Here is a 57,671-nt window from a genome sequence, read left to right as displayed (position 1 = left end):
CCAGAAGGCGAAGTAATAGAGATACTGGAACGCAAACGCGAACATTTTGTCGGGGTGATGCAAATAGCCCGCGGCTTGGCATTTTTAGTGGTAGATGCTCGTGTGATGCAAAACGATATTTTCATCCCTGCCAAAGGATTGAAAGGTGCCAAGAATGGCCAAAAAGCTATTGCCCGTATTGTTGAATGGCCCGAAAGAGCTAAAAACCCTATTGGAGAAATAATTGATGTATTGGGTGATGTTGGCGATAACAATGCTGAAATGCATGCTATATTGGCCGAATTTAATTTACCTTATAAATATCCGGATGAAGTAAATGCGGAAGCTGAAAAAATTGATGCAGGTATCACTCCTGAAGAAATAAAGAAAAGAAGAGATTTTAGAGGTGTAACTACCTTTACAATTGACCCTGCTGATGCAAAAGACTTCGACGATGCTCTTTCGTTACAGAAATTGAAAAACGGAAACTGGGAAGTAGGTGTTCACATTGCAGATGTTACACATTACGTTGAGGAAAAATCGTTACTTGAAAAAGAGGCTTTTGAACGGGCAACCTCTGTTTATCTGGTTGATCGTGTGGTTCCAATGTTACCCGAACACCTGAGTAATGGCATATGCTCTCTCCGTCCGAATGAAGAAAAACTTTGCTTTTCGGTTGTTTTTGAGCTCGATGATAACGCCAACATAGTAGACTCATGGGTAGGCCGAACTGTAATTTATTCTGACAGAAGATTTACTTACGAAGAAGCTCAGAATGTTATTGAGACAGGCGAAGGCGATCTGAAAGAAGAAATCCTTACCCTCGACAGACTTGCTAAAATAATCAGGAAACAAAGATTTTCTGATGGAGCCATTGGCTTTGAAAGAGTAGAAGTGAAATTCAATATCGATGAGAACGGAAAACCTGTAAGCGTTTTCTTTAAGGAAGCCAAGGATGCCAACAAACTTATTGAAGAATTTATGTTGTTGGCCAATAAAAGGGTAGCTGAATTAATTGGTAAAAACGAACTGAACCCCAAACGCAAGTCAAAAGCTAAAACTTTTGTGTACAGGATTCACGACGTGCCTAATCCTGATAAATTTGATGCTTTTGCTTCTTTTGTTCGCCGTTTCGGATATGAAGCATTACCTAAAGGAGCTGAAAGCATTAATAAATCACTCAACCGGGTGTTAAATGAAGCTCATGGAAAGAAAGAACAGAATATAGTTGAGACGCTTGCTGTTCGAACTATGGCTAAAGCAATTTACTCTACCCATAACATCGGGCATTACGGATTATCTTTTAAACATTACACACATTTCACCTCCCCCATTCGTCGTTACCCTGATATGATGGTTCATCGCCTGTTGCAACGTTATCTCGATGGTGGCAACTCAGTGAATGAAGAAAAATATGAAGAAATGTGTGAGCACAGTTCCGATATGGAACAAAGAGCGGCAGATGCTGAACGTGCTTCGATAAAATACAAACAGGTAGAGTTTCTGAAAGATCGGGTTGGAGAAGAATTTGATGGTGTTATTTCGGGAGTTACCGAATGGGGCCTGTATGTTGAAATCATCGAAAATAAATGCGAAGGTATGATACCAATCCGTGATTTAAACGATGATTACTATCGATTTGATGAAGAAGAATACTGTTTGATTGGACAGAAGTACAATCGCAGATATCAATTAGGAGATCCACTTCGAATTACCGTTGCAAGTGCCAATTTAGAGAAGAAACAACTGGATTTTGCCTTAGTTGACGAATAAATATTTTTTCGAACAAAAAAGTCGACGCAGTATATTTACTTAATATACTGCGTTTTATATTTAATAATTTTAGAACAAATTGGTTTAAGTTTGTATTTTGCCAAAAAGTATTGCTATTTTTGTAATACAACAACAAAAAAATTCATCAATGGATAATTTTAATGGTAGCCCTTCTGGTGCCCAAAATGATGGAATGCGCACAAGTATTATTGAAGCGGCAAAAGAACTATTTGCAAAGTTTGGATACAAAAAAACAACCATGGAAGATATTGCCATTGCACTGCGCAAAGGCAAAAGTTCGTTGTATTATTATTTTAAAAATAAAGAAGAAATTTTCCAGGCTGTAATCGAATCAGAAGAAAAACTTCTTTTTACTAAACTCAATGAAATTGTTGAGACTAAGATGGAACCCCGCGAAAAATTAACCAAGTATGTAATTACCCGCATGGAAACCATCTTAGAACTTGATAATTATATCAAAGCATTAAAGGACGAAATGCTTACTAATTATGAGTTCCTGAGTCGATTAAAAGTTAGTACAGAAAAACAGGAAGCAGGATTGTTAACCCGCATTTTGGAAGAAGGAACCTGCAATAATACTTTCCAGGTTAAAAATATTCCGATGGCTGCAGTGGCAATTGCTACCGCGCTAAAAGGTATGGAAGGACCATTATTAGGATCTTATTACAGTTTTGAAGACTTCAAAATACAAATTGAAAATACATTGAATATTTTATTCTTTGGATTAATAAGACGATAAACAAAAACATTACCATAAAAATTACACGTTAACCACATGCCAATTAAAATACCGGACGCACTGCCTGCCAGGGGAGTGCTCGAAAATGAAAATGTTTTTGTTATAGGCGAATCAAAGGCTTTACATCAGGATATCCGACCACTTCGTATCCTGATATTAAATCTTATGCCGCTAAAAATTGCAACCGAAACGCATTTATTACGAGCACTTTCGAATAGTCCGCTACAGGTAGAAGTTGACTTTTTAATGACTTCCAGTCACGTTTCAAAAAACACTCCACGAGAACACCTATTCTCTTTTTACAAAGTATTTAATGAGGTGCGATCGGAGAAATATGATGGAATGATAATCACGGGGGCACCTGTTGAACTCCTTGACTTTGAAGAAGTCAATTACTGGGAGGAATTGACAGAGATTATGGAATGGAGCAAACATAATGTCACCAGTACATTTCATATCTGCTGGGGAGCACAGGCAGGCTTATATTTTCATCATGGAATAAAGAAGTACCAACTCGACAAAAAAATGTTTGGTGTATTTAAACATACCGTAAACGAAATGCAAGAGCCTTTAATGAGAGGTTTTAATGATATTTTTCATGCACCGCATTCACGATACACTGAAGTAAAATTATCAGAGGTTGAAGCCAATGATAATCTTATTTTATTATCATCATCCAAAGATGCAGGGGTATACATTGTGATGTCGAAAGATCGCCGCCAGATATTTGTCACTGGACATTCGGAGTATGATGCACATACGCTTAATGAAGAATACAAACGTGATGTTGCCAAAGGTTTGGACATTGCCATCCCAGAAAATTATTTCCCTGATAACGATCCAGCAAAAGAACCAATGGTTTTATGGCGAAGTCATGCCAGCTTGCTTTATTCTAACTGGTTGAACTATTACGTATATCAGGCCACCCCATATCAACTTGATCAAATCCAATAACATGATCAAATTACTGGCAACCGATCTGGATGGAACTATACACACCCGAAATAATGGTTTCAACATTGACGACATTGAGACGCTAGGTGAACTTGGCGAACAGAATGTTTGTAGGGTAATAGCAACTGGTCGTACTTTTCAATCGGCATTATCCGTTATCCCTGAAAATTTTCCAATTGATTACCTTGTGTTTTCATCGGGAGCTGGCATCTACGACTGGAAGAATAAAACAATTCTTAAAACTATTAACCTGGGTTTCGAAGACGCTCGCATAATAACCAACATCCTAAACCAGTTTGATATTGAATATACCGTTCATCATCCCATACCTGACAATCATATCTTCTTTCACTCAATAAGTTCCGATCCTCATCCCGATTTTGAGAGATACATCGATTTTAACAAGGCTCATGCCATACCGGAAGAAAAAGAATTACCGGAAGAAGATTATTCTCAAGTGCTTTCATTCATCCCTGAGATTGGATTATTTGAAGAAATTAAAGCCAAATTTAATGGTATAAAAACGATCCGGGCCACATCGCCTATTGATGGTGAAAGTATCTGGATGGAATGTTTTCATAAAGACGTTTCGAAAGCAAATGGCATTTTACACATTGCCCAAATGCTGCAAATTGAAGAATCTGAAATCGTGGTTATCGGGAATGATTATAACGATTTGGATATGTTACAATACTTTTCAAAGTCTTATATCGTAAATAATGCACCGGATGATTTGAAACAACATTTCACAATACTTACCGATGTTCAGTTATCACCTCTTGCCGATTGGTATCGTAGGTTCAGATGGTAAGCTACTCTACTTCTGCGGTCATTGGGCTGCGTAATCCTTTAGCATCTACAAAAACAGCCTTTACAGATCCGATCAATATTTTTGCTTCCACAATTATAGGAACACGGTTCTGATCATCAGTTACCCAAACCGTCATATCTTCTCCACTTTCAAAGATGGTTCCTTCAACCAATAAAGGTTTAAATTTCAAGCAGTCAAACTTACGTCCATCACGGTTTTTGATTCTTTCTTTACCCAAATAACGAATATAAATATCATGAATTTCGCCATCCACTACCATGCTTATGGGAATCTTTTCATCAACATCATAATCAGAGAAATTGATATTACGAGCCTTATAGACCATGGTGAGTAAATCAAAGGAACACTTTTTCCAGGGAAAAGTCTTGACTTCCACAGGCTCCTCTTCCTTTTGTATTTCAGAAGATATCAGACGACTTTTATGATCGAATACATATTTATAACTGGCATGATAACTTCCTTCATTCGTTATCCTTCTATATTCAAATGGTTCAAGATATTTTGTATCGGTGTAGACTTCGAAAGTATCACGCACTTTAAATAAAAAATCGTACGATTTATAGGTAGCACCGTGCGACTTTATATGAAACGCGTCCTCTCCATTATATTTACTTTTATCAACAGTAAAAGTAACCTGACCAGCATTAAGCCATAACAATCCCCAATTATAATAGGCATGATAATTAACTACTTCACCTGACTGAAAACTAAAGTTATAATCACTGCATTGGGCGTTTGTATCCACTGTTATTATCAATAACAACCAAATAAAAACAACACTTTTAAAATACTTTTGCATTATCGGTATTTTAGGATACAGAGCTACAATTCGCAAAAATCAAGCCATTACTTTTTCACTTCCCCTATGCGCGTTTCAATTGAATTTATCTTGCCATTCATCCGGTTATCTTTACCCTTTCGGGCATCAATTGTAATGGCGCAATAAACACGGTCTGAAAACTCGCTGAGTATATCATAACTTTGCTGAACAATTGCCAGTGCTTCCTTCATTGTGGTTGTTTCAATGGTTGTTCCCATTGGATTGAGTTTATATTCAACCCCACTAGCATCAATGTGTTTGATAACCTTACTCACATACTCACTAACACTGTCTCCTTTATCCGTTGGAAACATTGCAAAGTTTAGCATTACTGACATCGTATTATTCTCTTTTCTTAGGTTTTCGGAATGATTGCGAAAATTTATCAACACTAAATACAGATGGGTCCCAGGTTTCCAAATCAGTATCCCAATTGGCTCTGACATCCACCTTACCCATATAATAGATTAATTTCTCAGGCTGCCTGTTTTCGTAATAATTTCCATCATCCCATTGATTATTACCATTCTCATCAACAACAATCCTGAACATATATTTACCCGGAGACAGATACCTGAAACCTATTTTCCCTGAAGTCGGTATCTTCGACTGCTGCAGAATTCTTTCTTCTTTACCCAGCACCTGTACAAGCCAATTATCCTGTGGATTAAGGATTTGGATAAATATCTTACCGTAGTCCTCATCCTTTTTCACATTGAAAGTGATCTTTTCAGGTCCGTTATGTAAACCATAAATATCTACAATTGAAGCTGAGTCAATAGTCATTTCATATTTCCCACCCGGAATCCATTTTTGAGAAATGGAATAACGCTTAATATTAAGTGTATCCTGTATTAACTCAAAATCAATTGGTTTTGGAATAGTATCTTCGTAATAAAAAAGTTTCACAGCCTTTTTATCGAAAGTCATAGCAGGTGCGGTTAATCCAAAACCAAATTTTCCATAAATATCAACTTTAGTTTTTACCTCAACCAGTTTTAACATTGGAATAGGTTCCGGCTCATCATCTTTTTTCTTCCTCCTTTTCTCCTCTTTTTTGGCCTCAAAGAAATACATGGCTATTGTATCTTGCTGGATATATTCCATATCCATAGAATCAAGCATGGTATAGCTCAACGTTATCGAAAGTGAATCCTGATTGTAATAGGTACTATCCTTCAACCAATAAGAAATTGTATCGTTATTTAAAGATCCTTCTTTAATGAATATATCTTTCAAATCATCCTGACCAGTAAGTTTAATTTCAACCTCATCTTCCTGCCTACGGTTAAAATAGAAAGTCATCTTAGCTTTTTCCTTACGTTCTTCGCTCATTAAATATTGACGCTTATAATCATGCTGAAACAGAAACAAGCTCGCACTATCCGGAGTATAAACCAATTCTTTATGATATATCAATGAATCTGTTTCGAGAGAATCAATATGTAACGTATCAACAAAGTCGCGATATTCGAATGATGGCTCTACAATAATGTCTGACCAAGCCATTCGCTCACCAGGCTGATCAAATTTCAAATCACGATTGGAGTCTTCGAGTGCATACAATCTGTATTTTCCTGGACGAACATTTAATATGGTAAATCGCCCCTGGGCATTTGTTTTTGCCATTCGAATTGGTACCAGTTTATGAATAGCAGAATCGGCAAGGTTTTCATGCAAAAAAACCAATGTCCCCGACGCAGGGGATAAATCATCAGCATCATAAACATTTCCTGAAACTTTCAGCGAATCGATATATTCACCCGTTGAGAAGCTAAAACTAAAATTCTCAAGGACATTCCCTTCATTGTTATCGACCACAGCATCAGCAAAATCGAGCGAATAGGTACTATTGGGCTGCAAATCTTCGTTAAAAATAACCTGTAACTTATTACCACGAGCCTCAATGGTTGGCTGCTCATTCATTGGTGGAGAAATAACAAACTTCTGACGAATATCTTTTAACTGAATTAACTCATCAAACTCAATTACAACCATTTTTTTATTGTAATTCAATGCATGATTCTCTGGTGTTGAGGCGATCACTTTAGGCGGTATTTCGTCTTTTATCCCACCTGTTGGCATTCCAATATTTGCACATGCCCAAACAATTAATCCTAATCCTATACTGAAACTTATTAGTCGAAGTCTGCTTTTCAAAACCTTATTATTTTAATCCACGCAAATTTAAGAAGAAAATTCATCGAAGTTCATAAATAATATTAATTCGATCCTTCATCTGCATAAACGATTTCAAACATACTAAAATAAACCCAAAACCTGCCAGCCATAGAACTTTACAATTGTAAGCAAACTAAAAAATGATAACTTTGCGTTCTTTAGTAAAACACTTACTACTATTATGGAGAATAAGACACCCCAAAAGTCAAATAATAAACTCATATATATCATTTCAGCAGTGGCTGTAGCACTAATTGCTTTGGTTCTGTTCATGTACCTTAGCAACCGAAAAGAATACAAGGCTGTTGTTGAAGAGATGACTGAGGAAAAGCTATTACTTACTGAAGAATTTCAAACGCTGGCTTTGGATTACGACTCTCTTCAAAGTAATAACGACACCCTTAATCTGCTGTTAGAACAGGAAAGAGAAAAGATTTCGCATCTTATTGAAGAAATCAAAACCATTAAAGCCACCAACGCTTCAAAAATACGTGAATACAAAAAGGAACTGACCTCGCTGCGAAGTGTGATGAAAAGCTTTGTGGTTCAGATCGACTCTTTAAATCAACGTAATCAGGAACTATCGGAAGAAAATATACAATACCGGAAACAAGTAACCAAAATACAGGATTCCTTTAAGGAGCTGGAAAAACAAAAAGAGAAACTTGCTGAGAAAGTTGAAATAGCTTCCCAACTCGAAACTTATAATTACGAAGTGGAAGGCTTAAACAGTAAAGACCGGGAAACCAAAAAAGCCCGTAACGTTTCAAAAATCAGGGTCTGTTTCACCATTCAGAAAAACATCACAGCACCAATCGGAGAAAAAACTGTTTATATGAGAATTATGCGTCCGGATGAGGCTTTATTGGTACGTTCGCTGGATGACAAATTCAAATACGAAGGTGAGGAGATTAATTTCTCAGCCCGAAGAGTAATCGAATACGGAGGAGAAGAACTGGATATTTGCATATTCTACAACGCCGATGAAGGAGAGCTTCTTCCAGGTAATTACACAGCTGATTTATTTGCCGATGGTTATCATATTGGCACCACTCAGTTTGAGTTGAAATAGATTAGATCACACTCACATTAATAACTTTCTACTTTTGTATTTAAATTAGCATTGAATTAACAATGTGTTAATCCCTGTGATATGTCTGTCATTTAATTTAGCCATGGGAAAATTAAATACATACAGGACATGCAATCAGGCACAATGCGACAACGTTTTACTGTATTAACAGTATTACTTATTATTACTTTTTTGGCCATAGGTATTTATACTTACCAGGCTTTAAACCGAATTGAGCAGAATAATATTACCGAAAATCAGCTATACGAACTGGAATCATTGATGCTTCAGCTTCGGAGAAACGAAAAAGACTTTCTTGCCCGTGAAACTACAAATCCTGATTTTCATAAAAGTGGAAAAAGTAAATATCTGACAACATTCATCGATAATTATCAGAAATCAAAAGAGATCATTAATGATCTTATGCAATCAAAATTCATGCAAGAAGAAAGCAAAACTCAAAAGATTGATTCAATATCCCTATTTTTAAATCGATATTACAATACATTCATCAAGATTAAAGATGAGCTATTAATTCAGGGCTTTAAAGATTTTGGATTAGTTGGTCAAATGAGACAGGCCATCCACGAAATCGAACAAAATCTGAAAAAACACAACGATGATAAACTGATGGTTTACATGCTTCTGTGTCGTCGCCACGAGAAGGATTTTTTGATTCGCGAAGACCTCAATTACCGAGATAAATTTCTGGCTCACAATATGGAATTCCGTCAGGCAATAAACAAATCAAATTACACTTCAATCGAAAAGAGCCAGATGTTGGATTTGTTGGACAAGTACGAACAGACCTTTCTGACAATGGTTAACAAGAAGATTGAAATCGGGTTGGATGAGAAATCAGGTTTAATGGGGAACCTGCGAGATGATGTTCATCGGGTAGAGCCTATGCTTCAGGAGTCGAAAGCAATGTTAATGGATGCACTCAAACAAAGCACCTATAACACAAATGTTATGACACTGATTTTCATTCTTCTGGGAGCTGGTATTGTTATATTCTTTAGTATATTCATTTTCAAAGGAGTAAGAAAGTTATTAGGTGCCGAACCTTATATTGTAGCAGAGATAGCTCATCAGGTGGCTGATGGTAACCTGGTTATGGATGACAATCTGAAACAGAATGCGAAAGGTGTCTTACATGCTTTTGTTATTATGACCAACCAACTAGAAGGTTTGATACAACAAATTGCCGCTGTTTCCTCTCAACTCAATAATACCATCAAACTACTTCATAATTCTTCGAAGAAAATATCACAGGGAGCACAGGAACAAGCTGGTTCATTCGAAGAAATTGCTACAACAATGGAAGAAATCAGTGCCAACATCAGCCAAAATTCGAGAAATGCACAACAAACCAACCTTGCGTCAAAACAAACACAAAAGGAACTAATCCAGGTAAACGAGAGAGCCGGCAATTCATTTACAACCTCCAAAAACATTAGTGAGAAAGTAAAGATGATTACCGAAATTGCCAATCAAACCAATATACTTGCACTAAATGCTGCTGTAGAAGCATCACGTGCCGGTGAACACGGACGAGGATTTGCTGTGGTTGCTCAGGAGGTCCGAAAACTGGCAGAACGAAGCAAATTAGCCTCCGACGAAATCATTGCATTGGCTCATAATAGTCTGAGCATCTCTGAAAACACCAGCGAAAGTCTCTTAAAACTAGTACCGGTATTAAATTCTAATTCCGAATTAATTGATGATATAGCAAGTGCCAGTCTGGAACAATCAAATGGAGTAAACCAGATCAGCTCAGCCCTTCAACAGATAAACATGATTACTCAGGAAAATGCAGCAGCCTCAGAGCGACTCACTACAAGTGTGGATGAACTTAATGATCAAGCCCATAATCTACTTACCATTGTTAATCAGTTTAAAATAAAAGAAGTTGTTTAAGAATTGAGGTACTGATTACAATTAAAAAGCCACTCCTTCTAAAGAGGAGCAGCTCTCTAAACCTAACTATCATTATCTAATTTATTTCCTTGAATCCTATCAAATTTTCATGAATATGCTGTTGATCAGATCGCAAAGTATCTGCCACCACACTTATTAACTGAACATTAGAAACAGGCATTTCTTCCTGAGCTAATACACGTGAAATAAACTTCACATTATTAGCTTCAATGTTCTTAAGGTAAACATCTGAAACAGGCGTTAATCTTCTTTCTATTGTTGGTACCAGATTTCGCCACTGATACAAAACATCAGTTTCGATACCCAAAATACCTTCGCGCATCTTATCTGCCTTAACATTGCTAACATGAATATTCTTTACATAGCCACCCCTACGTTCATTGGTTTTAATAAAAACCAGATGAAACATATTAGCTCCATCTTCAACCGTACAACTATCCAAAAACACATTCTCAATACCACCAGAAAGTTCGCTGCCAATAGCTAAAAGCTGATGTCCGTTTTTTATATGACAATTTTTTATAACCAGATTCTTGGTAGGAGTATCCAATCGCCATGCATCCTGATTTCTACCTGATTTTATGGCAAAAGCATCATCACCCTGATCGAAATAACAATTCTCAACCAGCATATTCTGGGTCATTTCCGGGTCAACCCCATCGTTATTATGACCGTGTGCATATACCTGTACGTTGCGAATAACTACATTTTTACAAAGATAAGGATGAATGGTCCAGAAAGGACTATTGGTAACCTTAACGCCTTCCATCAAAACATTTTCGCAGCGATTAAACTGAATAAAATGTGGTCGCAGATTAGAAGTATCATTCACCATCACACGCTCTTCAACAGGAGAATATTCGGCGGCTTTCATATACAACCATTTTAAACTATTCATATGAGCAGCTGGCCTTTTATACCATACTTTCCAGGTATCCAATTTTGCCTTTAACTCGCCTTCACCTGTTATGGCCACATTTTTACATTCATAGGCATACACCAATGGAGAATAATTATAACATTCCATTCCTTCCCAACTGGTATGAACAGCCGGCAAATAATCTTCAGGTTTTTCTGAGAATAATAAAACAGCTCCTTTTTCAAGATGCAGATTGACATTACTCATAAGGTGTATTGACCTGGTCAGCCACTCACCCTCAGGTACAATAACACTTCCTCCTTTTAGGCTTGCTTCTTCAATGGCTAATTCAATTGCCTCGGATGTTTTTTCTATATCACCGGCAACAGCTCCATACTTTGTAATTTCAATACGTTCAGCTTTGGAAAAATCAGGATATGTAATGGCAGGCATATCAAATGGAGCATCAGGTTTTATTGATTTTATCTGAATGTTCTGGTCATTGTTCAAACAAGAAGATAAGCCCAACAAAAACATAGTTGTGGTAACGAATACAGAAATCTTTACAAAACTCTTCATATTATTGATTTAGCTTACACAAAACTAGTTATCATCTTTTTACAAAGCCTTGAAATCTGTCCATTTTGATGGAGTTGAGTATTATTATGCATTAAAAAAAGCCGAAGCATTTTTCGTTGCTTCGGCTTTCTGATAACTCATTAACATAATAAAGACTATATTTTTATCATCTTCACTCTTCCAACCTGTCCGGTCTTAAGCTTACATTCTATCCCCTTTAGATGAAAAGATTCATCACCTATCACTTCTTTAACCACTCCATGAGTTAGGTTACCTGAACGCACATCCTGATGTGCAAGAATTGCCACTTTAGTTCCAGCTTTAATGTTTCTTCTTTCTCTTCCGTCCATTCTGATCTCTAATTATATTAATTTTCAACTTTTCTCTCTGAGATAATCAACCTGACAAGTAACATTTAAATTAATACGTAACGTATGCACTGCTACATAAAAAAAGCGAATGCCCTTAATTTCTTAAAAGCATTCGCTAAAATGAGGTTTCTGGCGTACTACAATAGTTTTTATATACTAAAGAGCATTCCAATATCTTACAAAATGTCAATATCTATCATTGTGAACCAATTGTGAAACGTTTAATCACAATTGAGTTGCAAAAGTAAAAAAATTAATACACCTAACACTTAATTATTGACCAGTAAACTTTAATTTTATTGATAAAAGAAGGTTAATTCATGTAGTCAAAAAAACCACAATCCTTTCCAATAGCTTTAACATCAACTTACTACAAATAGCACCCATTACTCTCCTGTCTTCTTTAAAATAATTACAAATTACATGAAGGTTAGTCTTAAGATCACTTGGCATAACTGTTTGTAAAATTGTAATTACTTTTGAAGTCCTGAATAGATAAAACAAAGAATAATATGGATTGTCTGATTGATTTTTCCGAAGAAATACGGTTTGATGCCCTTCCGGAGTCGTTCAATAATCCGTTTGATTACTCACCACACCCTCTTTGCCTTAAGGCATCTGAACAAATACAATCACTCCTTCCCAAACCGTCTGAATCGGAAAAAGGTAAAATGTACGGGGTATTGATTGCTACAACAATTGATAATCGTGTTGGTTTTTTAACAGCATATTCAGGTAATGAACAGAATTTCAACTCCTCCATTCCATTTGTCCCACAGGTTTTTGATATCACTAATCCAGATGGCTTTTTCCGTATAGGTGAAGCTGACTTAAATAAGATAAATACGAGCATTTTCGAAGCGGAGCATTCTCCTGATTTGATACAGCTTCAAAAAGAGCTAAACAACGAAATTGAACAGGCGAAGTTAATTATTGATCAGGTCAAAGCAGCTATTGCAACAGCCAAAAGCAAGCGTGATATCATTCGTCAAAAGAGCTTTAACAAACCTGATTATGAACTGGTAAAAGCTAAACTCATTAACGAAAGTCAACGTGAGAAGAGTCAGTTAAGCCAGCTTAAAAAGAAATATCAAAAGCAAATTGAGGATAAAAAACAAGAACTGGATGCTTATCTGAAGCAGATTAAAAAACTTAAAAAAATACGAAAACAACAATCTGCAAAGCTACAGGAAAAGTTATTTAACCACTATTTGTTCCTCAATGCTAATGGAGAGACCCAAAGTGCCAGCGCCATATTTAGTGAAACAGCACAAAAAGTTCCGCCGGCAGGCACCGGTGATTGCTGCGCTCCTAAACTCTTACATTATGCTTTTCAGCACCAGTTTACACCTGTTGCCATGGCTGAGTTTTGGTGGGGTACATCTCCTAAAAAAGAGATCCGGCATCATGGTTACTTTTACCCGGCTTGCAAAAGTAAATGTGAACCTATCTTAGGTCATATGTTACAGGGATTAGAAATTGAAGGTCGTGAGTGCCATTATTCCAATTTAACCATAGAGCTTATTAATGAGGATGAAGCCATCGCCATCATCAACAAACCCGCCGGCTTATTGTCTGTACCCGGAAAGGAAGAAAACACTTCGGTTTATACACAGGTTAAAAAGCTTTATCCGAATGCTACAGGCCCGCTTATTGTTCATCGGTTAGACATGGCTACTTCGGGCCTAATGATTATTGCAAAAAACAAAGAAGTACACGAAAACCTGCAAAAGCAATTTTTAAATAAAACGGTAGAAAAGCAATACGTAGCCTGGCTGGATGGCATTATTCAAACAGAGAACGGCCAAATTGATTTACCTCTGCGCGTTGATCTGGACGATCGACCGCGACAACTGGTATGCAATGAATATGGTAAACCTGCTGTAACCAGATGGGAAGTAATAGAACACAAAGAGAATCGTACGAAAGTACATTTTTATCCCTTAACCGGCCGTACACACCAGTTACGGGTTCATGCAGCCCATCCTCTTGGACTGAACACACCCATTACAGGTGATGAATTATATGGTAAAAAAAATGAGCGTTTACTTTTACATGCTGAAGAAATCTCTTTTATTCACCCAACAACTTCTGAGCGAGTAACATTTAAAGCACCTTCGCCATTTTAAATTGAAGGCTACTCTTTATTGTTTTAGGTCCAGATAAAGGCAATAAAAAAAGCCACAATAAAAATTGCAGCTTTTTTTGAGGTTCCTGGCGGACTCGAACCGCCGTACACGGTTTTGCAGACCGTTGCCTAGCCACTCGGCCAAGGAACCATGATTTTCGGGTTGCAAATTAAAGTAATATTTTGATTCCCGGCAAATTTTTACGACTTCTTTTTACCATATAAATTAAGACATTCCGGACAAAGACATCCATTATATTTATCTGCCAGCAATTTAAGATTGGTAGCATCGACAAAAAAATTATCGCACCAGCACTTTTGATTCGATTGACTGTAACACAAAAACTCACTTCCGCATTTCGGACACTTTTTGGTAATCGCTCCGTCTTCTCTCATTATTCTTCCATTGTAAGACTAACACACTTCATTTGTCCACCCATTGGCGGGTTCATTTTTGAGACTTTAACTTTCAAACTGATTATTTGTGGAAATGATGATTTTATACTATTAATGATACGCTTTGTCAGATGTTCCAGTAAATGAGAGTTCTGCATGATCTGTTCTTTCGTCAACTGGTAAACTGTCACATAATTCAATGCATCGTTTATACTATCTGAATCAGCTGCTACAGAGCAATCAGTTTGAATGGCAATATTTACTAAAAATCGGTTACCAACCACCTGCTCCTGCTCATAACATCCGTGATAAGCATAAAACTCCATCTCCTCCAGTTCAATCAACCCAATTGTGTTGTTAGTCTCCATAATAAAATTTTTTCGCGAAATTAATCTTTTATAACCATAACAACAGAAATTTAAGTGTAAAAACAATTACTTTTGCACTTACCCCCAAATTTGGAGGTACCATAGATGAACATTCTTGAAGACATTGCGATGGAGTCAAACGAAAAAATAAAAACTAATTTTATTCATCAGGAGATTGATAAGGATTTAAGTGAAAACAAAAACGGCGGAGCTGTATTAACTCGCTTTCCTCCTGAACCTAATGGATACTTACATATTGGTCATGCTAAATCAATCTGCCTTAATTTTGGACTAGGTAAATATTACAAAGGTGGTACTAACCTTCGTTTTGATGACACCAACCCGGTAAAAGAAGAAACCGAATATGTTGAGTCAATCAAAGAAGATGTAAACTGGTTAGGCTTTCAATGGAATGATGAACCTAAATTTTCGTCAGATTATTTTGAGCAACTATATGACTGGGCCGTTCTTTTAATTAAAGATGGTAAAGCGTATGTTGATGACCAAAGTGCAGAGGAAATTGCAGAACAGAAAGGCACTCCTACTATTCCGGGACTTGAAAGTCCAAACAGAAATCGCAGTGTAGAAGAAAACCTGGATTTATTTGAACGCATGCGTAAAGGTGAGTTCAAGAATGGAGAACGTGTTTTGAGAGCTAAAATAGATATGGCTTCACCTAACATGCACATGCGCGATCCTTTGATGTATCGTATTATTCATGCCAATCATCATAGAACCGGAGACAAGTGGTGCATTTACCCAATGTATGACTATGCACATGGACAAGGTGACTTTATTGAAGGTATTTCGCACAGTATCTGTACACTTGAATTTGAAGTGCACCGTCCACTATACGAATGGTTTTTAAATTCTATTCTGGAGGCTTTACCAGAAAAACCGGCCACAATTCCTCGTCAGATTGAGTTCGCTCGTTTGAATTTGAATTATACGGTGATGAGTAAACGAAAACTCCTTCAATTGGTAAATGAGAAATATGTTGCAGGCTGGGACGATCCCCGAATGCCAACAATATCTGGTTTACGCAGAAGAGGTTATACTCCTGAATCCATACGTCGTTTTGCTGATGAAATAGGGGTTGCCAAACGAGAAAACGTGATAGACGTGGCTTTGCTTGAACATTGTGTTCGTGAAGACTTAAACATACGAGCTCCGCGTGTTTATGCTGTTCTCGATCCGGTAAAAGTCGTTATCACCAACTATCCTGAAGGTGAAGTTGAATGGATGGAAGCAATCAACAATCCTGAAGATGAATCCATGGGTTCACGTAAATTACCGTTTAGCCGTGAGATCTACATCGAGCGTGATGACTTTATGGAAAATGCTCCAAAAAAATTCTTCCGAATGGATGTGGGGCGTGAGGTTCGTTTAAAAAATGCATATATCGTAATGTGTGAAGGAATCACTAAAGATGCCGATGGCAACATTACCGAAATTCAGTGCACTTACGATCCAGATACCAAAAGTGGAATGGAAGGTAGTAAGCGTAAAGTAAAAGGCACCTTACACTGGGTAAGCATTGAGCATGCTAAAACAGTTAAAGTTAAGCAATACGATCGTTTATTTATGGATGAAGCTCCGGATGGACATAAAGACAAGGATTTCCTTGATTTCCTGAATCCGGATTCTCTTTCTGTAGTTAATGAATGCTACATTGAACCTAATTATATGGATGCCGGCTCTAACTTTGCCGATGGCATTGCAAGATACCAGTTCCAACGTTTGGGTTATTTCTGTATTGATAAAGACTCAACGGAAAGCAATGTGATTTTTAATCGCACAGTTACTTTAAAAGACTCATGGAGTAAAGCAAAAAAGTAAATAACATACTGCTTAAATAAAAAATCCCGCTAATTGCGGGATTTTTTATTGTTATATATTCTTATCTTTTAAGATCCTATTGTCTCACAGGCCTTTTTAATACGGGCAATGGTTTCTTCCTTACCAATAACCTCAGCTATCTCCATCAGATCAGGGCCAAAACCGCCACCAACCAAGGCAAGGCGAAATGCATTCATCACCAAACCAAATCCAAGACCTTTTTCTTCAATTTTAGAAGAGATACACGCCTTTATATCATCAGCCACCCATTCGTTTACTTTTTCAAGTTCAGGTGCTAATTCAGCCATAAAAGCTGGAACATCGCCCTTCCAACGTTTCTTCACTACCTTCTCATCGTACTCAACCGGTGCTTCAAAGAAGAAGAATGACTGATCCCATAGTTCATGCACAAAATTCACACGTTCACGAACCATACCTGTTACTTTTTCAATAACTGCAATATCTTCTGCAATACCTCTTTCATTTAAATCATCACTAAACATCAGAGCCAGTTCTTCAACAGGCTTTCTCATCAAGTGTTGCTGATTAAACCACTTGGCTTTTTCTGGATCGAAACGAGCACCCGACTTGTTGACTCTTTCTATTGAGAATAGTGAAATCAGTTCATCAATATCAAATAATTCCTGCTCAGTTCCAGGATTCCAGCCCAACAAGGCCAGTAAATTATTAACTGCTTCAGGAAAATATCCACTTTCGCGATAACCCGGTGCGATTCCATCTTCCATTTCCCAATCCAATGGAAACACCGGAAATCCACCTTTATCTCCATCTCGTTTCGACAATTTACCCTTTCCGGTAGGTTTTAAAATCAACGGCAGATGAGCAAACTGAGGCATAGTTTCTTCCCAATTCAAAGCCCTGTATAGCATTATATGCAATGGCACTGATGGCAACCATTCTTCTCCCCGAATAACATGGCTGATCTCCATCAAATGATCATCAACAATATTGGCCAGATGGTAAGTTGGAAGTTTATCAGCACTTTTATAAAGTACCTTATCATCTAATGTATTGGTGTTGAATTTAACTTCGCCTCGTACCAAATCTTTGGTCTCCACAATTGTATCCTCTGGCATTTTAAAACGAATCACCCAAGGTTCTCCGGCTTCTATGCGTTGTTTCACCTCATCATCAGACAAAGCCAACGAGTTTTTTAATTGCAAACGCGAATGCATGTCATATGCAAAAGTTTTTTTCTCTGCTTCAGCATCAGTGCGCAACTTATCAAGTTCCTCAGGAGTATCGAATGCGTAATAGGCCCATCCGGTTTCCACCAACTGATCGGCATATTTTTTATAAATCTCACGACGCTCACTCTGACGATATGGACCAAACTCACCACCTTGCTTCACACCTTCGTCAACGGTCAATCCTAACCATTCCAGACTCTCATTTATATACTCTTCGGCTCCTTCTACAAAACGGGTCGAATCAGTATCTTCTATCCGTAAAATAAAATCTCCTCCATGCTTTTTAGCAAACAGGTAATTAAAAAGAGCTGTTCTTACTCCCCCAATATGTAACGGTCCGGTTGGACTTGGTGCAAATCGCACTCTTACTTTCTGAGCTGTCATATTCTGTTGATCTATTTTTTGCAAAGATAGTAATTGACTTGGTTGTGCTTAAATAAATTATAAATGAATTAATTTTTCGATTACATTAAAACAAAAAGAGGTGCCCGACAGACACCTCTTTATTATTATAATAAAATATTTGGCAGATATTTATCCACATTTAGACGAGCCACAGCTCTTACAAATCAAACAACCTTCCTGATAAATTAAGTCGTCAGCACCACAGTTTTCGCAATGTCCTTTACGAGCCTTTGTTCCGTCTGGAATATATTTCTTTAAGGCACGCTCAACTCCGTTTTTCCAGGTATTAATTGACTCACTATCCAGTTGCAGTCCGGCCACCAAATCCAACACATCCTGAATAGGCATACTATGACGCAATACCCCGGAAATCAGTTTTGCATAGTTCCAGTATTCTTTATCGAATTTATAAGAAAGACCCTCAATAGTAGTTTTATAACCTCTTTTATTGGTGAATTGGAAATCGTAACGTGATGATCCATCCTCCTCACGATTCTTGATTATTTTACCAGCTAATACCGTCTTTGGAAGCAATATTCCATCTTCATCATCAGCCAACCCAGTAAATACCTCGTAAGGTTTTCCATCTATCAGACCTACAAAAGCAATCCATTTTTCTTTGTTATTCTGAAAACGAACAATGTCTGCATCCAACTCCTGTGGACGTTTTTTAGGGAATTTACCTGATTCCTCTTCTTTCTTTTCGTTATTTGAAATAAGAACACCGGCTCGGCTACCATCTCGATATACAGTTACCCCTTTACATCCGCTTTTCCATGCTTCTACATACAAGTCTCCTACCAATTCCTCTGAAACATCAGAAGGTAGGTTGATAGTAACACTAATTGAATGATCCACCCATTTCTGCACCTGACCTTGCATATGTACTTTCTTCACCCAGTCAACATCATTGGATGTAGCTTTGTAATATGGAGATTCAGCAACCAGTTTATCCAGCTCTTCCTGAGTGTAGTTTTTGGTTATATCGTGACCTTTGGTCTGCATCCAGGTAACAAATTTGTGATGAAATACAGTATATTCTTCCCAGCTATCGCCAACCTCATCAATAAAGTCAACTCTTGATTCAGGATCATTTGGATTTACTTTACGACGACGCTTGTAAACTGGCAAGAATACTGGTTCAATTCCAGAAGTTGTCTGTGTCATCAAACTTGTTGTTCCTGTTGGAGCAATTGTTAAAGCAGCAATATTTCTACGACCATACTTTTTCATGTCTTCCTTCAAAGTATTGTCTTCGGCAAACAAACGACTGATAAAAGGATTATTCACCTCTTTTTCGTAGCTATAGATTGGGAATGCTCCACGATCTTTAGCCATCTCAACCGATGAACGATAAGCAGCTAAAGCCAAGGATTTGTGCACCTCAATTGAAAAATCAATAGCATCGTCACTTCCATATTGCAGGCCTAAACCAGCTAACATATCACCCTCAGCTGTAATACCAACCCCTGTACGACGACCTTCGTTGGCTTTTTTGCGGATATTTTCCCACAATTCACGCTCTACACGTTTCACTGTATCATTCTCAGGATCAGCATTAATTTTAGCCAAAATTCCATCGATCTTCTCTAATTCCAGATCAATGATATCATCCATCATACGCTGGGCGTAACCAACATGCTTTTTAAATAATTCGAAATTGAATTTTGCCTCATCTGTAAAAGGATTCTCAACATAAGAATATAAATTCACAGCAATTAAACGACATGAATCATAAGGGCACAATGGAATTTCACCACATGGGTTTGTCGAAACTGTACGATAACCTAAGTCAGCATAACAATCAGGTACTGATTCACGAATAATTGTATCCCAGAATAAAATACCTGGTTCAGCCGACTTCCATGCGTTATGAACAATTTTCTGCCATAACTCACCCGCTTTAATATCTTTTTGATATGACGGATTACTAGAATCTACTGGGTATTGTTGTGTATATGCTTTTCCATCTACTACTGATTGCATAAAATCATCGTCGATCTTAACAGAAACGTTGGCTCCGGTTACTTTGCCTTGTTCCATTTTTGCATCAATGAATGATTCTGAATCAGGATGTTTAATAGATACACTTAACATTAAGGCTCCACGACGACCATCCTGTGCAACTTCACGTGTAGAGTTACTGAATCGTTCCATAAATGGAACAATACCTGTTGATGTTAAGGCAGAATTCTTGACAGGCGATCCTTTAGGACGAATATGAGACAAGTCATGTCCAACTCCACCACGACGCTTCATTAACTGAACCTGTTCCTGATCCACTTTCATGATACCACCGTAAGAATCCGAAGGTCCATCATCACCAATTACAAAGCAGTTAGATAAAGACGCTATCTGATATGTATTTCCAATACCCGACATCGGACCACCCTGAGGCACTATATAACGGAAGTTTTTCATCAAACCAAACAGCTCATCAACCGACAAAGGATTTGGATACTTCTCTTCAATTCTCGCAATCTCTCTGGCCAAACGCCAATGCATCTCATCGGGGTTTAACTCGTAAATATTTCCATCTGAATCTTTCAGTGCATATTTGTTTACCCAAACACGAGCAGCTAACTCATCTCCCTGAAAATATTCAAGAGATGACTTAAAAGCTTCTTCATAAGTGTAATTTTTTCTCACAGATTCGGTCTTAGGGTCGATTTCTTTAACTGCCATGTCGCCTCAAAAATTTAATACGTTGATAAAATGGATTTTAATCTTTTTCCTTTGCGTTTTTTACGTGATTGCAAGTTATAAAAGGTGGCCATTTCAGACAAACATTACTTATCAACAATCAACAAAAGTTGTCCGTTTTTTGTTCGCTTTTTATTGATTTATTGCATTTTAACAATTTTCAAAAAGGCCAAAAGTTGTCCAAAATGAAAATCTTATCAACAAACCCATGAATTTAAAATGAAATTTGCAAGTAGTTAAAAGTCGCTTATATACCTAGTGTTTTAACATCTTTTTACACACTTTTACACTTCACTTATCTGAGTTACTAACATAATTGATTCCACAATTTGGAAAGTATGAAAATCATAAATTCGGGCATAAAAAAAACCAACTCAAAATGAGTTGGCTTAACCTTTTCAGAATGAAATATTAAAATACTTCTTCCATTATTTTTCGCGTAGCTCCGCACATTTTATTAACATATTGACCAGCTTTCATTGATGCCTCCTTTAAATATCCTTCATCGATCCATAATTTCTCTATCTGACTAACAAACTGATCCGCTTTATTAAATGTAAAACCACCACCTACTTCAATCAGATCCCGAGCCTCTTTGAATCTTTTATAGTTAGGCCCGAAAAAAACGGGCATACTATAAGTCGCAGCCTCCAATGTATTGTGAATTCCAACACCAAAACCACCACCAATATAGGCTATTTGCCCATATTTATAAACACTCGACAACATACCCATGGTATCAACAATCATAACCCTACACTCGGTAACATTTTCTGCAGGTTTTGTATATCGAAAATAAGGAACCTTTAATTTACCCTCGATTTGTTTTATATGATTTTCATGAATTTCGTGAGGAGCAATTACTAATTTAACATCCTTACCACTTTCGTGAAGATATTCAAAAAGAATATCCTCATCAGGACCCCAGGTGCTACCTGCAACGATCACCTTGTTACTTTGGCCAACAAAACGATCCACTAAATCAATTTCGGATGATGCTTTAGCTATATCCCTAACTCTATCGAATCGGGTATCTCCTGCAACAGAAAAGTTTTTTACTCCAATACTTTCCAAAAGATTCCCCGAAACTTCATCCTGCACATAAAATTTCGTAAAACAATCCAACATCCTCCTGAACCATCCACCATACCATTTGAAGAAAGATTGCTGCTCCCTGAAGATCATCGAAACACCGTAAACAGGAATATTTCGTTTTTTAAGTGCATTTAAATAATGATACCAGAATTCATATTTTACAAAGAATGCCTTCTCCGGCTTAATTGCCTCTATTAGTCTCTTTGCATTTAACTTTGTATCTGCCGGCAGGTAAATAACGCAATCAGCCAGATTGTAATTCTTACGTACTTCATAACCCGATGGAGAGAAGAATGTTAATACAACCTTATAAAGCGGATGCTCCTTTTTAACAGCTTCAATAATTGGCCTTCCTTGCTCAAATTCACCTAAACTGGCCGCATGTATCCAGATTACAGGACCTTCAATTGAAACCGACTTTAATGTTTTGATTGCTTCTTTTCTTCCCTTTTTCAAAAGTTTGGCTTTTACATTGAAAGGAGAAACCAGGTTTATGAGTAACGAATAAAGGGCTATTCCGAAATTATAAATTATTGTCATTGGGCGCTGTTTAATGATTTGCAAAGATACAAGTAGGTTTTAAAAAAGTATCAAGTCCCAGTACATAAGTATCAGGATTTGTTAAAGTATAATTTGATAAATCTTACTTTAAAAACAAAATGGCATAAAAAAACCTGCTGCATTTAGCAACAGGCTTCAGACCAACAAAGCGTTGGTTATTTCAATTATCCACGGATAGCCACAACGCCTGGCAACTCTTTTCCTTCAAGGAATTCAAGAGATGCACCTCCACCAGTTGAAATATGGCTCATTTTATCAGCCAATCCACTTTGATTTACAGCAGCAACTGAGTCACCACCACCAATGATAGAAACAGCTGAAGAGTCAGCAACAGCCTGACATACTCCGAAAGTACCTTTTGAGAAGTTAGGCATCTCGAAACATCCCATAGGACCATTCCATACAACGGTTTTTGCTCCAGCGATCTCAGCTGAATAGGCTTTTACAGTCTCAGGACCTACGTCTAATGCCATACGACCTTCAGGAATTTCAACTCCTACTACCTGAATATCAGCTTCGTTGTCAAATTTATCTGCAGCAAGATTATCAACCGGCAACATGAAGTTTACACCATTAGCTTTAGCATCAACTAAAATTTGCTTTGCAGTATCAATCAAATCTTCTTCAACCAATGAATTACCAATGCCATGACCTTGAGCTTTCAGAAAAGTATAAGCCATACCACCACCAATTAGAATAGTATCTACTTTAGTGATTAAGCTTTTTAAAACTTCTAATTTACCTGAAACTTTAGCTCCACCTACGATAGCAACAAATGGCTTTTCAGCGTTTTCAACGGTATCTCCCAAAAACTTGATTTCTTTATCCAACAGGTAACCAGCCATCTTCTCATCCATAAATTTAGCGATGATTGTTGTTGAAGCATGAGCACGGTGAGCAGTACCAAAAGCATCGTTTACATATACATCAGCCAATTCAGCCAATTGCTTAGCAAAACCTTCATCACCTTTTTCTTCTTCTTTGTGGTAACGCAAGTTTTCTAACAACATCACTTCACCAGCCTTAAGGTCAGAAGCCATAGCTTTCACCTCATCACCAATACAATCAGGAGCAAATTTAACATCAACACCTAAGGTAGCTGACAAATGAGCAACGATATGCTTCAATGAGTATTTTGGATTAGCCTCTCCTTTTGGACGTCCCAGGTGAGACATTAAAATAACTGCTCCACCGTCAGCCAATACCTTCTTAATAGTTGGTACAGCAGCAACGATACGAGTGTCATCTGTAATTTCAAATTTATCATTCAAAGGCACATTGAAATCCACACGGATAATTGCCTTCTTTCCTGCGAAATTAAAACTGTCTATTGCAGCCATTTGATAAGCGATTTAATAATTCAACAATTGAGGTGCAAAGATACAAAATTATTGACGAAGCGAAAGTGATTGCAAAGTATAAATGTCATTTTCAAAGGAATATTAAAACTAAGTTTACATTCCAAAAAAACACTATTCTTTTAATCTTCGGTTATTTCTGATTATCATCTCCTTCTTCCTCCAGCCAATAATACTGTGGATCAAGCGTTGCTCCAATAACCATAAACCAACCATTCAGTAATTCTGGTCGGTTATATAACATCGGTGCTTTGGTATTCCAATCCAATAACTGACCGCCGGCAGCTTCCACAATGGCATGTCCAGCACAGGTATCCCATTCCATTGTTGGTCCAAGGCGTGGATATAATTGAGCTTTCCCTTCTGCAACCAGACACATTTTTAGTGAACTACCAATCGACATACTTCTTATTGATGCATGAATCGCATCCAATTTATCCATGTATTCCTTTGTTTCAGCACTAAAGTGACTAACACTTCTAACCACTGCAAAATCTTCTGTTTTTATGTCAGGGATTTTAACAGGATTCAAATCAGTAACCACTTCCATTGGATCCTTTTTTAACCATTTTTTAGGTAATACCGAACGATAAGCTCCATCCTGATCACCCCAATAAACAAGATTTAAAGCGGGAGCCACAATAACCCCCATAATTGGCTTCTGATCCTTAACCAAAGCAACATTTACAGTAAACTCATCACTACGTTTTACAAACTCTTTAGTACCGTCTAATGGATCCACCACCCATAATTGCTTCCAATTCTTTCTTTCTTCATAGGTAAGATCTTTACCCTCTTCACTAAGAACCGGTATATCTGAAGTTGATAAAATGGCATCGATTGCATAATGACTATTAATATCAGCCTCTGTTAAAGGTGACTTGTCACTTTTTAGCATTACCTGAAAATCTTCTTTATCGTATATCTTCATTATGGCTTGTCCTCCTGCAACCGAAGCTCTTAACGCCATCATTGTTAACTTATGCATAATTCATTTTTTTATTCAACCAATACTTTCATCGTGACATTTGATGTCAGCTTAAAATCTTTCAAATCTACACCTTGAAGTAAAATTAGACCAGGTTCTGCCTTCACCTTAATAGCTCCCCACAAATGATCAAGTTGATAATGTTCGGATATTTTTAAAGTTTGATCTAAAATTGATGAAGCCAGATCAATACCCGTATTAATGTTTTCCTTAATAATCTGCCAAGGTGTTTTTACATTATCGGTCTTAATATTATTTTTTACAAAGGACCGAACTGAAGCAGGAAGTTTAATTTCTTTGTCAACAATAAAACGTCTCGCTCCTTCAATAATCGACCTGTTGATTAAAGAATTATTAACTGAATCACTTCGCATTGTCATAATAAGTGAAGGTATAATGACACCTGGAAAGTATTCCAGATTAGGCTCTTCAACAAAAGAGTCACCCATTTCTCTGAATCCAATTATCTTATCAAAATCATCTAATTCTATTATTGGTCTTTTGGCCCATCTGCCATCTGGTGTTAAACAATAATGTGAAGTAATTTTTCTCATTTCTGGTTTAATTCTCTGGCTCCTAACTTTGGTAACAACACCATCTTCACATCATCAATTTCAACATTAGATACTTTGGTTGTATCATGATCAAACAACAAGCCTTCGACAGTAACCAATACTTTACCTTCTGGAATGAGTTGTGAGACATTCCCAATTTGTTTTTTAAACGACTTTTTAATCAGGTATTGCACTGTATCCGCAGTACTATCAGAATAGCATAGCCACATCCTCAAATAGGCACTATCCAGTTCATTACCCTTAATAAAAGTATAGCCGGCATTTAACCGAAGTATACCTGAAACAATTGAATCAACCTTGACAGTAAATGGAAACGAAACATCAGTTGAATCATTTTCAGCCAGTGGCAAAGTATAATTACGGGTAGTTCCCCACAAATCTTTTATATTGGGTATCTCATCAATGGCATCCTTCTTTTCCTGATTTTGCTCTGACATATCTTTTTTCAGCATAGCATCCTTCTTACTTAAGATAGTAATGACATCGTCATATACTTCTGAAAAAAGATCAGGATGTGATGAATACCAACTAATTGCAGAATCGAACTCAAGTTTTGTCAAACCATATTCATCCAAAACACCTTTATAATATCCAAAATTCTTGTCATCATCTTTGTTTATTCGTCTTCCACTTTGTGACATTGTTGCTTCAACTATATATACATCAGCTAAAAGCTCAGACATCTCTTTGCTATCAGGAATAAATTTAGGCCTCTTAGGTGATGGAGTGCAAGCCAAAAGAGCGGTAAGAAAAATTAATACGAAAGTTATTTTATTCATTGAATTAGTTCTAATGAAGATAACATGATATAAACAAGCAATATTTAAGACAAAAATACATTCAACATCAGAAAAAAATAATGAAATCTGAATTAAATTGCGTAATTATCTTCCATCTGCTCTCAGCATTGTTCTTATTGTCTTAAGAATAATTACAAAATCAAGTTTAAGTGACCAGTTATCGATATATTCCAAATCCATTCGCATCCAGTCATCAAATGAAATATCATTTCTTGATTGAGAGACTTGCCATATACAGGTAATACCTGGTTTCATAGCCAACCGCCTTAACTGCCAACGCTCATATTCTTTAACCTCTTCAGGAACAGGTGGTCTTGGACCAACAACTGACATATCACCTAACAGAACATTAAAAAACTGTGGTAATTCATCTAAACTTGTCTGACGAAGAAAATGACCAATACGAGTAATTCGCGGATCTTTGGTCATTTTAAAGGTAGGACCATCCATTTCATTATGAACCATCAGATCCTTTTTCAGATCTTCGGCATTGGTCACCATGGTACGAAATTTATACACCCAAAATTTCCTGCCTCTGATTCCAACTCTTTTCTGTTTAAAGAAAATAGGTCCCTTTGACGTCATTTTAATAATAACAGCTATTACTATATAAACCGGAGAAAATATGGTTATAACCAGGAATGATACAATAAAATCAAATATCCCCTTAAACTTAAGTGACAGATAGTCCATTGGAGTATTTGAGATAGTTAGGACCGGAGTTGTATCAAAATAGTGTATGTGAGTTTTGTTTGATAACATATTGAAAAATGGAGAAGACATGCGAAAAATCACACCAATCTCATGACAACTAGTCATCAATGGAAATATCTCTTCCATCTTCGCCTTTTCATTGCAATAGATAACCTCATCAATCGTTTTTGTCTCCAGAATCTCATCAACATTTGTATCCAAAGGCAAATACGGTGCAGCATCCGGATTCCTTTTTTTAAGTTCTTCAGTACCTAATATTCCAGTGATTCGATATCCCCATTCAGGATTCTTTTTTATTTGATTGATAAATTTATTTGCAGACTCATCACCAACAATAAGAATATTTCTAAAATTCAAGCCCCTTCGTCGGGCACTTTTCATGTATTGATAAATCAAAAGTTTTTCTGCAAACATTAGGATGGTAACAATCCCTCCGAAGTATAATATTGGCACTAATCCAATATAAAATAGTTCAAAAACAAAAACCGACAATGCCAATAAACCAGTACCTAATACTGACATTACAATAACATTAAACAGCAAAACGGAATATGGTCGAGACCTGTATATTTCATTTAATCTCAACGCCTTTGAAAGAACAAGCCAAATGCCTAATATTAGCAAATGAAGAATAATAGAATCCTTATTTCTGATAAAAGTTAGCTGCTCAAAATGCAGTAACAGCGCTAACTCAAATGATATCCAAGCAATTAAAACATCAAACGCCGCTAAAGCGTTATAAACTACCTTTTCTTTCTCTCGAAGCATTTAGCAGATTTTTAGGATGGTCAAATTTATTAATTCACTTGTTGATCTCAAAACTTTTTAATTTATGTCAAACTTAAATAACAATAATAAATTCAGATAAACGCCTGTTAAAATGGCGTATAATTAATTCCTAGTCTACCTCCGAATGAATGGTAAAGTTGACCAAAATCATATGCCAATGCCCCATTTAATTGAATTTTATTCAAATTGGGAATCCTCCAATATAACTCCAACATTGTATAAACCTGACTCTTGCCTCCATCATAAAAATAATTATCTATTCTGGTCCAACTATATCTTTTTAAGAATTCTTCGGCATAGCTACCATAATTCATTGTATATGTCGACTTAAGCCTATAATTAATATCGGTAGTTACTTGCCCTTCTATACCAAGATGAAATCCGTTAACCCTGTTATTTATAAATCGGGAATGATTATTAAGAGTTCCACTATTATATTTTTGTACCATTTCGGTTGTGTGATAGAGCGGTGTACCCATTGAAGAACCATGATAAGTCCATCCATTATAATAACTACCATTATTCATATAGTCATCCCGTCCACCAAACTTATTCCCTTCATTGGTTTTATTCTCAATTACCCGAAGAGCATCGGGCCATGCCCACCCTGTTTTTTCTTCGCCAAAAACCTGAAACATGAAATCATCCAGGTTATCCTCAACGTCAGTCCTCCATATTATCGAACCCGCTTTATGATCATTGTAATCAACAGGGTATAACTGATCAGGAATTCCATAACCCGATTGAACAGCTGTTTTTATTAGCTCTAATGAAACTCCTTTTAACCAATTTATTTCCTTTGGATGAATCAACAATCCAATGATATGATCTTTATTCTTCCCAAACCAAAAATTTAATCCGGAACCATCAGCAAAGGGTTTTTGAAAATAGAACTGTAAATCAAACTTCTCTTTCTCTAAATAAAATCCAAAATCCCACATACCCATATGAGCACCGGCTGCATTGGTCTCTTCCCCTCCACCAAGTTTAGAGGATCCTCTGGCAAAAAAAGTTGGCCAGAAGTCTACTTGTATTTTAGTACCATCAGGACGCGTTCCTCCAAATAATGCGGAATGAACAATTCCTAAATATGGCTTTATATTTTTAATACCAAAACGCCCGTATGCCCACTTTTCATGTACTAATAAATTATTCGCACTATTACTTTTTTCTCCTCTTTCATCGTTTAATATTCCTTGAGAAATTCCTCCTCGAACTTCAAACCAGTCAGGTAAAAAACTTAACTGTTTATAATCCTCAAATCCCAGTGTGATCTTTGGTATTGGTCTGGCATTTCCACTCATTAAAAATGAACCACTGGTCAATCTATCATTATAGGAAACCCACGAATTAGCTTCTTTTCCTATTGTATAGTCAAATAACCAGGCATGCCCATTTAAATAAACTTCGTGTAAAATGGATTCCTTTAAATCAGTATTTACAACAATACCTGAACCAACATTTAAACTAAATGATTTTTTATCCATTAAACGATAATCGCCTTTCAGATACAGCATTCCATATGATTCAATCTCACTACTATATATGCCCCATTCATTTGCATGAAGCCATGTAGGCACAATCCCCTCATTTGCAATTGACACACAACTTTCAATTTTTAAATCAAATTTTTCCTGAGCGTTTAAAAAACAAAAAGAAAAAAATAACAGAAAGACTAATGCTACTTTTCGGACCTGAATCATTAAGGTTTATTTAATTAAGCTTCCAAAATAACAATAATTGTACCGAATGAACAAGGATAATAGACATGCTTAATTTTTATTATTTTCGCAGCAAAACATCTGTATCGATTGAAAAATCTTATCACTACACTTATAACAATGTTCATGTTTGTTGCATTCTCAGAAGCACAGCCTTCAAATAGAGCAACAAAAAAAACAGATATCCATCAATATCTAACCATCAGATTACATGGAGGATTGGTGATACCACATCATCCTTCAATGATGTATTTTATTGAAGATTATTCAAAAGGATTTGAGATAAACTATGGCCGAACTGTTTTTTCAGAAGATTCATGGCAAAGTACATTTAATTATCCTGAAATAGGTCTTGGACTATATTATGGAACATTTGGTAATAAAAATATATACGGAGCTGGCCTTGCCTTCTTCCCTTATATTAATTACAATATTTACCGATCAAATCGAATAACTCTGCAAAATAGAGTATCCATGGGATTGGGGTATGTGAATCACCCGTTTGATATTGATGATAATCCTTACAACTCTATTTTTAGCTCGCATCTAAATATTTATATCAGATTAGGGCTTCTTTTCGACTATCGCATTAATAAAAATTTTTCTCTATCAGCTAGTGGAGCCCTTACGCATCTTTCGAATGGTGCCACAAAAAAGCCAAATCATGGAATAAATACCATAACAACAAGTATTGGCACTAAATATCATTTCAATTCTAAAAACACTCCTTCCGTAAGAAAAACAAAACCAGAGTTAAGTCATAAACGTGAGGTCTTAATTGGAGGTAATTTCGGTCGTAGCCAAAGTAATAGATACAACAACCAAAAATACTGGAATACCAGTATCAATATACAACATCTTTGGTATCTGAATAAAAAGAGGGCCTTGGGACTCGGATTTGATCAGTTTTATACTGAGAGTATTCCATTTGCATGGATGGAATTCGCAAATGGTGAATTACCTGAAGACCTAAACTCTTCCTATTACTGGATTAATGGTCTTTATGCTTCATACAATGTATTTTTAGGCAAAACAACTTTATATGTGAATATTGGGAAATACCTTCATACCAAAATGAAGCCACCGGAAACTATTTATCCGCGCATTGGAATTAGACATTATTTAGGCAATCATTTAATTGCAAACTTTAGTGTGAAGGCAAGTTTTTTCAGAGCTGAATTCCTTGAATTTGGCTTAGGTTACCGATTTAAATACAAACAATGAAGAAATTTAGTATAATACTGCTTGCCTTTTTTATTTGCACATCGTGTGAATACATCGACTTTCTTAAAAAAGAAGGTTCTATGGTAGAATATGATTATAACGTTGGAAAAATTAAATATCTTATCGCAGATGCTTCATATCGGATTATATTAACTAACTCATCACCTGAAACTATTCACATCAGTGGATATGATTATCTCACTGACGGTATAATTTTAGAAGAGAATGGGGATACATTAAGAATTGATAACGACCATTATTTTATACAAAAAAGTAAGCTCCCCGAAATTACAATTGATGGTTCCAATCTTATTAACATTACCCTTAATGCTGTCTGTCAAATAAATTGCATTGAGAATATTGAAACAAATCAATTAAAATTGACAATGAATGGTGGTTCTCAGTATACAGAATCAAACCTTGATTTAACATGCCAAAATCTTTCGCTTGCTGTTTATGGGTTAAATAATGTAGGAAACCATATAATAAAGGGAACAGTTGAAAATGTCAGTTATATTCTTGAAGGCAGTGTCAATCTTGATGCTCTCGATTTGTTTTCACAAACAACCAATATTACCCATAAATCAATTGGCTATTGTAAAGTAAACGTCATTAACGAACTGAATGTAAACACCTATTCTACAGGCAACACCTATTATATTGGTAATCCAGCAATACAGCACCAACACATTGAATTACCCTATTTTAATTCTACCGGAGAGGTAATAAAGATTGATTGATATAAGAACCAATACTAACCAGAAATGGCTCACCAAAAGGCAAGCCATTTACTTCATATCAATTTTTGTCGATAATTCACATCACATTTTCACCCCTTTCTGAAATTCTTTTATTCGCTGCTCATCTTCTTTTTTACAAACCATAAATACTCCATTTGCTTCAGTAACGATGTAATCATTCAATCCTTGTAGAACAACCGATCGCCCCTCTGGTACGGTTACAATTGTATCTTTACATTCAAACAGATGTACCTGATCTCCAACAATACTATTACCTTGTTCATCTTTTTGTCGTTTCTCCCATAAACTTCCCCACGTTCCCAGGTCAGACCAACCAAAATCAGCCGGCATAACATAGATATTATCAGCTCGCTCCATTATACCGTAGTCAACAGAAATATTTTCACATGTTGGAAAATATTCATCTATAAAAGATTGCTCATTATCTGTATCATAAACATCAATTCCCTTTTGAAATATTTCAGCCACCGCTGGAAGATGATTATTAATAGCTTTGATGACACTCTTTGCTGACCAGATAAAAATTCCCGCATTCCAAAAGAAATTTCCTTCAGCCAAATATTCTTTTGCAGTATCAATGTTTGGTTTTTCTTTAAATGCCGCAACTTTATTAACTCCGATTTCAACTTCTGAATCTGCCTGAATATAGCCATAACCGATTTCCGGGCGATGAGGTTGAATACCCAGTGTTAAAAGCACTTCATCTTTAGATGTAAAATCCAGACTTTTTTGGATTATCTTCCTGAATCCACTTTCATCCGTAATCAGATGATCTGATGGTGCCACAACTATATTAGCATCAGGATTTCTTTTATTTATCTTATAAGCTGCATATGCTATACAAGGAGCCGTATTACGCATACATGGTTCCAGTAACACCTGTGAATCAGAAATCTCAGGGAGTTGTTCCTGAACAATTTCTTTATAATTCTTACTGGTAACAATAAAAATATTCTCCATCGGAATTAAATCCCCAAACCTACCAACAGTTTGTTGAATCATTGTTTTTCCGGTTCCCAGAATATCAAGGAACTGTTTCGGAGTCTTGGCTGTACTCATTGGCCAGAATCTGGATCCGATACCACCGGCCATTATAATCAGGTAGTTATTTGTATGCATATTCAGATTTTCTCAATATTGATCTATTCTAGTTGAATCTGCAAGATAACAGTATTGCCAATAATCACAAATGATTCACATTGTAATATGGAACTAACGACATTAAAAAATCAATTTTGTATATTTATAAACATGGGAAGACACTTGTTTACAATACTATTTACTTCAATCGTAATATTAACGTCTTGTATTGATGACCACTATAAACCAACAGTCATCACACCTAAAGTCGTTTTGATAGTAATGGATGGCGCACGCTATACTGAAACCTGGGGTGATTCAACCCATCAATTTATTCCTTTTCTATCTGATTCGATTGCTCCCAAAGGAGCAGTATTTACTAATTTAAAGAATCAAGGCATCACCTCAACCATTCCAGGGCATACAGCTTTAATTACGGGATATTATGACACCCTTGCCAATAATGGTACAGAGTACCCCACACATCCTTCAATATTTCAATACTTTGAACAAAAATACCAGGAAAAAAGCTGGATTATCTCCAGTAAAGACAAGTTATCAGTCCTTAGCAACTGCAAGGATTCGCTCTGGCAAAATCAGTACAATCCCTATTTCGATTGTGGTAAAGAAGGACTTGGCACTGGTTATGGATATCGTGACGACAGTATTACACTCAAAAAAGCGCTATGGATATTGGATGTATTTAAGCCCCGTCTTTGTCTGATTAACTTTAAAGAACCGGATGCTTCTGGTCATTCGGGCAACTGGAATAATTATCTGAAAGCCATTCAAACCACAGACAGCTTGATCTACCTGATCTATAAATACTTGGATGCTGATCCTTTTTATAAAGATCAAACCATCGTGTTTATCACAAACGATCATGGCCGACACCTGGATGGCATCAGGGATGGTTTTAAATCGCATGGCGATACATGTGCCGGTTGCCGGCACTGTATGTTATTTACATATGGTCCGAACATAAAAAAAGGCATCCGTGTGGATACCTTATATTCGTTTATTGATGTGACTGAAACCATGGCATCAGTATTAAAGTTGAAGATGATTGATATGGAGGGACAAGATATTAGAGAAACATTTTCTAATTGGTAATTACTGATCTTTGTTCATTTTATTATTACCTCTTATTTGTCCTTATACCCTCCATCAGTTGTTTGCAGATAATAACATGTAAGTGCTAAATATATTGCATTAATACCACTGGCAAACACATGACCAGCAAGTGCTCCAATCAATACATACTGTGAAATAAAGAAGATACCTACTTTATTGTGCATGTTAAATGAAAAGATTGTCATTCTTACTAGATAAATATATAATATAAATCCAACTGCTCCCCAAAAGCAAAAGATATCTATCAAATCCATTTCAGTTAATGGTATCTTAAAATAATTACCACCTATAAAATAATTCCAAAACTTAAAGTCATTTAACAATGGTATTACATTTTGCGCAATATATGCACTTCGCTTCGACGTGATGGCATATAACACCCCTTGGTTTTCCAACTTTTCTATAAAAAACCCATAAATCCCTGTTAAATACACAAATACTCCTAAGACTATCAAAATACCTATACCCAAAGCTACAGTTTTCACTAATGATAATCTAGCCTGAAAAACTAATAAATAGATCAAATAGCAAAATATGAATAATAAAATTGCTTTTGTCCCAAGCATAGATGCTGCCAACATTATCAATCCTAACTTAATCAAACTAGGTGCATTTTTATGACTGAAGAATTCTTCCCCAAAAAAGATAATCCCAATCATCCAAAAATATGTGATTTCATTTTGAGTGGCTAATAATGGCTTATAGCCAAATCTACTTTGGTTATAAGTATAAAATAATTCAATGTTAAATATAAAAGCAATTAAAACAATAATGGCAGAAATTAAGAAAATAGCCTCAAATATAGGTTGTATTTTTTTCCAATTAAGGTTTGATGATTTAATCCAGAGATAAATTATAATTGCAAATACGTATTTATTTGCTTGCTTTAATATAATGTATAATACTTTTGTTTCAAAAACTCCAGACCTTAAAACATGAACAAAGTAACTCAAAAGTGATAATATTATCAGGCTAGTAAATAAACCCAGTTCTTTTCCATAAGCCTTCTGCTTTAAAATGGCCAGCAATGCATATCCCTCAATAATTGCCTTACCATATACAGATACACTATTGAATGAATTTAAACCTACCTGCTGTTCAATAATAAAATTGATGGAATCTAAAAGAAAAAAAAGAATTATACTAACTATTAATATGTATTCATTTTTTGTTTGGTCCATAGTCTACATACTTAAAGCCTTCATAAAAATTTCCTCATACTGTTTGACTATTCTTTCCCAATTATACAATTCCCTTACTTTAGTATAATTGTTTTCAATCACTTCCCTCCGTTGCTTAGAATAATAACTTTCTAAATGAAATTTAACATCAACAGCATTTTTAAAATAACAGGCATCATTTTCTAAAATTGCCTTATTAAATAAGTTATCATTAGCACAGATATAGGCTCCCGATCCCATTGCCTCTAATAAACTCGGATTTGTACCTCCTACAGTGTGTCCATGAAAATAGAGCTTTGAGTAATACCTTAAGCTATTCAATTGCTCAATATCGTATATTCCACCAACAAATTTTATTAAATCATTATGTGCATATTTCTTTTTCAGATCTTCTCCATATTTGGTTGTATGATTTCCAACAACCAGAAATGGCTCATCATCTTCAACCAAACGCTTACCATCCAATATTATTTCAATACTATTTTCAGGCTCCAATCGTGCAATTAACATGGAATATTTATAAGGTTCGAGATTGTACTTTTGCAAATAGTCCTCCGAATAATTCTCTATCACATGGGAACCATAAGGTATATAGGTTGAATCAACATTATATTTCTTCTTCAGGTAATCTTGAATTCCAATGGAATCAGACACCAAATAATCACTATATCTCACACCTAGTTTTTCAGCATAAAGTAGAAACTGTTGTACCTTTTTAGTATACTTGGTTCTTTTCCATTCTAAACCATCCATATTGGTTACTATCTGAGGAGTTGAAGGTAAAAGTTTACCCCATATACTGCTACTTGTATAGCCCAATTGAAGAATGACATCAAAATCTCTTTTTCTACAATCAAGAATACAGTTTAAATCATAGATAAACTGGCCCGCTGTACCTATTTTTTTCTCCGGATCGTATTTGTGAATTATTTTTACCCCTTTCCATTCTGGCTCCTGATAAGGATGATAATGACTGTTATAAACGGATACATGATGTCCATTTTCTACCAAATATTTCGCTAAATATTCGGCAAATTGTTCAAATCCTCCATAATAATTAGGAATACCTCTGGTACCAATTACAGCTATCTTCATTAAAAATTCAATTTTGTCAAAGCACCTACAAACCTATTAATGTATGCCTGCTCAGTATACTCACGTTCAAACAATTTTCTTCCATTCTTGGCAATCTTGAAACAGCTTTCCCTGTTATTTTGTAAGACTAGTACAGCCCTTATTAGGTCAGTTTCATCACTGGGTTTAAAATATAAGCCGCTATGATTATTTTCGAAGATTTCACTTAGTCCTCCATGTTCTGCTCCAATAACAATTGCTCCTGCACTCATTGCTTCAATAGCAACTAATCCAAATGGTTCTGGTCTTTTGGAAGGAACAAAAACAACATCAGCCCATCTGTAATTCTCCCAAGGATCATCAACAAAATCAATAATTTTAACTTTCTCTTTAATTATGCTATTTTCAATTAGACCATTAATTTTTTCTAAAAAGTGCCTCTGATTCTCAAAAACACTCCCTAAAATTCTTAATCTAAAATCAATACTTTTATTAGTTAAAGCTAATCTCGTTAAACTTTGAATTAAAAAATCCTGGCCTTTCCAATCGTTAATACGCCCAATCATTAAGAAGTTTAGAGGCTTAGTAAATTCTTTCTTCTGAAATGGAAATCCTTTAATTCCATTAATTACAATTATACCATTATTTTTTAAATTGAAATGAGAACAAACAGCCTGAGATATATACAAACAACTTACCTTTGAAATACGAATAAGTTGTCTAAAAAATAGCATTAATTTGGTAGAAGGAATTTCATGAATATGCAATAGGACCTTACCTTTTGTATACCTGGCTGCTAAAAGATATGAAAGAACAACTATAGAATTTATATATACAATATCGTAAGTATTACAAAATCGAATAGTTTCTCTGATGCGCCATAAAGACCCAAGTAGTTTGTTAAGTCTTAATCTTTTGATGTCACTTTTACGCAATACTGCCATTGGCTTTATAACAAGATGATCACACACATTATTATCTCTTAGATAATCTGCAAGTTTACCATCTTTGGGAATATTTGCAGTAATTAAAGCATCCGGATACTTTTCCTTTAGTGCAGTGAGAGATAAAATAAACATCCTATCAGATCCATACAGTTCATACCCTTGATGTACGGCTAAAATCTTCATTACTTATCTCTTTTTTAATAATTTTGCAGGAACTCCACCATATATCGAATTATCCTCATAAAATCCTGATTTAACAACAGAACCTGCAGCGATAATACATCCATTACCAATGTTCGCTCCATCTAATATGGTTACTTTTGCTCCAATCCAACAGTCACTGCCTATTTTTATACCTTGCCTGTTAATCCCTTGTTGCCTAATCGGCCTTGCAAGATCTTTAAAATTATGATTCTCAGAATGTAAGCTTACATAATTTCCAAAAATGGTATCATCACCAACGCTTATCCCTCCTGCGCATCCCCAAAAACCATGCGTTCCCATACCTACATTTTCTCCAACAGAAAGACCTTTTCCTATATCCTTTAAACTACCAGAGCATTCAATGGTGGTATATTTGCCAACTGATACATTATTTTCAAGAGTTATTCCCTTCTCTGATAAAGCATCAATGTATACCCCTCTTCCAAATACAACTGTGCCACAAAGCTTAATTTTGGATTTACACTTAAATGAACACTTTGTGCTAATAAACACACTACATGATAATTTACGAAATATCAGCATGCCCCTAATAAATTCAATTAATTTATTTAGAACAAATACTAATAAATAACCAGAAGGAATATTCTTATCCAAAACAAACTGTTCGCCTTTTATCTTACTAATAATAATTGATAAAAATCTACCTAACATCAAACCTTAGTTTTAACAATGTAATACACCCTAATAAAAAAATACCAAAAGCAAATAACCTAGACATTCCACCAGTCTTCACATGAGCATAAAACCTTTCTTTAAGGGATTTAAACGACAAACTCATACCTCCCGCTGTCATATCAACAAGAATTTTATTCAAAAACCGCGCATTAAGCTTATCTTTCTTTCTCAGCAACAATTCGTAGTCCCCAATAATTTTATAGTTTATATCATAATAGCCAATTTGTTCAAAAAGCCTTCTATTGTGTAAAGAACCCACATGTGCACATGTCATTTGATTTTTAAATTCTTTCCATTTCCAGGCTTTACCAAGAATGCGAACAGTTTCTCCATCAAAATTAACATAGTTAACTTTGGAAGATATATAATCTACATCTTCATCATGATATTTATCGATCATTTCACAATATGATTCAACAAAATCTGGTCTTATTGTATCATCAGCACCTACAAAGCAAATCCAATCATGAGTAGCCAGTTCTACACCTTTATTCCAGGCATCATACAAACCTTTATCTGGTTCTGATATTAAACTAGTTACTAAATGGGGATGTGCCTCAATCAACTCGACTGTTCTATCAGTTGAGCCTCCATCTATAATAATTAGTTCGAATAATTTAGAAGTTTGACTTTTAACTGAATCAAGAAACTTTTCGATTGTAGATGATGCATTATAAGTGGCACATATGATTGATAATTGATTATTAATGATACTCATCTCACTCTATAATATTAACTTTTTCATTCATCTCTAAATAAGGATTAACACCTAATCCTATAAATGCCCAAGATAATATAATATAAGGCATACCTTGTGTATTAACAGAAAAGAAACTTGCTGCAAATGTGACACAAACCAGAGCCAACGAAAGTCGTGCAAAATATAATTTGTCTCGTTTAAAATAACTTTTAATGCTTATAACCAAATAAATTAAAACTAGTAGAAAGTATCCAATAAACCCAATCTCATATATCATATTAATGGTTGCCGATTCTGCAAAGAATTGGATAACATCAGGATTTTGATTATTTGTTGTTCCCAATCCATTGCCCCATGGGCGATTAAATATTTCAGTAAATCCAGAGTTAACATCATTTAAGCGATCAGCAGAGCTTGCTTCATCTCCTGATATAGTTTTTGAGTAAACCTTAGTTATTATTTCACTCTGTGCAAGCATAAACAATCCAATTGTTGACATGATCATGAATCCTAAAAGAAATGATATTTTTATCTTTACTTTTTTTGTAATTACAAACATTATCAGTCCACCAATAAAAATTGCCCAAGCTGCCCTTGATAATGAATAAGCTAAAGCAACAATTCCAACACTATTTATAATATTAAAAAGTAGCTTATACATCTTACCTTTTCTATATCCTAGATCAGTATAACGTGCAACAATACTAAATAATAAAGTTACTGCAACAAACAAACCAAAATCATTTGGTCCCCCAATTACTCCAGCCATCCTTTCAAAACCAAGTATCCGTGCCGATGTTGTTGTGTACCAGATATACCCATCAGCACTTATTGATTCAATCCTTCCCATATAAAAACCAAGAGGTATTTTAAATATAAAAAGTTGAATAAATCCAAATATATAACCTATAAAATATGACACAGACGCATAAATAACGAACTTTCTTAATTTTATATAATCCAATTTAATATTGGAAAAAATAATAAAAGTAATAATAAAAAATAGATGATTTCTGAGTGGGTTTAAGGCATTGCTTTTATTCTGAGTAAAAAAGAAAAAAAATAAAACATTGATTAAGAACAAAAAATAAAGTACTAAGAGATTCTTGTTAAGTACTATTCGGCTACTGCTTAAAATAATCTTTCCTAAAATTACCAGTAGCACTAATTCCTTCCAATTCGCAAAAATCCCTCCTCCATTCATAAAAAAGGTAAAGAAATTCTTAATAAAAGCATGAAAAGGTAAAATTATCATGAACATAGTAATTCCCTTTTCAATCCTAATAAAAAGAGTAATAGCTACAAGAATGAGTATAACTAATAATTCTAACATTGTTTCTGCAGGAATTCAAAAATGCGTTTACATGAATTATTATCATTATGCAAGTGAAATGAAGAAACCTCAATATTTCCATTACTCTCTGTGAGTGATTTTTCCAGTACAGTTAATAACTCTGATTCATTAAATGCCAGATAGGCTCCTTTAATTTCTTGTGGAGAGAAATACAACTCATTATCATTCGTTTCATAATCATCATAAAGATAAAAGACTATTGGTCTGTTTAGTAACATGTAATCAATATAACAGCTTGAATAATCAGTTATCAAAATATCACTCACAAATAGAAGTTCCTGAGGATCTACTTTTTCTTTAGTCATATCAATGAATACTTCCGATAATTCCCCCTCTTTATCTTCACGATAATTTAACACCATATTTTTATGAAACTTCCATATTATTTTAATATTATTTTTTTTAAAGAAATCTATAGCTTTACTATCACCCTTAAATATCTTAGGATTCTGTAGACCTTTTCCATATGCTCGATGTGTGGGCATGTAGGTAATAACAATGTCATCCTCCATAAAACCCAGATTCTTCTTAATCTCCTTGGCATCCCACTTAAAGAATACATCTGTTCGAGGTTGACCTAAGATCTCAACATTTTCATTGCGAAATGCTGATTTCAATATAGTTGCAAAACATTCAGAAGTTGCCGGAATCAAATCAACATTGTGATGCCCAAAACCAACAACCAACCAATCCCACAGCTTCGCTCTATAGCTTTGTTGCAGAACACTATGCGGTTCATAATCATGAACTATCTTTTTCATTGGCATTCCATGCCAAAGATTAATTATTCTCCTTTGCTCTCGAGGGTAAATAAACAATATATCACTTCTCATAGTACAAAACAAAACCACTCCAGCAGTCAGTGCATGATAGATTCCAACTAAAGAAAAGTTCATATAAACATTTAATCCTTTCGACCTTAGTAATTCACGTACTTCTCTATTTCTTGTTAACCAAATACAGTTAATATCTTTGTGTTCTTCATATGTATATTCAAAAAAATACTTTGCGTTGTCGGCATAGCTATTACCATCATTAGCTCCAAAAACCCATTTATTCCTATTTACTGGAAATATATGACTAATAAACTTTAATGAAAGTCCAATAATTACCCAGATAATCTTTTTAATCATTAGCACATTATTTTACTCATAATCAGATCCACCATCCTTTTTGAACTCTTACTGTCAAAATAAGAGTGAACTTGCTTACTTATTCTTTTTAAATCATCCTCCGTTTTATCATCAATCCAATTACTGTAAAACTCCAATATGGAATTCCAATCATTGAATACAGGTAAATTTAATTCTCTATAATCGAATACAAACTCACCATTTGACTCAATATATGCATCCCGATCAGGTGTTAAAAGATAAATCGGTTTTGAAAGAATGAGAAAATCAAAAATAATACTCGAATAGTCAGTAATTAAAAAATCAAACAATCCCAAGATCTGATAGATATCGTTATTTATTTCTGAATCTAACAGAAAGATTACGTTATTGCTTTTAAAATTTGTAGGCAGCTTTTTAAAATCAAATGGGTGTATTTTAATAAATAAAACAAATCCTTTATTTCTACTTTGCTTTTCAATAACATTAATATTCTTGACTAATTCTGAAACTATATCAAACTCGTATTCTCGCCTATACGTTGGCATATAAATTCCGACATTATTGCCATTAGCTCTAATATTCTTTATTAGAATAGCAATCTCATTCTCCATATTAGGTTTTAACATTGCATCTAACCTGGGAAGTCCTATTTTTACAATTGGCGCAGTTTTTCCGAAAACTTTCTTCAGAATTTCTGTCGTATAATCAGATGTACTCGGTATGGCAAGAAAGCTCCTATATCGAATGCTTTTCCATAAAAAAGGAAAAACATATCTTAACTGCAGTGAACGTTTATACTTAATTTTTGCCTCTTCCTTCTGATCTGAAAGTAAAACAGGCTTTAATGGAATTCCATGCCAAGTTTCTACTATTTTCATTCTAGCACAAGAATAGCGATTTAGATCTACCAATCCATGGGATATCACTCCAACTGAAGCTCTCATACAATAAAAAACGCCAAGTAAACTGTTTATATAATAAGCATTATAACCTTCCTTCCTTAAATGGGTTCGAACATCTTTATCTCGTGTTAACCAAATACATTTGATTTCATGATGATGTAAAGTAGTATACTCAAAAAGATACTTTGGATTATCAGCGTAAGCTTTCCCTCCCCAGGATCCAAAAACCCAAATTCTTAGTGATTTGGGAAATAAAGAACTTATAACAAAAAGTACATTGCCAAACAAATAATACAAAAACTTACTCATTTTCGTTTAAACTCTACAAGTACATGGGCACCTAATAATACAATAATAAAAAGTAGCTTACTTATAAGCATTTCCAAAGAATAATTTGTTTTACTTTCCAGAATTGAAATACCAATAAATAAAACTATATACAATCCAATAATAAACAAATTTCGAAACCTGAACAACTTAACACCAAGTCTCTTATTTCCATACACATAAGCCATAATGGTCGCTAGTAAAAAAGACAATAATGAGATATAGGTTACAAAATTTATGGAAATCTTATTCAGAAAAATTCCATACAAAACAACATTAAAGATTGGCACTATCACGCCAATTACTTTATACTTCGTGGTGGTATCTGCCAAAAAAATGCCTGCTGAGAATATGAAATAAAAGCCTTGTAATAAATAGGAAAAAGACAAAGGTAGAACATAATTAGTTGCCTCCCTATATTCATAATTTTTGATTAAATCAAAAAAATCATTTTGCAATAATTCAAGAGAGAAACAAAAAAACAATCCTACCCAAAGGAATATAGTAAAAACACGATTTACAGTTTCTTTAAAATCATATTTCTGATAGTGTGATTTAACAAACGGCAACCATGCTAAAGTAAAGGGAGATATTAGTAACGCTCCAACAAATAATGATAACCGCTGTGCCATTCCAAGTATACCAACGTCATCAAACGTGCCGTTAATTTTTAAGAAAAACCTCATTGTTCCCAATACTAGCACAAATGACAGAGAATTTAATAGAATTGAAAACCCAAAATCCAACATCCTCTTAAACAACTCTTTTTCAAACCTGAATCTGATATATTTAATAACTCCAATTGTACCAATAACAAAAGCAATTATAGAAGCAAACAAGTGGCCAAGTAGTATTGCCAAGTAGCTTAACTCTGAAGTTAATAACAGAAAGTATGATCCTCCCAGAAATACAATGGTATACACCACATTAACTAATATATATTTCAAAGGTTCTCTTCGCTGTCTATATATTCCTAATGGAATGGACATAAATGCTGCAAATGTGGATATTAAGTGAATATAAATTATTTCTTTCCAGTAAATACTAATTTCAGGAATTAAGAAACATAATAGAGAAATTAGCAAACCAATTCCTGTGATAGTCACAACAACCAAGAAACCATTAAAAGCAACATGATCCTTACGTAGCGAACTATTGGTAAACTTAAAGATAGATGTTAAGATTCCCCATCCATATATTATTACTAAAATATTCTTAAGACTAAGAAAATAATCTAAAGTACCAAATTCATCCTTTTTCAAGAAGAACAGTATCAATGGCAGTACAAATATTTGGGTAGCTTTTAATAAAAAACTACCCAATCCATATATTATCGAGTCTCCTAACAGTTCTTTTAATTGCTTCATTTCCTCTATTAGATTCTATTGAGGGAAAACCTCATTAGCTTTGTTCTCCTTCTCGTAGTCGTTTTAGGGTATCATTAATTTTTGTTGAGGATATACCTTTTGTATAGGGAAAATAAATAATCTTAACTCCTACCTCTTTAAATTTCTTATCTAGTTCTTGCCATTTTGGAGTATCAAACCAATCATCTCCTACAAACATCACGTCAAACTTCAACCTTTCCCACATTTTAAACTTATCCATATCATATTGAGGAACGACCGCATCTACAAACTTTATATTTCGAACTATTTCCATTCGTTCAGCATGTGGGATAACTGATTGTTTGTTCTTGTATGCAACTAATTCATCACTTGTTACGCCAACAATTAATTTATCACAAAGCCCCTTTGCGTTTTTTAATAAGTTTAAATGACCTATATGAAACAAATCATAAACCCCAGTAGTATATCCAACTACTGTTTTTTCATCACCTCTCTTGTACATTTCTCTATATTAATTAATATAATTACCAAGTCCAGTCCTTTTCAAAATAGTTTTTTCTAAACAATTCAATGTTTATAAACATCCACAATATTTGCCCAGCCCGTTCTTCACTTTTAGTTTGTACCAATAGTTCATCAACAACATTATCTTTTAACCAATCTGCTTTAGGCAATAATTCTTTTGCCAGAACTTCCAAATTACTAAACCATTCAGTTAAGGGTACTGGAAAACCAACTTTCTTTCTCTCAATTATTTCTTTCTGCAAATATTTATAACTCAACTTTCTTAATAAGTATTTAGGGGTATCTAAAATCTCACTATACTCATTAGCACTCAATTTAAATGCTTTAGCCTCCCCTCCACTAATCCACCTTAGCTTTAAATCATAAGGGATTTCATTATAAACAAATTCAATTAATTCATGATCTAGGAAAGGAACTCTGGCCTCAACTGAAGTTTGCATTGTTGTAGTATCGACTCTATTTAGCAAACCTTTTACATGATATTGGTGAAAAAATCTGAATATTTGCTCCTCATTTGATAATTCACCAAATTTTTCTTTAACCTCATTATCAAATTCCTGTCGGTATCCAAAAGATGTGTTTAGCAACTCATCCCTCATTTTTCTTGGCACATATTCATATTTATCTATAAAATAATCATAAAAACTTTTATCTGGTTTCTCGTTATAATAGTCAAATCCTGATCTAAAAATTCGTCCATATCCCCCTAACAGTTCATCAGCTCCTTCCCCTGATAAAACAACAGTTATTTTCTCTTTGAGCTTTGACGACATAACTGCGAGAGGTATTTCATTAGGTACACCTAAAGGGGCATCCTTGAATTTTATTAGACGCTCCCAATTATCCACATAATCAGAACGCTTCATTAAGATCTCATGATGACTTGTATTATATTTGTCCGCAACTAATTCTGAATATTTAAACTCATTTAGCTCAGGGAATCCTATAGTATATGTATTAACACGCTCCCTCTTATTGAGTGCTGTTATTGCTGTAATAAGACTTGAATCCACACCTCCACTTAAATATGTGCCTAATGGCACATCGGCAATCAACCTATACCTTATTGCCTTAGTTAGTTGTTTTTCAAATCTTTCCAGAATATCATTTTCATTGTAGAACTTTGAACAATTAAATTTTTGTGGAAGATCCCAATATACGAATTTAGATAAATTAAGTTCTTTATCTATTTTTAAATAAGTACCTGGAATGGACTGATAAATATCCTTAAAAAAGCTATATGGTGCCCTTACGTATCTATTCCCTAAATACTCATCAACAGCTTTTTCATTAAATTTAGCTTGGACTAATCCACTGCTAAGTATAGACTTAATTTCTGAAGAAAATACAATTTTTTTATTATCGTAATAATAGAAAAGTGGCTTGATACCTAGCCTATCTCGTATCAGGAAAAGGTCCTTTTCAATAGTATCAAATAATGCTATGGCAAACATACCATTAGCTTTTTGAAGAAACCAATCTAAACCTTTAGAATCTACTGCTGCCAGAATGACCTCGGTATCAGATTGTGTCTGAAAATCATAATCAAGTTCAGATTTAATCTGCTGGAAATTATATATCTCACCATTAAAAATAATCTGCCAACGTCCATTATTTGAAGCCATCGGTTGATTTGCATGTTCAGCAGTATCAATAATTGATAATCTCCTATGCCCTAATGCCAAATTATTTTCATCCAAATAATAACCTCCGGCATCAGGCCCTCTATGAATAATAGAATCATTCATCTTTTCAACCCTTAATCGAATATCATTTATTTGAATTTTGCTATATAATCCTGTAATCCCGCACATTAATTATACTTTTATTATTATTCTAATGAAAATTTTATTTAAGTCTATTTCCTTATTCAGCCAGCTTACTCAAAAAATTATTCCAAATTAATTTTCCAAACACAAAGCAAACACCTATAAAACCTCCCAAGAACACACTCAGAACCAAAATAATCTTCTTCTTGGGTGCACTCTTCTCTATTGGCACCTTTGCTGGCTCCAGGATGGTAAAAGCAGGCGTTTCTTCTTTAACAGCTATTTTAGCCTGCTCTAGTTGTTTGGCCAATTCGTTATAAATACTTGATGACAATTCATAAGCATCACTCAAACGCTGATATTCGGGATCTAAACGTTCGGAAACCAAATTACGATGTCGATCCTTATAGTTAAAAATGTTCTTTTGCAAGCTTTCATATTCCGCTTTTTTCTCCTCATAACTGACCTGTACAAACTTCAGATTTTCCCGAGATTGTTTAGTTTTATAGGCAATGATATACTGTTGCAATAACTCTACTGCCTTTTGAACATATTGAGCCGTGACAATTGGTTCTCTTGACTCAACTGTTAGACTAACTAAACCTGTTTCCTGATTAACTTCAATTTGAATCAACTCTTTTACCGATTCCAGAGCCATCACTTCTTCTTCTGAGAGATTAAGGACACCAAAATCAGTCGTAGTAGTTTTATTTTCATTTCTGGAAAAAATAGCTTCTTTAATAGTCCATGGTAAACGAATGGTATATTTCGCTATTTGGCTACTAAAAGATTCAATAGTATCATTTACCACATATTCATAAATAGATACAGGTTGCTCATACTCTTCAAAATTAAATTTCTCATGAATCAGCTCATTCAGAAAGGGATAGGAATTGACCACTTGTGGATAAATTTCTGCCGGTATTCCAGTGGATTGCCCCATCATGGAGCCAAGGTTAATGCCAGCCATACCAGCCAATGCTCCTAATCCACCCATGCTACTCATTTTCTTTTCTGCAGAAGGCAGAAGAGTCGCAGACACAGTATATTTAGCAGGGCTTAAAAAGGCAATCAATAAACCAATAAATATGGCAATACCTACACAATAATAAATAATCCTTCGTCCTTCCCAAATAACTTTTGCCAGAGCAATCAAATCAATTTCATCATCTTTAATGATTTGAAGAGTATTATTGTCTTTTTTACCTTCCATATTAATTACTTGATGATGTTATTTACTCAAATTTACAATCGACACTATAGTTAATCCCATGGAAGCTAAGGAACTTGCAATTGCGATCCATGCTTGTGGCGGCATACCCTCCCTTTCCGGCTTCTTTGGTATTACAATTTCTGCACCAGGTGTTACTTTGGGATAACTCCTAAAAAACAGGAAACCTTTGGTAGCACTTGATGCTCCGTTTGGATACAACACATAGGTTTTACCCTTTTTTGCCATAATAGAAAAGCCCCCACTATTCCGTATATACCTTCTTACATTGTAATTCTTCACATAAACAGTTGAAGATGGATTTAATATTTCACCTGAGACCTTTACAGTTTGCAGTACTGAAGGTATTTCCAATACATCACCATTCATCAAATAAATATCCTCTTTTGAACCAGGATCAGCCAATATCTTCTCTAAGTTGATGCTGACTGTTTCAAATTCTAGATCAGAAAAATAAAGGGTACTGTCCTTGCGCATCAATTCTTTCCGTTTTGCCTTTTCTTCATCAGTAAATTTAACTGGCCTCGTCAACTTAGCCCCTAATGGATATGCATTTCCTGATAATCCACCAGCTCGTCCTATCAAATCAGAAATACGTTCAGTCCGTGATGATAAACCATAATTCCCACTATACATAACTTGTCCCAATATGGTTACAACTCCCGATTTCTGAAACCCAGGCATATATCGGACAAAGACTTCATCATATGGTTGCATAATAAAAGACGCACCTTCATCATTTAATTCAAGATCACGGGATACATGGAAATAAAACAATTCAGATGTTTTACCGTTACTTTTATCCGCTTCTTTGTAAGGCAGACGTCTCATCACTTCTATTGTTGACTCAGAGGCTGATTCCTTAAAGCCACCAGCCAAGAAAACAAGATCACCTAAAGTCAAGTTTTCTGCATATGGATATACACCCATATTTTGCAACTCTCCCCATATAGCAACCGTACGTTCTTCTCGCATATTATCTATGGCAGAAATTAACACTTCATCATTTGGTTTTAGCAAAATTTCAGATTTTCCCTCAATAATACCATTTATATCAAAATTGATATTCTCCTTTGTATAATCTGCTTTTAATCGTGTAATAATCCCCCTTGCCATAAAAGCATTTTCAATCAGGCCATCTGCCTGTTTAATTAATTGACTTAAAGTTAAACCTTCAGTATATTCAAAATTTCCTGGTGTAAAAACCGCACCTTCTATTGTTACCATATTACGATAGCGATCCAAGATTTTACCAACATAAAGACTATCACCATTCTGTAAAAGAATCTTATTAATATTCTCTTTATCGATACTTTTAAATTCCCTTTCGAATCCGTTATTTCTATATAATCGTAATCTTTTATGGTATGCCAGTTCACTAAATCCTCCGGCATAATTCACCATTTCTTTGACTGTCTCATTGTTTAGAGCCTCAAACAGTCCTGTACGTTTAAACTCACCTTCTACTTTTACCCGGTTGATATAGGTAGGAATCATAACAATATCATTGTCCATTAAAGGTACATTGACTAAAGAATTTCCATTAATCAGAAAATCGTAAATATCCAGTCGATTTATAACCTTACCATTACGTATTAATTGAATATCCCTGAAAGATCCATTCTTGTTCGGCCCACCTGAAAGGTATAACACATTAAACAAGGAAGCCGTTCCCGGCAGAGTATAAGATCCGGGATTAAAAACCTCTCCAACCACATTAACCCTAATAACTTTCAATTGACCGGTTCTAACTGAAGCGAAAGTTCTAGGTTGTTCACTTTTTAAATCAGCATAGATGGTAGATAACAAATCAACTACTTGCTTCCTGGCAACATTAAACTTCAAACCTCCAATATATGATGGCCCAACTAAAGGAATATTTATTTTTCCATCTGACTCTATTTCGAGTTGATAAGATTGCTGTGATGCGCCCCAAATTTCAACATATAATTCATCACCCGGGCCTAGAATATAATCATCAGGTACTGGCATGTTTAGGCTTGGTTCAAATGTTAGCTGCTCATTATTAAAAAATGAAAACCCGAAAATACGCTGATCAATTTTTGTACTGTCAATGGCTGCTTTGGAGGTCAATAATTCTGCGTCTTCAACAATTTCATACGAATCACTTTGTCTACGAGTTAACCGATCAACATCTGTTCCTCCATTCCGTTTAACTTCCGCCAATCTCCTTTTAAGAGTAGCAATTTGGTCTGAACTTAAACCTCGCGCTCTGGCTAATCCAATCGCTTCTGATTCTGAAAGCCCTCTTTTATTTATTTCATCAACAATTTGACGTATTTGAGATTCACTTAAACTTTCTACATCAACAGTTTTGGGGTTCACATTCTGAGCATGACCACTGAAAGAAATGGTTCCCAAAAGCATTGCAAAGGATAAAAGAATTATTCTCATTATTTCTTTAATTTGTTACTGATTAATAGAACGCTATCGCCTTCTCAGTTCCATATAATAATACACAACCTGGAAGTTAACCTATAAACAACAGCTGTTTTTTTTAATTCTATTGTAACAACACAACGTTGTTTTTTCAATAATATTGACAATAATTTAAAAAAGCCGCACAAAGTTATAAAATTTAAGACTGAATAAGCCAGAAACAAGTTATTAAAAGGGAAAAGATATAACATCCATAATGTTAAGCTGTGACATCTAAAGGTTTATTCCTATTTCCAACATGAACAAATTACGTCAATTCTGGCAAAAGGTTCAATACAAAACGTTAATGAATGTAAATTAACCGGAAGTTTATTCCTCTATAGTTTTTTCTTCCTTAAAAAACTTCTTCTGAAAGAGCAAAATAGAAAATATACCGATTGTTATTGAGGAATCAGCAATATTAAAAACGGGCCTAAAGAAAATAAATGTATTACCTCCAACAAAAGGCATCCAATCCGGATAACGTCCTTCTAATAAAGGAAAATACAGCATATCAACAACTTTCCCATGTAGAAAATTAGAATATCCTCCTTCAGCTGGGAATAAACTTGCAACCTGACCGTAACTATGGTCGAAAATTATTCCATAAAAGGCACTGTCAATTATATTACCAAAAGCACCTGCCAAAACCAAAGCAACACTAAACACCAATCCTTTAGGGGCATCCTTCTTCGTTAAATTAACCAGATACCAACCAATTCCGATCACAGCAATAATTCGAAACACACTCAGAAAGACCTTTCCAAACTTACCTGCTAACTGCATTCCAAATGCCATTCCGTTGTTTTCAACGAAATGAATAATAAACCAATTGCCCAATACAGGAATTTCATCGCCTAGCATCATATGGGTCTTAATCCATATTTTCACAATCTGGTCGACCAATAAAACAGCGAAAATTATTAAAAAAGACTTTTTTAAAACAGTCATAGTTAGCGTTGTTATCGAAGGGCGTTTAACGACCTCACGTATAAAAATTAAGAAGTGACTAAAAGCAAAATGCCAATAGTCACTTAGTTATTTATTTAGGCTACACGCCTGATTTCATCACCAATTTACTTTTGGTTTTGCTTTGCTTCAACACTTAGTGTAGCATGAGGAACGGCTCTGAGACGCTCTGCTGGAATCAGTTTGCCAGTAACCCTACAAACACCGTATGTTTTGTTCTCGATGCGGACCAAGGCAGCTTGTAAATGCTGAATGAATTTTTGTTGACGTTGAGCCAATTTACCAGCCTCTTCTTTGGATAGAACTGCAGCTCCTTCTTCCAATACTTTAAAAGTAGGAGAAGTATCCTGAGTATCATTACCATCTTCATGCGTAATAGTATGCCTCAACAATTCATAATCTTTCTTGGCCTTATCAAGCTTCTTCAGGATAATTTCTTTAAATTCCTGAAGTTCTTCATCAGAGTAACGGGTTCTTTCAGCCATACGGACTTTTTTTAATATAATACAAATTTGAATTAAGCCTTAACAATTTGCATTAAGGTACTTATTTCATCATCGATATCTACGGTAACCGCAGTATTATCGTTACAATTATCTACTAATTTTACTTCAACTGCCAATGTTTGAGCTCCAATATATTCAGCATGTTTTTCAACAGCCCTATTTACAGCATCATTTTTCATAATCGACAGTTTGATTTTATCAGTAACATCCAATCCTGAATCTTTACGTAAATTCTGAATTCGATTTACAAATTCACGAGCGATACCCTCTTCTCTTAACTCCTCAGTAACTTCAATATCCAAAGCTACAGTTAATTTACCTTCATTGGCAACCAACCAACCAGGAATATCCTCTGACATTATTTCAACATCTTCAATTGAAAGAACAACTTTTTGCTCATCCAGTTCCAGTGAAAATTCTTCCTCTTTCTCGAAGATAGCAATTTCTTCCTGACCTAATGCATTAATTGCTCCTGAAATTGCTTTCATCATCTTACCGTACTTAGGACCAAGGGTTTTAAAATTCGGTTTAATCTTCTTAACCAACACACCTGAAGCATCCCTTAAGAACTCCATCTCTTTCACATTGACTTCAGTCAATACCAAAGATTTTATAGCTTCCAACTGATGCTCGAATGTTTCATCCAAAATTGGAATCATAATCTTATTCAACGGCTGACGTACTTTCAGATTAACTTTACGTCGTAATCCCAGTACCATTGATGAGATTTCCTGAGCATATTGCTGTCTCTCTTCCAAACTTGAATCGATCAATGATTCATCATAAGATGGGAATTGAGCCAGGTGGACCGAAACATCAGTAAATCGGCCAGACATCTGATTTAAATCATTAAACAAACGATCCATAAAGAATGGAGAGATTGGAGCTGATAATAAGGCCACAGTTTCCAAACATGAATATAAAGTTTGATAAGCAGCTAATTTGTCTTCGTTAAATTCACCACCCCAGAAACGTTTACGATTTAATCGCACGTACCAGTTACTCAAATTCTCCATTACAAAGTTCTGAATGGCCCGACCAGCACGTGTTGGTTCGTAACTTTCGTAACTTTCAGTAACTTCTTTCACCAATGAGTTTAATAATGAAATGATCCATCGATCTATTTCAGAACGTTTCTCAACCGGCACTTGAGCTTCTTTTCCTTTAAAACCATCAACATTGGCATACAAGGCAAAGAATGAGTATGTATTATAAAGAGTTCCAAAGAATTTACGTTTTACTTCGTCAACTCCACTTATATCAAATTTAAGATTATCCCATGGCTGAGCATTTGTAATCATATACCATCGTAAAGGATCCGATCCGTATTCTTCGATTACTTCAAAAGGATCAACACCGTTACCCAAACGCTTCGACATCTTATTCCCATTCTTATCCAATACCAATCCGTTAGAAATGATATTTTTGAATGCAACAGAATCAAACATCATAGTTGCAATGGCATGCAATGTAAAAAACCATCCTCTTGTCTGATCCACACCTTCAGCAATAAAATCAGCAGGATAAATCTGATCAAAACCTTCTTTATTCTCAAATGGATAATGCATCTGAGCATATGGCATAGCTCCTGAATCAAACCAGACATCAATCAGGTCAGCTTCGCGATACATAGGCTGTCCGCTATCAGAAACAAATACCATATCATCCACATAAGGACGATGTAAATCTATTTTATCGTAATTCTCTTTCGCATTATTCCCAACCTCAAAATCCTTAAAAGGATTTTCTTTCATCAAACCAGCTTCAACAGCCTTATTGATTTCAGCCATTAATTCTTCAACTGAACCAATACATTTTTCCTCCGTACCGTCTTCTGTTCTCCAGATTGGTAATGGAGTTCCCCAATAGCGAGATCGACTTAAGTTCCAATCCACCAGATTCTCTAACCACTTACCAAAACGACCGATTCCGGTTGAAGCAGGTTTCCAATTAATGGTTTTATTCAACTCAATCATGCGATCACGCACCGCTGTTGTTTTTACAAACCAGCTATCCAACGGATAATAAAGTACAGGCTTATCAGTACGCCAGCAATGAGGGTAATTATGTGTATGCTTCTCAACTTTGAAAGCCTTATTTTCCTTCTTCAACATTACTGAAATATCCACATCTAATGTGGCAGCATCTTCAGCTAATGTTGCGTCATAAGCATTCTTTACAAAACGACCAGCAAACTCTTTATAGGTTTCAACATTTACAAACTCCTTTACAAAATCAGAGTCCAGATCCTCAATAGCAAAGAACTTACCCGTACGATCAACCATTGGCTGTCGTTTACCTTCTTTATTTATTAGAATTAATGGCGCAATATTAGCAGCTTTCGCCACACGATCATCATCTGCGCCAAAAGTAGGAGCAATATGAACAATACCTGTTCCATCTTCTGTTGTCACATAATCACCCAAGATCACTCGAAATGCATCACCATCAGGCTTAATCCAGGGGATAAGTTGTTCGTAGCGAATTCCTTCCAAATCTGTTCCTACATATTCAGAAACAATCTTAAAAGGTATTTTCTTATCCCCTTCCTGATAAGCATCAAAATCCAATTCTGCATTTTGAGGATTGAAATAACTGGATGCTAAATCTTTTGCCATTATAACAGAAACAGGCTTACCTGTATATGGATTATAAGATTTTACTTTGACGTAATTTATTTTCGGACCAACAGCCAATGCTGTATTTGAAGGTAAAGTCCATGGAGTAGTAGTCCAGGCAAGAAAGTATAAATCTTCATCGCCATCGAAATACTTTTCAGACTCTTCGTTACGAATAACAGCAAACTGAGCAGTACAAGTTGTATCCTTTACATCTCGGTAACATCCGGGTTGATTCAACTCGTGAGTACTTAGTCCTGTTCCTGCCGCGGGTGAATAAGGTTGAATTGTATAACCTTTATACAACAATCCTTTTTTATACATTTCTTTCAACAACCACCACAACGTTTCGATGTATCGGTTATCGTAAGTTATGTAAGGATCATTCATATCAACCCAATAACCCATCTTATGAGTTAATTCTTCCCATAAATCAGTATATTTCATCACGTCTTTGCGACATGCATCATTATATTCGGCAACTGTTATACTTTTACCTATATCTTCTTTTGTGATACCAAGTGCTTTTTCAACACCTAATTCAACTGGCAAACCATGAGTATCCCAACCAGCTTTTCTTTTAACTAAGAATCCTTGTTGAGTTTTAAAACGACAAAAAATATCCTTAATGGTACGAGCCATCACATGGTGAATACCAGGCATTCCATTTGCAGAAGGAGGTCCTTCGTAGAATACAAAAGTTGGTTTCCCTTCCCTAGTTGAGATACTTTTCTCAAAAGCTCCATTCTCGTCCCATTTTTTTAGTACATCTTTGTTTACCTGAGAGAGATCTAATCCTTTATATTCGGTAAATTTTGCGTTCATTTATACCTTGTAGTTTACCCTATTTTTAAAAAGTTTACAAATATAGAACTTGACCGAAACAAAAGCAAACAGAACAATTTAAATTCAGACTTTTATTAGATTCAGCCATCTTGCTACAGAGTAATTAAAGTGAAATTATTCACTTTAATTATAATTTAATATTTCATTACATTTGCCCCAATAATTTATGGTAAAACTTGATACAAATTATTTATGAAAATCAAATCATTAGTTATTTCAGCACTTTTGTTTAGTTCTGTGCTAAGCTTTGCACAAAATGTACAATTACATTACGATTTTGGTAAAGATCGTAAATTAGTTACTTCAACTGTTGAAATGTTCAAACCCGACAAATTCGGTAGCACTTTCTTCTTTATTGATATGGACTATAGCTCAGATACACGCGGAACTGATAATGGTGTATCTCTTGCCTATTGGGAAATTGCTCGTAGCTTTAAATGGAATGAAAATCAAAAATTTGAACCTCGTATTGAGTTTAATGCAGGAAATATATTTGTAGCAGAAAACTTTGGTTTTCCAATAAACAACGCCTTTTTAGTTGGAGCTCAATACACATTCAATAATGCTGACTTTTCAAAGATTCTTACTATTCAGGCAAACTATAAAAACATTAAAGATGCAAGAACAATTGAAATAGATGTAAAGAATCAGAATTCATTTCAGATTACTGCAGTTTGGGCTCTTCATTTTTTGGATAATAAATTATCTTTATTAGGATTTGCAGATTTTTGGAGACAAGATTCATTTGAAGGTGAATATATTTTCTTAACTGAGCCCCAATTCTGGTACAATACATGTCCAAATTTCTCAATTGGTAGTGAAATTGAAATTAGTAGTAATTTTGTGGATAATGGTTTCGTTGTTAACCCTACTCTAGCAGTTAAATATACTTTCTAAATCAAATAAAGCACACAAATCATGTTGGAAAAATTATTTAATCTGTCAGGTAATAAAACAAATATACGTACTGAAGTCATTGCAGGTGTTACAACCTTTATGACAATGGCTTATATCCTGGCTGTTAATCCAGATATTCTGGCTGCGACGGGTATGGATCAGGGAGCAGTATTTACAGCTACAGCCCTATCTGCAGCCGTGGCGACTTTAGTAATGGCGTTTATTGCCAAACTTCCGTTTGCTCTTGCTCCGGGTATGGGACTAAATGCCTTTTTTGCCTTTACTGTGGTTTTAGGAATGGGACATAGCTGGCAATTTGCATTAACAGCTGTATTCTTAGAAGGTATTGTATTTATCCTTCTAACTGCGTTTAACATTCGCGAATTGATTATTAAGGCTATTCCAATGAATATCAAACATGGTATTTCAGTTGGTATTGGTCTGTTTATTGCTTTAATTGGATTTAAAAATGCAGGTATTGTAATTGGCAATGATGCAACATTGGTAGGTTTAGGTAATATTATCGATATAACTAACAATGCCTCGGCGATTGTAGCTATTGTAACCTTGATTATTACAGGTGCTTTACTAGCCAGAAAGGTAAAAGGTGCATTATTGATTGGTATTTTTGCCGGTACAATTATTGGTATTCCTTTTGGCATTACACATTTACCAGATTCATTTGAATTAACTCCACCTTCTTTATCTCCAATATTTGCAAAATTTGAATGGAGTGAAATCTTTACAACAGATATGGCCTTGGTTTTACTTACTTTCCTTTTTGTTGATCTTTTTGATACTGTTGGCACATTGATTGGAGTAACTTCAAAGGCGAATATGCTTGATAAAGATGGTAAGATACCTCGTGTTAAACAGGCTCTCTTTGCTGATTCAATTGGTACAACATTAGGAGCAGTTCTGGGAACATCAACAGTTACAACTTATGTAGAGAGTGCTGCAGGTGTAAGTGAAGGTGGCAGAACAGGTTTAACCGCTGCTACAACAGGAGTATTGTTTTTATTGGCATTGTTTTTCTCGCCAATATTTTTAATGATTCCTTCTGCTGCTACTGCCGCAATTTTAATCATTGTTGGAGTCATGATGTTTACACCAATTACAAAAATAGACCTTACAGATTATACAGAAGCCATTCCAGCCTTTTTAGCCATCGTTATGATGCCATTTACATATTCTATAGCAGAAGGCATTGTTTTTGGTATGCTGGCATATGTAATACTAAAAATACTTTCAGGTAAATTTAAAGACATCTCAATAGTATCAGTTCTATTAGCAATACTATTTGTGTTAAAATTCTTTATTGATTAACAATAGATAATCAACACTTATTATACTTATCCTTGTCATATTAATGGCAAGGATTTTTTTACACCTACAATTATGATGATATTGAATATTTGCAACTAAAAACAACTCACATACCTCTCTTAAAGTAAAAGTTTAATCATGAAAAGAGTTGGACAAACTATCAATAGAAACCCGTCCAAATCCTTTTTGATATGTATCCTGATATTAATAAAGTCTGACAATTATTCTATCAAATCTATGGAATTTATAATCGACTTATTACACCTGATATAGCCCGGACCAAACTAGCATTATGGTTTAATGAGATAGAACAATCTGGTTTTGAGTCCTTCTCAACTATCCGAAGAACTTTCGAAGTGCATTATGATACCATAATCAATTACTTTAATGGCAGAAGTACCAATGCTGCAGCTGAATCATTCAATGCTAAAATTAAAGACTTCAGAAGACAATTCAGAGGTGTGGTTGATGTCAAATTCTTCTTGTATCGTCTATGTAAAATTTATGCCTAGACCCAGAATGTGGTTCTGATCCATCCGTTCTGATTTCGATAAACTTCATAAACTAGTAACCTGAGTTCGAAATAAAAACTGACTGATTTACAAGGAAATAAACAAGGTTTTGATTATGTTTAAGTATCTGAAATTTAAATAATTAACACCAAAACACTTGTTTATTATGGAAGATAAAGTTACTGAAATATTCTTTTATGTGGATGAATTTTG

General features: G+C 35.2%; 47 protein-coding genes and 1 tRNA gene (1 of these 48 running past the window's edge). 14 read left to right on the top strand and 34 right to left on the bottom strand.

Annotated features, from left to right (window positions below):
- The 4 genes from rnr to ACRD62_RS16215 all read left to right on the top strand — a co-directional run.
- Positions 1-1,752, top strand: the 3' portion of a protein-coding gene (gene rnr, locus ACRD62_RS16230; RefSeq protein ID WP_430821166.1) for a ribonuclease R. It extends 402 nt beyond the left edge of the window; 1,752 of the gene's 2,154 nt are visible here — the last part of the coding sequence; its start codon lies beyond the left edge, outside the window; it ends in the stop codon at positions 1,750-1,752.
- Between the two features lie 148 nt (positions 1,753-1,900).
- The gene (locus ACRD62_RS16225; RefSeq protein WP_430821165.1) at positions 1,901-2,512 is read left to right on the top strand and encodes a TetR/AcrR family transcriptional regulator; all 612 of its coding nucleotides are present in this window, start codon (positions 1,901-1,903) and stop codon (positions 2,510-2,512) included.
- A 36-nt stretch (positions 2,513-2,548) separates the two neighbouring features.
- Positions 2,549-3,466, top strand: coding sequence for a homoserine O-acetyltransferase MetA (gene metA, locus ACRD62_RS16220; RefSeq protein WP_430821164.1), 918 nt, complete (start codon positions 2,549-2,551; stop codon positions 3,464-3,466).
- Position 3,467: 1 nt separating this feature from the next.
- Positions 3,468-4,277 (top strand): HAD family hydrolase, encoded by an 810-nt coding sequence (locus ACRD62_RS16215; RefSeq protein ID WP_430821163.1) that lies wholly within the window; start codon positions 3,468-3,470, stop codon positions 4,275-4,277.
- Position 4,278: 1 nt separating this feature from the next.
- Here the strand turns inward: ACRD62_RS16215 and ACRD62_RS16210 are convergent, their stop codons facing one another.
- From ACRD62_RS16210 to ACRD62_RS16200, 3 genes are read right to left on the bottom strand one after another with little or no spacing between them, the layout of a single operon-like run.
- Positions 4,279-5,097, bottom strand: a complete 819-nt coding sequence (locus tag ACRD62_RS16210; RefSeq protein WP_430821162.1) for a DUF3108 domain-containing protein — start codon at positions 5,095-5,097, stop codon at positions 4,279-4,281.
- Positions 5,098-5,144: 47 nt separating this feature from the next.
- Positions 5,145-5,456: an MTH1187 family thiamine-binding protein gene (locus ACRD62_RS16205; protein WP_430821161.1), complete on the bottom strand. Its 312-nt coding sequence runs from the start codon at positions 5,454-5,456 to the stop codon at positions 5,145-5,147.
- Positions 5,457-5,460: 4 nt separating this feature from the next.
- Positions 5,461-7,278, bottom strand: coding sequence for an Ig-like domain-containing domain (locus tag ACRD62_RS16200; RefSeq protein WP_430821160.1), 1,818 nt, complete (start codon positions 7,276-7,278; stop codon positions 5,461-5,463).
- Positions 7,279-7,480: 202 nt separating this feature from the next.
- Between ACRD62_RS16200 and ACRD62_RS16195 the strand changes: the two genes are divergently transcribed.
- Together ACRD62_RS16195 and ACRD62_RS16190 are read left to right on the top strand one after the other, a co-directional pair.
- Positions 7,481-8,371 carry a hypothetical protein gene (locus tag ACRD62_RS16195; RefSeq protein WP_430821159.1) on the top strand — a complete coding sequence of 297 codons (891 nt, stop codon included), beginning with the start codon at positions 7,481-7,483 and terminating at the stop codon, positions 8,369-8,371.
- Between the two features lie 129 nt (positions 8,372-8,500).
- Complete coding sequence (locus ACRD62_RS16190) at positions 8,501-10,291, top strand: methyl-accepting chemotaxis protein (RefSeq protein ID WP_430821158.1); 1,791 nt, start codon at positions 8,501-8,503, stop codon at positions 10,289-10,291.
- A 76-nt stretch (positions 10,292-10,367) separates the two neighbouring features.
- Here ACRD62_RS16190 and ACRD62_RS16185 read toward each other — a convergent pair whose 3' ends face one another.
- Both ACRD62_RS16185 and ACRD62_RS16180 read right to left on the bottom strand, forming a co-directional pair.
- Entirely contained in the window at positions 10,368-11,750 is a 1,383-nt protein-coding gene (locus ACRD62_RS16185; RefSeq protein ID WP_430821157.1) for a glycoside hydrolase family 28 protein, read from the bottom strand.
- Between the two features lie 155 nt (positions 11,751-11,905).
- A complete protein-coding gene (locus ACRD62_RS16180; RefSeq protein WP_430821156.1) occupies positions 11,906-12,100 on the bottom strand; it encodes a YwbE family protein in 195 nt (64 codons plus the stop codon).
- A gap of 533 nt (positions 12,101-12,633) precedes the next feature.
- On the opposite strand from ACRD62_RS16180, the gene ACRD62_RS16175 reads away from it, so the two are divergent.
- Positions 12,634-14,250 (top strand): pseudouridine synthase, encoded by a 1,617-nt coding sequence (locus tag ACRD62_RS16175; RefSeq protein WP_430821155.1) that lies wholly within the window; start codon positions 12,634-12,636, stop codon positions 14,248-14,250.
- Between the two features lie 79 nt (positions 14,251-14,329).
- On the opposite strand, the gene ACRD62_RS16170 is transcribed toward ACRD62_RS16175, so the two are convergent.
- The 3 genes from ACRD62_RS16170 to folB form a co-directional block, all read right to left on the bottom strand.
- Positions 14,330-14,400 (bottom strand) — tRNA-Cys (locus ACRD62_RS16170).
- A 50-nt stretch (positions 14,401-14,450) separates the two neighbouring features.
- A complete protein-coding gene (locus ACRD62_RS16165) occupies positions 14,451-14,645 on the bottom strand; it encodes a cysteine-rich CWC family protein (RefSeq protein WP_430821154.1) in 195 nt (64 codons plus the stop codon).
- The gene (folB, locus tag ACRD62_RS16160; protein ID WP_430821153.1) at positions 14,645-15,013 is read right to left on the bottom strand and encodes a dihydroneopterin aldolase; all 369 of its coding nucleotides are present in this window, start codon (positions 15,011-15,013) and stop codon (positions 14,645-14,647) included. The genes ACRD62_RS16165 and folB overlap by 1 nt, the downstream gene beginning before the upstream one ends.
- A 105-nt stretch (positions 15,014-15,118) precedes the next feature.
- Between folB and ACRD62_RS16155 the strand changes: the two genes are divergently transcribed.
- Entirely contained in the window at positions 15,119-16,852 is a 1,734-nt protein-coding gene (locus tag ACRD62_RS16155; RefSeq protein ID WP_430821152.1) for a glutamine--tRNA ligase/YqeY domain fusion protein, read from the top strand.
- A 68-nt stretch (positions 16,853-16,920) separates the two neighbouring features.
- On the opposite strand, the gene gltX is transcribed toward ACRD62_RS16155, so the two are convergent.
- The 9 genes from gltX to ACRD62_RS16110 form a co-directional block, all read right to left on the bottom strand.
- The gene (gene gltX / locus ACRD62_RS16150; protein WP_430821151.1) at positions 16,921-18,447 is read right to left on the bottom strand and encodes a glutamate--tRNA ligase; all 1,527 of its coding nucleotides are present in this window, start codon (positions 18,445-18,447) and stop codon (positions 16,921-16,923) included.
- A 150-nt stretch (positions 18,448-18,597) separates the two neighbouring features.
- Positions 18,598-21,153: an adenosylcobalamin-dependent ribonucleoside-diphosphate reductase gene (locus tag ACRD62_RS16145; protein WP_430821150.1), complete on the bottom strand. Its 2,556-nt coding sequence runs from the start codon at positions 21,151-21,153 to the stop codon at positions 18,598-18,600.
- A 429-nt stretch (positions 21,154-21,582) separates the two neighbouring features.
- The gene (locus ACRD62_RS16140; RefSeq protein ID WP_430821149.1) at positions 21,583-22,806 is read right to left on the bottom strand and encodes a 3-deoxy-D-manno-octulosonic acid transferase; all 1,224 of its coding nucleotides are present in this window, start codon (positions 22,804-22,806) and stop codon (positions 21,583-21,585) included.
- A gap of 185 nt (positions 22,807-22,991) precedes the next feature.
- Positions 22,992-24,167 (bottom strand): phosphoglycerate kinase, encoded by a 1,176-nt coding sequence (locus tag ACRD62_RS16135; RefSeq protein ID WP_430821148.1) that lies wholly within the window; start codon positions 24,165-24,167, stop codon positions 22,992-22,994.
- A gap of 151 nt (positions 24,168-24,318) precedes the next feature.
- On the bottom strand, positions 24,319-25,173 hold the full coding sequence (gene cysQ, locus ACRD62_RS16130; RefSeq protein WP_430821147.1) for a 3'(2'),5'-bisphosphate nucleotidase CysQ: 855 nt from the start codon (positions 25,171-25,173) through the stop codon (positions 24,319-24,321).
- Between the two features lie 11 nt (positions 25,174-25,184).
- Positions 25,185-25,727: a hypothetical protein gene (locus ACRD62_RS16125; protein ID WP_430821145.1), complete on the bottom strand. Its 543-nt coding sequence runs from the start codon at positions 25,725-25,727 to the stop codon at positions 25,185-25,187.
- A complete protein-coding gene (locus tag ACRD62_RS16120) occupies positions 25,724-26,527 on the bottom strand; it encodes a DUF4296 domain-containing protein (protein WP_430821144.1) in 804 nt (267 codons plus the stop codon). Before ACRD62_RS16120 ends, ACRD62_RS16125 begins: the two co-directional genes overlap by 4 nt.
- A gap of 105 nt (positions 26,528-26,632) precedes the next feature.
- On the bottom strand, positions 26,633-28,030 hold the full coding sequence (locus ACRD62_RS16115) for a sugar transferase (protein WP_430821143.1): 1,398 nt from the start codon (positions 28,028-28,030) through the stop codon (positions 26,633-26,635).
- A 107-nt stretch (positions 28,031-28,137) separates the two neighbouring features.
- A complete protein-coding gene (locus ACRD62_RS16110) occupies positions 28,138-29,754 on the bottom strand; it encodes a capsule assembly Wzi family protein (RefSeq protein ID WP_430821142.1) in 1,617 nt (538 codons plus the stop codon).
- 108 nt (positions 29,755-29,862) lie between these two features.
- On the opposite strand from ACRD62_RS16110, the gene ACRD62_RS16105 reads away from it, so the two are divergent.
- Both ACRD62_RS16105 and ACRD62_RS16100 read left to right on the top strand, forming a co-directional pair.
- Positions 29,863-30,996 (top strand): acyloxyacyl hydrolase, encoded by a 1,134-nt coding sequence (locus ACRD62_RS16105; RefSeq protein ID WP_430821141.1) that lies wholly within the window; start codon positions 29,863-29,865, stop codon positions 30,994-30,996.
- The gene (locus tag ACRD62_RS16100) at positions 30,993-31,736 is read left to right on the top strand and encodes a GIN domain-containing protein (protein WP_430821140.1); all 744 of its coding nucleotides are present in this window, start codon (positions 30,993-30,995) and stop codon (positions 31,734-31,736) included. The genes ACRD62_RS16105 and ACRD62_RS16100 overlap by 4 nt, the downstream gene beginning before the upstream one ends.
- 81 nt (positions 31,737-31,817) lie before the next feature.
- On the opposite strand, the gene ACRD62_RS16095 is transcribed toward ACRD62_RS16100, so the two are convergent.
- A complete protein-coding gene (locus ACRD62_RS16095) occupies positions 31,818-32,876 on the bottom strand; it encodes a mannose-1-phosphate guanylyltransferase (protein WP_430821139.1) in 1,059 nt (352 codons plus the stop codon).
- Positions 32,877-33,008: 132 nt separating this feature from the next.
- Here ACRD62_RS16095 and ACRD62_RS16090 point away from each other — a divergent pair, with 132 nt between their 5' ends.
- On the top strand, positions 33,009-33,950 hold the full coding sequence (locus tag ACRD62_RS16090; protein ID WP_430821138.1) for a sulfatase-like hydrolase/transferase: 942 nt from the start codon (positions 33,009-33,011) through the stop codon (positions 33,948-33,950).
- Positions 33,951-33,982: 32 nt separating this feature from the next.
- On the opposite strand, the gene ACRD62_RS16085 is transcribed toward ACRD62_RS16090, so the two are convergent.
- The 16 genes from ACRD62_RS16085 to ileS form a co-directional block, all read right to left on the bottom strand.
- On the bottom strand, positions 33,983-35,152 hold the full coding sequence (locus tag ACRD62_RS16085) for a hypothetical protein (protein ID WP_430821137.1): 1,170 nt from the start codon (positions 35,150-35,152) through the stop codon (positions 33,983-33,985).
- A gap of 3 nt (positions 35,153-35,155) precedes the next feature.
- On the bottom strand, positions 35,156-36,247 hold the full coding sequence (locus ACRD62_RS16080; RefSeq protein WP_430821136.1) for a DUF1972 domain-containing protein: 1,092 nt from the start codon (positions 36,245-36,247) through the stop codon (positions 35,156-35,158).
- Positions 36,247-37,356 carry a glycosyltransferase family 4 protein gene (locus ACRD62_RS16075; RefSeq protein ID WP_430821135.1) on the bottom strand — a complete coding sequence of 370 codons (1,110 nt, stop codon included), beginning with the start codon at positions 37,354-37,356 and terminating at the stop codon, positions 36,247-36,249. The genes ACRD62_RS16080 and ACRD62_RS16075 overlap by 1 nt, the downstream gene beginning before the upstream one ends.
- Before the next feature lie 3 nt (positions 37,357-37,359).
- On the bottom strand, positions 37,360-38,049 hold the full coding sequence (locus tag ACRD62_RS16070; RefSeq protein WP_430821134.1) for an acyltransferase: 690 nt from the start codon (positions 38,047-38,049) through the stop codon (positions 37,360-37,362).
- Positions 38,039-38,791 carry a glycosyltransferase family 2 protein gene (locus ACRD62_RS16065; RefSeq protein WP_430821133.1) on the bottom strand — a complete coding sequence of 251 codons (753 nt, stop codon included), beginning with the start codon at positions 38,789-38,791 and terminating at the stop codon, positions 38,039-38,041. The genes ACRD62_RS16070 and ACRD62_RS16065 overlap by 11 nt, the downstream gene beginning before the upstream one ends.
- 1 nt (position 38,792) lies before the next feature.
- Positions 38,793-40,106, bottom strand: a complete 1,314-nt coding sequence (locus ACRD62_RS16060; RefSeq protein ID WP_430821132.1) for an O-antigen ligase family protein — start codon at positions 40,104-40,106, stop codon at positions 38,793-38,795.
- On the bottom strand, positions 40,100-41,260 hold the full coding sequence (locus tag ACRD62_RS16055) for a CDP-glycerol glycerophosphotransferase family protein (protein WP_430821131.1): 1,161 nt from the start codon (positions 41,258-41,260) through the stop codon (positions 40,100-40,102). The genes ACRD62_RS16060 and ACRD62_RS16055 overlap by 7 nt, the downstream gene beginning before the upstream one ends.
- Positions 41,260-42,453: a CDP-glycerol glycerophosphotransferase family protein gene (locus ACRD62_RS16050; RefSeq protein ID WP_430821130.1), complete on the bottom strand. Its 1,194-nt coding sequence runs from the start codon at positions 42,451-42,453 to the stop codon at positions 41,260-41,262. The genes ACRD62_RS16055 and ACRD62_RS16050 overlap by 1 nt, the downstream gene beginning before the upstream one ends.
- Positions 42,450-43,838 carry a lipopolysaccharide biosynthesis protein gene (locus ACRD62_RS16045; protein ID WP_430821129.1) on the bottom strand — a complete coding sequence of 463 codons (1,389 nt, stop codon included), beginning with the start codon at positions 43,836-43,838 and terminating at the stop codon, positions 42,450-42,452. Before ACRD62_RS16045 ends, ACRD62_RS16050 begins: the two co-directional genes overlap by 4 nt.
- 34 nt (positions 43,839-43,872) lie before the next feature.
- The gene (locus tag ACRD62_RS16040; protein WP_430821128.1) at positions 43,873-44,322 is read right to left on the bottom strand and encodes an FAD synthase family protein; all 450 of its coding nucleotides are present in this window, start codon (positions 44,320-44,322) and stop codon (positions 43,873-43,875) included.
- A 22-nt stretch (positions 44,323-44,344) separates the two neighbouring features.
- The gene (gene asnB / locus ACRD62_RS16035) at positions 44,345-46,159 is read right to left on the bottom strand and encodes an asparagine synthase (glutamine-hydrolyzing) (RefSeq protein WP_430821127.1); all 1,815 of its coding nucleotides are present in this window, start codon (positions 46,157-46,159) and stop codon (positions 44,345-44,347) included.
- Positions 46,160-46,211: 52 nt separating this feature from the next.
- Positions 46,212-47,327 carry a Wzz/FepE/Etk N-terminal domain-containing protein gene (locus ACRD62_RS16030; protein ID WP_430821126.1) on the bottom strand — a complete coding sequence of 372 codons (1,116 nt, stop codon included), beginning with the start codon at positions 47,325-47,327 and terminating at the stop codon, positions 46,212-46,214.
- Between the two features lie 18 nt (positions 47,328-47,345).
- The gene (locus tag ACRD62_RS16025) at positions 47,346-49,760 is read right to left on the bottom strand and encodes a polysaccharide biosynthesis/export family protein (protein ID WP_430821125.1); all 2,415 of its coding nucleotides are present in this window, start codon (positions 49,758-49,760) and stop codon (positions 47,346-47,348) included.
- 354 nt (positions 49,761-50,114) lie between these two features.
- Positions 50,115-50,735, bottom strand: a complete 621-nt coding sequence (locus ACRD62_RS16020; protein ID WP_430821124.1) for a lipoprotein signal peptidase — start codon at positions 50,733-50,735, stop codon at positions 50,115-50,117.
- A 125-nt stretch (positions 50,736-50,860) separates the two neighbouring features.
- The gene (locus tag ACRD62_RS16015) at positions 50,861-51,238 is read right to left on the bottom strand and encodes a TraR/DksA family transcriptional regulator (protein ID WP_321405972.1); all 378 of its coding nucleotides are present in this window, start codon (positions 51,236-51,238) and stop codon (positions 50,861-50,863) included.
- 32 nt (positions 51,239-51,270) lie between these two features.
- A complete protein-coding gene (ileS, locus tag ACRD62_RS16010; RefSeq protein ID WP_430821123.1) occupies positions 51,271-54,702 on the bottom strand; it encodes an isoleucine--tRNA ligase in 3,432 nt (1,143 codons plus the stop codon).
- A 213-nt stretch (positions 54,703-54,915) separates the two neighbouring features.
- Between ileS and ACRD62_RS16005 the strand changes: the two genes are divergently transcribed.
- The 3 genes from ACRD62_RS16005 (at position 54,916) to ACRD62_RS15995 (ending at position 57,458) form a co-directional block, all read left to right on the top strand.
- Positions 54,916-55,620, top strand: coding sequence for a DUF5020 family protein (locus ACRD62_RS16005; RefSeq protein ID WP_430821122.1), 705 nt, complete (start codon positions 54,916-54,918; stop codon positions 55,618-55,620).
- 21 nt (positions 55,621-55,641) lie between these two features.
- Entirely contained in the window at positions 55,642-56,946 is a 1,305-nt protein-coding gene (locus ACRD62_RS16000) for an NCS2 family permease (protein ID WP_430821121.1), read from the top strand.
- A 233-nt stretch (positions 56,947-57,179) separates the two neighbouring features.
- A complete protein-coding gene (locus ACRD62_RS15995; RefSeq protein ID WP_430821172.1) occupies positions 57,180-57,458 on the top strand; it encodes a transposase in 279 nt (92 codons plus the stop codon).
- The last annotated feature ends 213 nt before the right edge of the window (positions 57,459-57,671 follow it).

It is taken from the genome of Carboxylicivirga caseinilyticus (assembly GCF_050589785.1).
Classification (GTDB): Bacteria; Bacteroidota; Bacteroidia; order Bacteroidales; family Marinilabiliaceae; genus Carboxylicivirga; species Carboxylicivirga caseinilyticus.
Note: the sequence above shows the minus strand (reverse complement) of the source record. Positions and strands in the feature narration are given on the sequence as shown.

Excerpts from the sequence above, each read along its gene's own strand:
- ACRD62_RS16225 (WP_430821165.1), top strand. The coding sequence starts at position 1,901 with ATGGATAATTTTAATGGTAGCCCTTCTGGTGCCCAAAATGATGGAATG.
- metA (WP_430821164.1), top strand. The coding sequence starts at position 2,549 with ATGCCAATTAAAATACCGGACGCACTGCCTGCCAGGGGAGTGCTCGAA.
- ACRD62_RS16215 (WP_430821163.1), top strand. The coding sequence starts at position 3,468 with ATGATCAAATTACTGGCAACCGATCTGGATGGAACTATACACACCCGA.
- ACRD62_RS16210 (WP_430821162.1), bottom strand. The coding sequence starts at position 5,097 with ATGCAAAAGTATTTTAAAAGTGTTGTTTTTATTTGGTTGTTATTGATA.
- ACRD62_RS16205 (WP_430821161.1), bottom strand. The coding sequence starts at position 5,456 with ATGTCAGTAATGCTAAACTTTGCAATGTTTCCAACGGATAAAGGAGAC.
- ACRD62_RS16195 (WP_430821159.1), top strand. The coding sequence starts at position 7,481 with ATGGAGAATAAGACACCCCAAAAGTCAAATAATAAACTCATATATATC.
- ACRD62_RS16190 (WP_430821158.1), top strand. The coding sequence starts at position 8,501 with ATGCAATCAGGCACAATGCGACAACGTTTTACTGTATTAACAGTATTA.
- ACRD62_RS16185 (WP_430821157.1), bottom strand. The coding sequence starts at position 11,750 with ATGAAGAGTTTTGTAAAGATTTCTGTATTCGTTACCACAACTATGTTT.
- ACRD62_RS16180 (WP_430821156.1), bottom strand. The coding sequence starts at position 12,100 with ATGGACGGAAGAGAAAGAAGAAACATTAAAGCTGGAACTAAAGTGGCA.
- ACRD62_RS16175 (WP_430821155.1), top strand. The coding sequence starts at position 12,634 with ATGGATTGTCTGATTGATTTTTCCGAAGAAATACGGTTTGATGCCCTT.
- ACRD62_RS16165 (WP_430821154.1), bottom strand. The coding sequence starts at position 14,645 with ATGAGAGAAGACGGAGCGATTACCAAAAAGTGTCCGAAATGCGGAAGT.
- folB (WP_430821153.1), bottom strand. The coding sequence starts at position 15,013 with ATGGAGACTAACAACACAATTGGGTTGATTGAACTGGAGGAGATGGAG.
- ACRD62_RS16155 (WP_430821152.1), top strand. The coding sequence starts at position 15,119 with ATGAACATTCTTGAAGACATTGCGATGGAGTCAAACGAAAAAATAAAA.
- gltX (WP_430821151.1), bottom strand. The coding sequence starts at position 18,447 with ATGACAGCTCAGAAAGTAAGAGTGCGATTTGCACCAAGTCCAACCGGA.
- ACRD62_RS16145 (WP_430821150.1), bottom strand. The coding sequence starts at position 21,153 with ATGGCAGTTAAAGAAATCGACCCTAAGACCGAATCTGTGAGAAAAAAT.
- ACRD62_RS16140 (WP_430821149.1), bottom strand. The coding sequence starts at position 22,806 with ATGACAATAATTTATAATTTCGGAATAGCCCTTTATTCGTTACTCATA.
- ACRD62_RS16135 (WP_430821148.1), bottom strand. The coding sequence starts at position 24,167 with ATGGCTGCAATAGACAGTTTTAATTTCGCAGGAAAGAAGGCAATTATC.
- cysQ (WP_430821147.1), bottom strand. The coding sequence starts at position 25,173 with ATGCATAAGTTAACAATGATGGCGTTAAGAGCTTCGGTTGCAGGAGGA.
- ACRD62_RS16125 (WP_430821145.1), bottom strand. The coding sequence starts at position 25,727 with ATGAGAAAAATTACTTCACATTATTGTTTAACACCAGATGGCAGATGG.
- ACRD62_RS16120 (WP_430821144.1), bottom strand. The coding sequence starts at position 26,527 with ATGAATAAAATAACTTTCGTATTAATTTTTCTTACCGCTCTTTTGGCT.
- ACRD62_RS16115 (WP_430821143.1), bottom strand. The coding sequence starts at position 28,030 with ATGCTTCGAGAGAAAGAAAAGGTAGTTTATAACGCTTTAGCGGCGTTT.
- ACRD62_RS16110 (WP_430821142.1), bottom strand. The coding sequence starts at position 29,754 with ATGATTCAGGTCCGAAAAGTAGCATTAGTCTTTCTGTTATTTTTTTCT.
- ACRD62_RS16100 (WP_430821140.1), top strand. The coding sequence starts at position 30,993 with ATGAAGAAATTTAGTATAATACTGCTTGCCTTTTTTATTTGCACATCG.
- ACRD62_RS16095 (WP_430821139.1), bottom strand. The coding sequence starts at position 32,876 with ATGCATACAAATAACTACCTGATTATAATGGCCGGTGGTATCGGATCC.
- ACRD62_RS16090 (WP_430821138.1), top strand. The coding sequence starts at position 33,009 with ATGGGAAGACACTTGTTTACAATACTATTTACTTCAATCGTAATATTA.
- ACRD62_RS16085 (WP_430821137.1), bottom strand. The coding sequence starts at position 35,152 with ATGGACCAAACAAAAAATGAATACATATTAATAGTTAGTATAATTCTT.
- ACRD62_RS16080 (WP_430821136.1), bottom strand. The coding sequence starts at position 36,247 with ATGAAGATAGCTGTAATTGGTACCAGAGGTATTCCTAATTATTATGGA.
- ACRD62_RS16075 (WP_430821135.1), bottom strand. The coding sequence starts at position 37,356 with ATGAAGATTTTAGCCGTACATCAAGGGTATGAACTGTATGGATCTGAT.
- ACRD62_RS16070 (WP_430821134.1), bottom strand. The coding sequence starts at position 38,049 with ATGTTAGGTAGATTTTTATCAATTATTATTAGTAAGATAAAAGGCGAA.
- ACRD62_RS16065 (WP_430821133.1), bottom strand. The coding sequence starts at position 38,791 with ATGAGTATCATTAATAATCAATTATCAATCATATGTGCCACTTATAAT.
- ACRD62_RS16060 (WP_430821132.1), bottom strand. The coding sequence starts at position 40,106 with ATGTTAGAATTATTAGTTATACTCATTCTTGTAGCTATTACTCTTTTT.
- ACRD62_RS16055 (WP_430821131.1), bottom strand. The coding sequence starts at position 41,260 with ATGATTAAAAAGATTATCTGGGTAATTATTGGACTTTCATTAAAGTTT.
- ACRD62_RS16050 (WP_430821130.1), bottom strand. The coding sequence starts at position 42,453 with ATGAGTAAGTTTTTGTATTATTTGTTTGGCAATGTACTTTTTGTTATA.
- ACRD62_RS16045 (WP_430821129.1), bottom strand. The coding sequence starts at position 43,838 with ATGAAGCAATTAAAAGAACTGTTAGGAGACTCGATAATATATGGATTG.
- ACRD62_RS16040 (WP_430821128.1), bottom strand. The coding sequence starts at position 44,322 with ATGTACAAGAGAGGTGATGAAAAAACAGTAGTTGGATATACTACTGGG.
- asnB (WP_430821127.1), bottom strand. The coding sequence starts at position 46,159 with ATGTGCGGGATTACAGGATTATATAGCAAAATTCAAATAAATGATATT.
- ACRD62_RS16030 (WP_430821126.1), bottom strand. The coding sequence starts at position 47,327 with ATGGAAGGTAAAAAAGACAATAATACTCTTCAAATCATTAAAGATGAT.
- ACRD62_RS16025 (WP_430821125.1), bottom strand. The coding sequence starts at position 49,760 with ATGAGAATAATTCTTTTATCCTTTGCAATGCTTTTGGGAACCATTTCT.
- ACRD62_RS16020 (WP_430821124.1), bottom strand. The coding sequence starts at position 50,735 with ATGACTGTTTTAAAAAAGTCTTTTTTAATAATTTTCGCTGTTTTATTG.
- ACRD62_RS16015 (WP_321405972.1), bottom strand. The coding sequence starts at position 51,238 with ATGGCTGAAAGAACCCGTTACTCTGATGAAGAACTTCAGGAATTTAAA.
- ileS (WP_430821123.1), bottom strand. The coding sequence starts at position 54,702 with ATGAACGCAAAATTTACCGAATATAAAGGATTAGATCTCTCTCAGGTA.
- ACRD62_RS16005 (WP_430821122.1), top strand. The coding sequence starts at position 54,916 with ATGAAAATCAAATCATTAGTTATTTCAGCACTTTTGTTTAGTTCTGTG.
- ACRD62_RS16000 (WP_430821121.1), top strand. The coding sequence starts at position 55,642 with ATGTTGGAAAAATTATTTAATCTGTCAGGTAATAAAACAAATATACGT.